A 57671-nucleotide genomic window follows, 5' to 3' on the forward strand; every position below is an offset into this window, starting at 1 on the left:
TCGCGGGAGTGGGGCCCGTCGCGGGGGCGGGCTCGTTTCCGCGCTGCCGCTGACCGGAACGCACAGGGCCCCGGCCGCTCGTCGCGGCCGGGGCCCTGTCCCTCGTGTGTGCCGGTCGGCGTCAGGCGCCGGCCCGGGCCGCCATACGGGCCTTGCGGGCGGCCAGCTTCTCGTCGAACTTCGACGCCTCGGAGTCCAGACCGCCCATGAACAGGCCGAGCTCCTCCTGCGCCTTGCGGCCCTCGGGGCCCAGGCCGTCGATCTCCATGACCTTCAGGAAGCGCAGCACGGGCTGGAGCACGTCGTCGTGGTGGATGCGCATGTTGTAGATCTCGCCGATCGCCATCTGCGCGGCGGCCCGCTCGAAGCCGGGCATGCCGTGGCCGGGCATCCGGAAGTTCACGATGACGTCGCGCACCGCCATCATCGTCAGGTCGGGCGCCAGCTCGAAGGCCGCCTTCAGCAGGTTCCGGTAGAAGACCATGTGCAGGTTCTCGTCGGTGGCGATGCGCGCCAGCATGCGGTCGCAGACCGGGTCCCCGGACTGGTGACCGGTGTTGCGGTGCGAGACGCGGGTCGCGAGCTCCTGGAAGGCCACATAGGCGACCGAGTGCAGCATCGAGTGCCGGTGGTCGTGCTCGAAGCCCTCACTCATGTGGGCCATCCGGAACTGCTCCAGCTTGTCCGGGTCCACGGCGCGCGAGGTGAGCAGGTAGTCCCGCATCACGATGCCGTGCCGGCCCTCCTCCGCGGTCCAGCGGTGCACCCAGGTTCCCCAGGCGCCGTCGCGGCCGAACAGCGAGGCGATCTCGTGGTGGTAGCTGGGCAGGTTGTCCTCGGTGAGAAGGTTGACGACGAGCGCGATGCGTCCGATCTCGGTGACCTTGGACTGCTCCTTCTCCCAGGCCTCGCCGTCCTCGAACAGACCGGGGAAGTTGCGCCCGTCGCTCCAGGGCACGTACTCGTGCGGCATCCAGTCCTTGGCGACCTGCAGATGCCGGTTGAGTTCCTTCTCGACCACTTCCTCCAGGGCGTACAGCAGCTGGGCGTCGGTCCAGGCGCCGGCCGGGCTGCCGAGGTGGGGAGTGGTGATCGTCATGGACTCTCCAGGGGAACAAGCGTATGAGCGGTGAGCAGGTAACCTACGGCATCGTAGGCTACGTTGCCGTAAGTTACGAGGCCGTAGGTTAAGTGTGCGTAAGGCCGCTGATCAGCGAGGTCGCCCAGGTTGCGCGTCGGGCTCCCCGGATCCGCAGGTCGGGAGCCCGGACGGGGAATGCGCGCCTCCGGTCAGACGTACAGCTCCCGCAGTCGCACCGAGAGGCACGTCACACATCCCTCGAGCTTCTCGAACTCGCCGATGTCCACGACGACCGGTTCGTACCCGAGGTCGGCGAACAGCTCGGCGGTCTTCGGAGCGCTCGCGGCCATCAGCAGCTTGTCGCCGCCGAGCAGGACGACGTGCGAGCCTGCCTCCTCGGGGACCGGCAGGAAGCGCCCGAACAGCGAGGGCGTGTCCATCTTGGGGATGTGTCCGATGACCGTGCCGTCCGGCAGCGCCGTGACCGCCGACTTCAGGTGCAGCACCTTGCTCACCGGCGCGGAGACGACCCGCGCCCCGAGCGGCTCGAACGCGGCACGCAACTGCCGGACGCCGTCGGCGTTGGTGCGACCGCCCCGGCCCACGTAGACGGTGTCGCCGATCTTCAGGACGTCTCCGCCCTCCAGCGTGCCCGGGTCCCAGATCCAGTTCACCGAGCAGCCCAGACCGGCGACGGCCTCCTCGACCCCGGCGGTCTCCTCGCGCCGGGAATCCGCGCCCGGGCGCGCGATCAGGGCCACGTTCTTGTACATCACGACCGTGTCCTCGACGAACACCGAGTCCGGGCAGTCGTCGGCGGGGTCCACCTCGATGGTCTCCCAGCCGTGCGTGCGCAGGGCCTCCACGTACGCCTCCCACTGCTCGACGGCGAGGTCGACGTCGACCTTCTCCCGCTCGATGTGCGTCACCAGCCCTTCGGCGAGGCGTGGGCCGGGGCGGCGGACGAGGGCCTTCTTGCTGGGCACGAGCGTGACTCCGTATCGGATGGGACGTGTCGGGACCGCACCGGCGGAGCTCTCCGGGATCGACCGGAACCCGTCGGGCGTCGGCCGCCATCATGCAGGGCGAACGGGGGAGTGGACACCCCCCGGGGAGCGGCGGAGCGGGTTGAGGGGCTGCTCCACCATCCGCCGGTACCCCGTCAGCGTCCCCTCGAACTCAACCCGCAGACCCCACCGCCCGCCGCAGATGCTCCCCGGTGAACGAGCCCGCCGCCGCCAGGAGGTGCCGGGGCGTTCCCTCGAACACGATCCGGCCGCCGTCCCGGCCGCCGTCCGGGCCCAGGTCGATCACCCAGTCGGCCCGGGCGACCACGGAGAGGTTGTGCTCGACCACGACGACCGTGTTGCCCGCGTCGACCAGCCGGTCCAGCAGGGCGACGAGGCCCTCCACGTCCGCCATGTGCAGGCCGGTCGTCGGTTCGTCGAGCACGTAGACCGCGCCCCTGCGGTGCAGCCGCGTGGCCAGCTTGATGCGCTGCCGCTCCCCGCCGGAGAGGGTGGAGAGAGGCTGCCCGAGCGTCAGGTACGTGAGTCCGACGTCCCGCAGGGCGGTCAGCCGGCGCCGTACGCCCGGGTCGTCGAAGAAGCCGAGGGCCTGCTCGGCGGTCATCTCCAGGACGTCCGCGACAGACCTGCCCCGCACGGTCAGCCGCAGCACCTCCTCCTTGAAGCGCCGCCCCTCGCAGGCGTGGCAGGTCGTCGTCACCGGGTCCATGAAGGCGAGGTCGGTGTAGACGACGCCCCGGCCCTCACAGGTGTCGCAGGCGCCGCGGGAGTTGAAGCTGAACAGGCCCGGCTCGGTCCCCGTCCCGCGGGCGAAGACCTTCCGGACCGTGTCCATGATCCCCAGGTAGGTCGCCGGGGTGGAGCGGCCCGAGATGCCGATCGACGACTGGTCGACGACCACGGCCTGTTCGTGCGCGGCGGTGAACTCCGCTGCCAGGGTGCTCTTCCCCGACCCGGCGACCCCGGTCACGGCGGTGAGCACACCGGCCGGGAACCGTACGGTCACGTCCCGCAGGTTGTGCCGGTCGGCGCCCTTGACCCACAGCTCGCCGGTGGGCTCCCGCACCGCGTCCTTGACCGCCGTACGGGTGCGCAGGCAGCGCCCGGTGAGCGTGCCGGAGGAGGCCAGGTCCCGCGGAGTCCCCTCGAAGACCACCGTGCCGCCGCCGGCACCGGCGCCCGGCCCCATGTCGACGACGTGGTCGGCGAGCGCGATGACGTCCGGGTCGTGCTCGACGACCAGCACGGTGTTCCCCTTGTCGCGCAGCCGCAGCAGCAGGTCGCCGAGGCGGCCCACGTCCCGCGGGTGCAGTCCGACGCTCGGCTCGTCGAAGATGTACGTCATGCCGGTCAGGCTCGAGCCGAGGTGCCGCACCGTCTTCAGCCGCTGCCCCTCCCCGCCGCTGAGCGTGGCGGTCTCCCGGTCGAGGCTCAGATAGCCGAGGCCGATCGCCGTGATGCGCTCCAGGGCCGAAACGGCGGCCGAGGCGATCGGCCCGGCCACCGGGTCGTCGATCTCCTTCAGTACGGCGATCAGGTCCGTGACCTGCATGCGGACGCAGTCGGCGATCGACCGGCCGTTGATCCGGGTCGCGAGCGCCGCCGCGTTCAGCCGTGCTCCACGGCAGCCCGGGCAGGTGCCCTCCACCAGGAATGCCCGGACCAGGTCCCTGGTCTTCTGGCTCATGGCCGAAAGGTCCCGCTTCAGGTAGAGCCGCTCGAAGCGGACGGCCAGCCCCTCGTACTCGGTGGTCCAGGTGCCGCCGCTGCCGTTGACGGTGACCTTGCCGCCCGGCCGCCCACGCATCAGGAACTCCCGCTCGGCGGCCGTGAACCGCCCCACCGGCTTGTGCGGGTCGAGGTCCTCGCTGTTCGTGTACGCCTGGCCTTGCCAGGTCCCCGCGGCGAACGGCGGAAAGCGGACCGCCCCGTCCGCGAGGGAGCGGTCCGGATCCAGGATGCGGTCCCAGTCGGGCCGTACCGTCCGGCCGATGCCGTCGCACTCGGGGCACATGCCCGACGGGTCGTTGAACGAGTAGGCCGTCGCCGGTCCGGCGCTCGGGGTGCCGTGCCGGGAGAACAGCACCCGGATCACCGAGTAGACGTCCGTCATGGTGCCGACGGTCGACCGGGAGTGGCCGCCGACCTGCCGCTGGTCGACGACGATCGCCGGGGTGAGGTGCTCCAGGCCGTCCGCGTGCGGCCGTTCGAACTTGGGCAGCCGGTTGCGGACGAACCACGGATACGTCTCGTTCAGCTGGCGCTGCGACTCCACCGCGATCGTGTCGAAGACGACGGACGACTTCCCCGATCCCGAAACGCCGGTGAACACGGTCAGCCGGCCTTTCGGGATACGGAGGGTGACGTCCTTGAGGTTGTTCTCCCGTGCTCCGGTCAGGGTGATGGCATCGTGTGCGAAGTCGGTCATGCCACCGACGCTAGGAGGAAAACCCGACAGCCTCTGGCGTGATTTCCCGCAGTTCTCCCTCCTCCAGCAGCAGCCAGCGCGTGATGCCGATCGACTCCAGGAACGGCAGGTCGTGGCTGGCCACGACCAGCGCTCCCTCGTACGACTCCAGGGCCGTGGTGAGCTGCCGGACGCTCGCCATGTCGAGGTTGTTGGTCGGCTCGTCCAGCAGGAGCAGCTGCGGGGCGGGCTCGGCCAGCATCAGCGCGGCCAGCGCGGCCCGGAAACGTTCGCCGCCGGACAGCGTCGCCGCCTTCTGGTCGGCGCGGGCGCCCCGGAACAGGAAGCGCGCCAGCCGCGCCCGGATCCGGTTGTTGGTGGCGTCCGGCGCGTACCGGGCCACGTTCTCGGCGACGGACAGCTCCCCGTCGAGGACGTCGAGCCGCTGCGGCAGGAACCGCAGCGGGACGTGCGCCACCACCTCGCCCGCCTCCGGGGCGAGCTCGCCGGTGATCGTGCGCAGCAGCGTGGTCTTGCCCGCGCCGTTGCGCCCGATCAGCGCGACCCGCTCGGGCCCGCGCAGGTCGAGGCCGCCCTTCACCCGGGCGCCGCAACGGAGTCCGAGATCCTGGAGGGTGAGGACGGTCCGCCCCGGCGGCACCGCCGTGTACGGCAGGTCGACGCGGATCTCGTCGTCGTCCCGCACGGCCTCCACCGCCTCGTCGAGCCGCTCCCTGGCCTCGGCGAGCTTCTCCTCGTGCATGATGCGGTGCTTGCCCGCGGACTCCTGCGCCGCCCGCTTGCGCGCCCCCATGACGATCTTCGGCTCACGCTTCTGATCCCACATCTTCTGCCCGTACCGCTTGCGCCGGGCCAGTTTGACCTGGGCGTCGGCCAATTCGCGCTTCTGCTTGCGGAAGTCGGACTCGGCGACGCGCACCATGCGCTCGGCCGCCTCCTGCTCGATCTCCAGTGCCTCCTCGTAGTCGGAGTAGTTGCCGCCGTACCAGGTGATCCCACCGGAGCGCAGATCGGCGATCTGGTCGACGAGGTCCAGCAGTTCACGGTCGTGGCTGACGACGACCATGACGCCCGGCCAGGACTGCACGGCCGCGTACAGCCGACGGCGGGCGTACAGGTCGAGGTTGTTGGTCGGCTCGTCCAGCAGCAGCACCTCGGGCCGGCGCAGCAGCAGCGCGGCCAGCCGCAGCAGGACCGACTCGCCGCCGGACACCTCACCGATGGTGCGGTCCAACTCGACGTGCCCGAGCCCGAGTTCGCCGAGGGTGGCGAGGGCGCGCTCCTCGACGTCCCAGTCGTCGCCGACGGTCTCGAAATGCGCCTCGCGGACGTCGCCCGACTCGATGGCGTGCAGGGCGGCGCGCTGTGCGGCGATGCCGAGGGCCTCGTCGACGCGCAGGGTGGTGTCGAGCGTGACGTTCTGCGGCAGGTAGCCGACCTCGCCGGCCACGCGGACGGTGCCGTCGGCGGGGGCGAGGTCACCGCTGATCAGCTTCAACAGGGTCGATTTTCCGGACCCGTTGACGCCGACCAGGCCGGTCCGGCCGGGGCCGAACGAGACGTCCAGGCCCTCGAAGACGGGGCTGCCGTCGGGCCAGGTGAACGCAAGGGACGTGACGGTGATGGAGGTGGACATGGTGGCCTCATTCGCGGTTGCTCGAAGCGGTCAGGGGCAAACGCGTGTCGAGACACCTGCGACCAGGGGGTGAGGTTCCATGGGCACATCACGGACATGAGAAATGCCCTGCACCGGAAGGGACGGCTCGAACGCCGAGGTCGCACGCAGCGCACACCACGAAGGGGTGTGACGCGGTGTCTCAGGACCTCAGACGAGCAACGTCCTTCTCCAATCGGCGGCAACAGGGACGCTTCACACCGTAGGAGCGCCCTCTGAGCCTGTCAACGAATTAACCGGCGACTCGATCTTCCCGCCCCGAGGAGGCCCCGTGTCCAACGGTCCGCTCACGCTGTCGGCCCGGCTCTGCCTGCTGGCCTGGGAAGCCGCGGGACCGGCCGCCGGCGCCGGCGGCCACCGGCCGGCTCCGGCGCGGGCCGGTGCCCTCGTCGAGCTGGCCCGGCGTGGCCTGCTCATCGACGAGGACGGCATCGCCACGCCGGTCGACCTGGACGCGAGCGCGGGTGACGCGGTCCTCGACGGGCTGCTCGAACTCGTCCGCGAGTCGCGCCCGCACCCCTGGCGGACGTGGGTGACGCTGCGGGCACGGGTGACCTTCGACGCCGTGCGGGAGCAGCTGGTGGCCGACGGGTGGCTGCGGGCGGAGAAGAGACGGGTCCTCGGCGTGTTCCCGACCGTCGAGTACGCGCTGGAGCGGGGAGCTGTCGTGGAGGCGCTGCGGGAGGAGACACGGCGGACCCTCCACGGTGCCGTGCCGGTCGCCGGCATCCCCGAGCGGGACGCGGCGGTCGCCGTCCTCGCCGCGGCGGCGGACCTCCTCGACGAGAACACCCCTGACCGGCGCATCGAGGAGCTGACGGAACGGGCGGGCGCGTCGACGCCCGGGCTGGCGGCGATCGTGCGCCGGGTGAGCTCGGCGGTGACCGCGGGGCGTGCGGTGGCGGCGACGCCGTGAGGCCTGTCCGGGCCGGCTGAGGCAAGGGCCACACCGCCCGGCTCGGTGCGGCCCCCGGGCGTCAGCTCAGCACGCGTCCCGCATCAGCTCGGCGAGACCGTGGTCCAGATCCAGCTGGAGGTGCTCCAGACCGACGGGCACGAGTTCGCTCGTGGCCTCGAGGAACCGGCGGATCTCGCTGGAGCGGACGTGAACCACGGCGGTGCCCTCCGGGGCGTGGAACTCCAGCACCGTGCGGTCGTAGCCGTAGGGCCGCACGCGCACGTCGCCCTGCCCCTCGGCGCCCTTCTGGCCCGCGGAGAGCAGTTCGCGGGAGAAGGTCCAGCAGACCTCGACGCCCTCCAGCGTGGCCGGAGCGGGGAAGGTCATGCGGACGGCGAAAGGGTCACGCCGGTCGTAGTGGAGCGTCGCGGGAATGCTCGGCATACGCGGCGCCGCGGCGACGAGGCGGGCCTCCACGGGCTGCTCGATGACGATGGACAACGCCTTGCTCCCTTGTGACGGCTGGACGGACACTTCCGGGCGGATGAGGCCGGGCATTGGGAGAGACGACGGAATCAGCCAATCCGTGCACACGAAATGCGAGTGACCTCTGTCACCGCGTTCATGCACCGGAGTGACGTGACTCTCCTCGTGTGTCTCCAAGGGCGTATGTGGCGCCCGCCGCGCCATCCGGAGCATCCGCGAGGCCATCTGGACGGCACCCGGGGGGTGGGCTAACTTCCCCGGCCATGAGGCGCATGGGGAGCACGCGACGGACGGGACGAACACGCAGCAGGGCGACCGCCATGGCGGCCTGCGCGGCGGCACTGGCAGCCCTGACCGCCGTACCGGCGCAGGCGCATGAACGTCAGAGCCGGGTGCCGCACTGGGAACTCAAGGACACCGGCGCGCCTCAAGCACGGTTCCGGGGCCTGGCCGCCGTCAGCCGGACCACCGCCTGGGTCGCCGGCACCGGCGGCACCGTCCTGCGCACCACCGACGGCGGGGCCGCCTGGCGCGACGTGTCGCCGCCGGGCGCGGGGGAGTTGCAGTTCCGGGACGTCGAGGCGTTCGACGCGCGCCGGGCCGTGGTCCTGGCCATCGGCGAGGGCGAGGCGTCCCGCGTCTACCGCACCGACGACGGCGGAGCGACCTGGACGGAGTCCTTCCGCAACACCGACCCCAAGGCGTTCTACGACTGCCTCACCTTCTTCGACCACCGCCACGGTCTCGCGATGAGCGACCCGGTGGACGGGAAGTTCCGCATCCTGTCGACCCGTGACGGCGGCCGCAGCTGGACGCTGCTGCCGGACCGGGGCATGCCGGCCGCGCAGGAGGGCGAGGCCGGATTCGCCGCGAGCGGCCAGTGCCTGGTGACGTCCGGGCCGAAGGACGTCTGGCTCGCCACCGGCGGGGCGCAGCGCGCGCGTGTGCTGCACTCCGCCGACCGGGGACGCACCTGGACGGCCACCGACACGCCCCTCCCGGCGGGCGACCCGGCCCGGGGCGTCTTCGCGCTGGCCTTCCGCGACCGCGCCCATGGCCTCGCCGTCGGCGGCGACTTCCGCCCCGACCAGCCCTCACCGAACGCCGCCGCCCGCACCTTGGACGGCGGCCGCACCTGGCGCCCGGCCGCCACCGCCCCGCCCGCCTACCGCTCCGGCGTCGCCTGGCTCCCGCACAGCCGCACCGCGGCCCTCGCGGTCGGCCCCACCGGCACCGACCTCACCACGGACGCCGGCCGCACCTGGCGGACCGTCGACACGGGCTCCTACGACACCGTCGACTGCACCCCGGACCAGGGGTGCTGGGCCGCCGGCGAGAAGGGCCGGGTTGCCCGCCTGGAGCACTGAGCATGCAGGGTGCCCTGATCGTTGGCAGTGTGGGTACTCGTTCACTGATCGGGAAAGGAAGTGAGCGGGAATGCCACGCGGTTCGAGCTCCAAGCGGGAGCGCCAGTACGAGCACATCAAGGAAAGTGCGAAGGACCGGGGCGAGAGCACCGGCCGCGCCAAGGAGATCGCCGCGCGGACGGTGAACAAGGAACGCGCCCGCTCCGGCGAGTCGAAGACCGCCAGCCGCACCTCCACCCAGGACATGTCCTCCGGCAAGCGGGGCGGTCAGCGCTCCGGGCAGGGCTCCCAGGGACCCACCTACGACCAGCTGTACGAGGAGGCCAAGCGCAAGGGCGTCGAGGGCCGTTCCAACATGAACAAGAGCCAGTTGCAGCGCGCACTGGGCAAGTGAGGCGGACGCCTCACAGGGTCTCCCGGTAGGCCTCCAGCGCGGGCGCCGTCTTCGTCGCCGTGAACTCGGTGACGCGGTATGCGCACACGCCCGCGGTGACGAACGGGTCCTGCGCGGTGATCTCCTCGATCCATGCACGGTCCCCCGCGACGGCGATGATCACCCCGCCGTCGCGGGGGTTCTTGCGCCCGGACGCGAGGAAGACCCCCTGGCGGTACTGCTCGTCGAGCCACGCCACATGCTCTTCCAGCACGGCGTCGACGGCTTCCAGCGGGGCGGTGTACGTCAGCTCCAGCACGAACATGACCGGGAGCCTATCCCGGGGCGCCCGTCCGGCCATCGGAGGAGCCCGTAGGCTCGGGGCACCATGACGACCGTACGCATCCCCGAGGACTGGCCCGCCACCGAGGAACAGGCCCGCGCCGTCCAGGACGAACTGCGCGCACGCGTGATCCTCGGCGAACCCGGACCGCCGCCCGGGACCGGCCACGTGACGGGAGTCGACGTCGCGTACGACGACGAGCGGGACGTCGTCGCGGCGGCGGCGGTCGTGCTGGACGCGTCGAGTCTCGAGGTCGTCGCCGAGGCCACGGCCGTGGGCCGGATCTCCTTCCCCTACGTGCCCGGGCTGCTCGCCTTCCGCGAGATCCCGACGGTCCTCGCCGCACTCGACGCCCTGCCCTGCCCGCCCGGCCTGGTCGTCTGCGACGGCTACGGCCTCGCCCACCCCCGCCGCTTCGGCCTCGCCAGCCACCTCGGTGTCCTGACCGGCCTGCCCACCATCGGCGTCGCGAAGAACCCGTTCACCTTCACCCACGACGACCCGGACACCCCACGGGGCAGCACCTCCGCGCTGCTCGCCGGCTCCGAGGAGGTCGGCCGCGCTCTGCGCACCCGGGACGCCGTCAAGCCGGTCTTCGTCTCCGTCGGCCACCGGACGACGCTGGACAACGCCTGCGCGCACACCCTCGCGCTGACTCCCGATTACCGCCTCCCGGAGACCACGCGCCGGGCGGACGCGCTGTGCCGCAAGGCCCTGCGGGAGACCTACTCGGCCTGACCGTCCACCCGCCAGCGGCCCACCTCGCGGTACTCCGAGTCGTAGATCGCCGATTCGTCCCCGGGGGCGAGCACGTAGTGGCGCAGGTTGCCGGCCCAGTACCTGAGGATCCGGCCCAGCTCGCCCGCCGGGTCCTTCGTCAACGCCGCGTCGTCCAGGGAAACTTCCAGGAGGAATCTCATGCCTTCAAGGGTTTCATTGAACTCCTTCTTGGCACTTTTCGAGCGGCCACCGGGGGCGGAACGCCGAAAGTCTCAAGCCGGGGGAGGGGGAGCGGGCGGGCGGTCGGCCGGATCTGAGTACCGGCTCTGAGTACGCGTACGGATGCCCGCCCACCATCCCCGTCGGCAGGCTGGGCGCATGACAACGCACCGTGCTCCCAAGCCTGTTGCCGGCCCGACCCAGACCGTCGAGCGGGCCGTCACCATAGGGCTGATCCTCGCCGTGCTGGCCGGGCTCGGCTGGATCGCCGGGATGATCTACACCGTCGCCGAGTGGCCGCTGTAGGTCCCGGCGGGCCTCAGCGGGCCGCCGCGACGCGGAAGCGGATGCCCGCCGCGCGCAGCCGGTCGATCAGCGCGTTGCCCATCGCCACCGCCGTGGTGACCTGACCCGCCGTCTGCGGAAGGTCGTCGAAGGCCAGGCACAGCGCCGACTCGGCGAACATCTTGGCCGTCTCGTCGTAGCCGGGATCGCCGCCCGAGACCTCCGTGTACACCCGCTGACCGCCGCCTTCGCCCACGAAGCGCACGGAGAACCAGCTCTTGGCCCGCTTCTCGGGGCTCGGCCCGTCCCCGGGCTTGAGCCGGTCCGACAACCAGCGCCGCGCGGGCGGCACCTGAGCCGCCGCGACCAGCGCGCCGACCGCCGCGACCCCGCCGACCGCGACCGGCAGATGCCGGACGGCCGCGTACTGGCGGTAGCGGAAGTCGGGCCCGTAGCGGTCGAGGGCCGACGCCGAGCGCCGCACGATCTGGGGGTCGATGGTCGGCATCGGAAGCGCCCACGCGCCGACCTCCTTGGCGAACCGCGGCCCGCCGAGCGGCGCCGACGCCCGCCGGCCCACCAGCCGCGGCTCGTGCCGCCGCCGGTCCCGGGCGGCCGCCGCCATCTCCCGCTGCCGCGCGAACTGGCCGAGCGCGGAGGCGAAGGTCCCGCCCGAGAACGCCGCGTCCGCGGTGACGAAGCCCTCCACGGCCAGCGGCACGTCCTCCGGCAGCTGCTGCACGGTGAAGTACACGCCCAGGTCGTGCGGGATCGAGTCGAACCCGGCGGCGTGCACCAGCCGCGCCCCGGTCTCCCGCGCGCGGGCATCGTGCCGGACGTACATCAGATCCACGAACTCCGGCTCGCCACACAGGTCGAGGTAGTCGGTCCCGGCGTCCGCGCAGGCGGTGACCAGTTCTTCGCCGTACGTGACGTACGGGCCGACCGCCGTGGCCAGCACGCGCGTCTTCACGGCGAGGTCGCGCAGCGAGGCCGGGTCGGAGACGTCCGCCCGTTCCACCCCGACCTTCGCGTCGGCGGGCAGCCGTTCGCGCAGCCGCTCCAGCTTCCCGGCGTTGCGGCCCGCTATCGCCCAACGCAGCCCCTCGGGAGCGTGGGCGGCCAGGTACTGCGCGGTGAGCGCCCCGGCGAAACTGGTCGCTCCGAAGAGCACGATGTCGTAAGGACGGTCCGTCCTGCTTTGCCTGCTCATGACACCCCTCGGTCGTGCAGCCCGTGCCGCTGTCGGTGGCCGAGGCTAGCGTGAGGAGTGCGGAGCCCGACGACGAGCCCGGAGGACGACGATGGCCGTGCCCAGGAATGCCCTGAAGAAGTGGGAGAAAGTGCGCGCGTTCGCACTGGGGCTGCCGGACGCCGTCGAGGAGTTTCCCTGGGGCGAGTCCGTCGCCAAGGTCAACAAGAAGGTGTTCGTCTTCCTCGGCGTCCAGGACGGCAGTTACCCCGTGGGGGTGACGGTGAAGCTCAAGGACGAGACGGCGCACGCGCACGCGCTGGCCTGTCCCGGCGCCGAGCCCGCCGGATACGGCCTGGGCAAGGCGGGCTGGGTGAGCATCCCCCTGGAGCAGCAGGGCGCCCCCACCGCCGAGGTGCTCTGCGACTGGGTGGAAGAGAGCTACCGGGTGATCGCGCCCAAGCGGCTGATAGTCGTGCTGGACGGAAGCTGACCCGTCCGGCAGATTGCTAAGCGCTTGCTCGTTCAGGCCTTGTGCCGAGTGGAACACGTTCTTAGCATCACTGGTGTTACATCAGTTGTGTCACAGCATGGGGGCTGGATGACCATGGCAAGGACGCCCGGACACGGTCCGCTCGCCGGCGTGCGCGTCGTCGAGCTGGCCGGCATCGGGCCCGGCCCGTTCGCCGCCATGCTCCTGGCCGACCTCGGGGCCGATGTCGTGCGCGTGGACCGGCCCGGCGGCCCCGGACTCGCGATCGACCCGGCCTACGACGTCACCAACCGCAACAAGCGCTCGGTGGTCGTCGACCTGAAGGCCCCGGACGGCCCGGACCGGGTGCTCGACCTCGTGGCCCGCGCCGACATCCTCGTCGAGGGCTACCGCCCCGGCGTCGCGGAGCGCCTCGGCGTCGGCCCCGGGGACTGCCACGCCCGCAATCCGCGCCTCGTGTACGGCCGGATGACCGGCTGGGGCCAGGACGGCCCGCTCGCCCAGCGCGCCGGGCACGACATCGCGTACATCGCCCCCACCGGCGCCCTCGGCATGATCGGCCGCCCGGACGAACCGCCCGCGGTCCCGGCGAACCTGCTCGGTGACTACGCGGGCGGCTCCCTCTACCTCGTCGTCGGCGTCCTCGCCGCCCTGCACCACGCGCGCGCGAACGGCACCGGCCAGGTCGTCGACGCCGCCATCGTGGACGGCACCGCCCATCTCGCCACGATGATCCACGGCATGCTCGCCGCCGGTGGCTGGCAGGACCGCCGCGGCGCCAACCTCCTGGACGGCGGCTGCCCGTACTACGGCACGTACGAGACGGCCGACGGCCGGTACATGGCCGTGGGCGCTCTGGAGCCCCAGTTCTACGCGGAGTTCCTGGCCCTCCTCGGCGTCGAGGACCAGGCCGGGGCCCGCAAGGACGTCGGCCGCTGGGGTGAGCTGCGCGAGCAGGTCGCCACCCGCTTCAAGAGCCGCACCAGGGACGAATGGACGGCCGTCTTCGACGGCTCCGACGCCTGTGTGGCGCCCGTGCTGTCGCTGCGCGAGGCCCCGCACCACCCGCACCTGGCCGCCCGCGGCACCTTCACCGACCACGGCGGCATCACCCAGCCCGCCCCGGCCCCCCGCTTCTCCGCGACCCCGACCTCCGTCCGCACCGGCCCGGCGCGGCCGGGCGCCGACACGGCGGACGTCGCCCGGGACTGGGACGTCCCCGGGCTCCTCCCGTCGTCCCGAAACCCTCAGTGAAAGGCCCCCTCGTGAGCACCGAAGCGTACGTCTACGACGCGATCCGCACCCCGCGCGGCCGCGGCAAGGCCAACGGCGCCCTGCACGGCACCAAGCCCATCGACCTGGTCGTCGGACTCATCCACGAGATCCGCGCCCGGTTCCCGGACCTCGACCCGGCCGCCGTCGACGACATCGTCCTCGGCGTCGTCGGCCCGGTCGGCGACCAGGGCTCCGACATCGCCCGGATCGCCGCCATCGCCGCGGGCTTGCCCGACACGGTCGCCGGTGTGCAGGAGAACCGCTTCTGTGCCTCGGGCCTGGAGGCCGTCAACCTGGCGGCCGCCAAGGTGCGTTCCGGCTGGGAGGACCTCGTCCTCGCGGGCGGTGTGGAGTCGATGTCCCGGGTGCCGATGGCCTCCGACGGCGGCGCCTGGTTCAACGACCCGATGACCAACCTCGAGGTCAACTTCGTGCCGCAGGGCATCGGCGCCGACCTCATCGCCACCATCGAGGGCTTCTCCCGGCGCGACGTCGACGAGTACGCGGCGCTCTCCCAGGAGCGGGCCGCCTCCGCGATGAAGGACGGCCGCTTCGAAAGGTCCGTCGTCCCGGTCAAGGACCGCAGCGGCCTCGTCGTCCTCGACCACGACGAGTTCCCGCGCCCCGGCACCACCGCCGACTCCCTGGCCAAGCTCAAGCCGTCCTTCGCGGACATCGGCGAGCTCGGCGGCTTCGACGCCGTCGCCCTGCAGCAGTACCACTGGGTGGAGAAGATCGACCACGTCCACCACGCGGGCAACTCCTCCGGCATCGTCGACGGCGCCTCGCTCGTCGCGATCGGCTCCAAGGAGGTGGGCGAGCGCTACGGCCTCACGCCCCGAGCGCGGATCGTCTCCGCCGCCGTCTCCGGTTCCGAGCCGACCATCATGCTCACCGGCCCCGCCCCCGCCACCCGCAAGGCCCTCGCCAAGGCCGGACTGACCATCGACGACATCGACCTCGTCGAGATCAACGAGGCGTTCGCGGCGGTCGTGCTGCGCTTCGTGAAGGACATGGGCCTGTCCCTGGACAAGGTCAACGTCAACGGCGGCGCGATCGCGCTCGGCCACCCCCTCGGCGCCACCGGCGCGATGATCCTCGGCACCCTCGTCGACGAACTCGAGCGCCAGGACAAGCGCTACGGCCTCGCCACGCTGTGCGTCGGCGGCGGCATGGGCGTCGCCACGATCGTCGAGCGCATCTGACCCCCTCCCGACGGATCACACGGAGCACCTCCACATGAGCACTGAGTCCACCACCATCCGCTGGGAACAGGACCGCACCGGCCTCGTCACCCTCGTGATCGACGACCCCAACCAGTCCGCGAACACCATGAACCAGGCGTTCCGCGACTCGCTGGCGGCCGTCACCGACCGCCTGGAGGCCGAGAAGGACTCCATCCGGGGTGTCATCATCACCTCCGCCAAGAAGACCTTCTTCGCCGGCGGCGACCTGCGCGACCTCATCCGCGTCACGCCGGAGACGGCCCAGGAACTGTTCGACGGCGGCATGGCCATCAAGCGGAACCTGCGCCGCATCGAGACCCTCGGCAAGCCCGTCGTGGCCGCCCTCAACGGCGCGGCCCTCGGCGGCGGTTACGAGATCGCCCTCGCCTGCCACCACCGCGTCGCCCTCGACGCGCCCGGCTCCAAGATCGGCTGCCCCGAGGTCACCCTCGGCCTGCTTCCCGGAGGCGGCGGCGTCGTCCGCACCGTCCGTCTGCTCGGCATCGCCGACGCCCTGCTGAAGGTCCTCCTCCAGGGCACCCAGTACAGCCCGCGCCGCGCCCAGGAGAACGGCCTCGTCGACGAGGTGGCCGACAGCCAGGAGGACATGCTCGCCAAGGCCCGCGCCTTCATCGACGCCAACCCCGAGTCCCAGCAGCCCTGGGACAAGCCGGGCTACCGCATCCCGGGCGGCACACCGGCCAACCCCAAGTTCGCCGCGAACCTGCCCGCCTTCCCGGCCAGCCTGCGCAAGCAGACGGGCGGCGCCCCCTACCCGGCCCCGCGCAACATCCTGGCCGCCGCCGTCGAGGGCTCCCAGGTCGACTTCGAGACCGCCCAGGTCATCGAGGCCCGCTACTTTGTGGACCTCGCGGCCGGCCAGACCTCGAAGAACATGATCCAGGCCTTCTTCTTCGACCTCCAGGCCGTCAACTCCGGCGCCAACCGCCCCCAGGGCATCGAGCCCCGCAAGGTCCGCAAGGTCGCCGTCCTCGGCGCCGGGATGATGGGCGCCGGCATCGCCTACTCCTGCGCCCGCGCCGGCATCGACGTCGTCCTCAAGGACGTCTCCCTGGAGGCGGCCCTCAAGGGCAAGGGCTACTCCGAGAAGCTGTGCGCCAAGGCCGTCTCCAAGGGCCGTACGTCCCAGGAGAAGGCCGACGCCCTGCTCGCCCGCATCACCCCCACCGCCGAGGCGCAGGACCTGGCCGGCTGCGACGCCGTCATCGAGGCCGTCTTCGAGGACACCTCCCTCAAGCACAAGGTGTTCCAGGAGATCCAGCACGTCGTGGAGCCCGACGCGCTGCTCTGCTCCAACACCTCCACCCTGCCCATCACCGCCCTCGCCGAAGGCGTGGAGCGCCAGGGCGACTTCATCGGCCTGCACTTCTTCTCGCCCGTCGACAAGATGCCGCTCGTCGAGATCATCAAGGGCGAGCGCACCGGCGAGGAGGCCCTGGCCCGCGCCTTCGACCTGGTCCGGCAGATCAACAAGACGCCCATCGTCGTCAACGACTCGCGCGGCTTCTTCACCTCCCGCGTCATCGGCCACTTCATCAACGAGGGCGTCGCCATGGTGGGCGAGGGCATCGAGCCCGCCTCGGTCGAGCAGGCCGCCGCCCAGGCCGGCTACCCGGCCAAGGTGCTCTCCCTGATGGACGAACTGACGCTGACCCTGCCCCGCAAGATCCGGGCCGAGACGAAGCGCGCGGTCGAGGAGGCGGGCGGCACCTGGACGGCCCACCCCGCCGAGGCCGTCATCGACCGCATGGTCGACGAGTTCGGCCGCACCGGCCGCAGCGGCGGCGCCGGCTTCTACGACTACGGCGACGACGGCAAGCGCACCGGCCTGTGGCCCGGCCTGCGCGAGCACTACACCAAGCCGGGATATCACATCCCGTTCCGGGACATGCAGGAACGCATGCTGTTCTCCGAAGCGCTGGACACCGTCCGGCTGCTGGAGGAGGGCGTGCTGACCTCCGTCGCCGACGCCAACATCGGCTCCATCTTCGGCATCGGCTTCCCGGGCTGGACCGGCGGAGTGCTCCAGTACATCAACGGCTACGAGGGCGGCCTGCCCGGCTTCGTGGCACGCGCGCGTGAACTCGCCGAGCGGTACGGGGAGCGCTTCGCCCCGCCCGCGCTGCTGGTGGAGAAGGCGGAGAAGGGAGAGCGGTTCAGCGACTCAGCCCGCGGCTGACCCGCCGGAGCCCGACGGCCCGGTGAGCCATTCGCCCAGCTCTTCCTTCAGCGACCGCTGAAAGGCGGTGAGGAGCGCCTGCACCACCAGAGGGTGCATGTGCGCGGACAAGGAGCGCACGTCCCGCGCGTCGCGCTCCGCCACCTCGCCGCGGAAGAGCTGGGACATCTCCCGGGCCGCGGCGCGCGCGTGTTCGATGAGGACCTTGCGCGCCGCGAAGATCGCCTCCTGGGAGAGCGGCACGTCCAGCAGCCCGGCGCCGAGCCGGAGCAGGCCGAGGTCGGCCTCGTACCCGCCGTCCGCGGGCCGGATCACACCCATCGCGACGAGCCGCTCGACGTCCCCGTCGCCGAGCGGCCGTCCGGCCCGCCGTTCCAGCTCCGCCCGGGTGACCGTCTCGACGGTCTCCGGCGCCCAGGAGGCCACCACGGCCCGGTGGATGGCGAGGTCGTGCGCGCTCAGGTCCGACGGCAGCTGCCGCAGGTAGCGCTCGATGCCGGCCAGCGTCATGCCCTGCTGCTGCAACTCCTCGATCAGCGCCAGCCGGGCCAGATGCTCACGCCCGTAGTGCCCCACGCGCCGCGGACCGAGCACCGGCGGCGGCAGCAGCCCCTTCGTGCCGTAGAAGCGGACCGTGCGCACCGTGACGCCGGTCCGGGCGGCCAGCTCGTCGATCGTGAGGGTCGGCTCCTCGGCGTCGGTCGTCATGTGCAGCAGTATCGCTGTCTCACCAGTGCTGTGAAACCTCTCGCGACCTGGGAGACGGCCGTGTGAGAACTCGCGCTCTGTGACGTAAGCCACCGCGTGAGCCGGGGGGCGTGGGGGAAGGTGGCCCCTTGGTCTGTGCCTTTACAAGGGGCGCAGACCTTATGTACGTCCGGAAGCCGAGCGTGACCCGCTCGGGCGCACCAAAGAAGTGGATCCACCGTGAGCAAGGACGCCGTGAACACGGCTGCGGCCACGCCGCGTACCGATGCGGCCGCAGTGCCCGCGGACGCGGGCGACGCCGGCTACAGCAAGGACCTCAAGGCCCGGCACGTCAACATGATCGCCATCGGAGGCGCGATCGGCACGGGGCTCTTCCTGGGCGCGGGCGGCCGGCTCCACAACGCGGGCCCCGCGCTGGCGATCGCCTACCTGGTCTGCGGCATCTTCGCCTTCTTCGTGGTCCGGGCCCTCGGTGAGCTCGTGCTCTATCGCCCCTCCTCGGGCTCCTTCGTGTCGTACGCGCGTGAGTTCCTCGGTGAGAAGGGCGCGTACGTCGCCGGCTGGATGTACTTCCTGAACTGGTCGACCACAGGCATCGCCGACATCACCGCGATCGCGCTCTACACGCACTACTGGAGCCTGTTCACCGACATCCCGCAGTGGGTCCTGGCCCTGGTCGCCCTCGCGGTGGTCCTGGCCGTGAACCTGATCTCGGTGAAGATCTTCGGCGAGATGGAGTTCTGGTTCGCGATCATCAAGGTCGCCACGCTCGTCGGGTTCATGTTCATCGGCATCTTCCTGCTCGCCACGCAGCACGAGGTGGGCGGCCAGACCCCGGGCCTGGGCGTCATCACCGACAACGGCGGTCTCTTCCCGCACGGCATGATGCCCGTCGTCCTGGTCATGCAGGGCGTGATCTTCGCGTACGCCGCACTGGAGCTGGTCGGCGTCGCCGCGGGCGAGACCGCCGAGCCGGAGAAGGTCGTCCCGCGTGCGGTGAACTCGATCATGTGGCGGGTGGGCCTCTTCTACGTGGGCTCGGTCGTCCTGCTCGCCCTGCTCCTGCCGGGCTCGGTCTACTCGGCCGACCAGAGCCCCTTCGTCACGGTGCTGTCGAAGATCGGCGTCCCGGCCGCGGGCGACGTGATGAACCTGGTCGTCCTGACGGCCGCCATGTCCTCCCTCAACTCCGGCCTGTACTCCACCGGCCGCATCCTGCGCTCCATGGCGATGGCGGGCTCCGCCCCGAAGTTCACCGCGCGCATGAACCGCAGCCAGGTCCCCTACGGCGGCATCCTGCTGACCTGCGGGGTGTGCGTGCTGGGCGTCGGCCTGAACTTCCTCGTGCCGGCCCAGGCCTTCGAGATCGTGCTGAACGTCGCCTCCCTGGGCATCATCAGCACCTGGGTGATCATCATGGTCTGCCACCTGGTCTTCGTCCGCCGCGCCAAGGACGGCCAGGTCGCCCGCCCCTCCTTCCGCCTGCCCTTCAGCCCGGTCACCGAGATCACCACGATCGCCTTCCTGCTGGCCTGCCTGGGCATGATGTGGAACGACCCCGAGGTCGGCCGCAAGACCCTCCTGCTCATCCCGCTGATCGCGGCCATGCTGATCGCGGGCTGGTTCGCCATCCGCCGTCGCGTCTCCCGGACGGCGGACCAGGAGCTGTCGCAGCTGACGAAGTAGCAGGTTCCGGCCTGTCGGGCCCCGGCGCGGATCGGGCCGTGCCGGGCCCCGGCGCGGAACCGGGCGCTCAGCCCTGGCTGTCGAAGGCCCGTACCAGGCAGTCGACGAGGCGCCGGGCGAGGGTGCCGTCGGGGTCCAGCCGGGGGTTGAAGATCGCCACGGTGAGGCCCGCCGCCCCGCCGCCCGTCAGCGCCGTGCGCAGGACGGTCTCCAGTTCCTGCCAGGTCAGCCCGTCCGGCTGCCGGTAGTCGACGGCCGGCATGACCGCGTCGTCCAGGACGTCGACATCGAGATGGACCCAGTACCCGGCGCCCGCGCCGTTGCCGGTCAGCACCCGGACGGCGCGCCGGGCCGCCTCGGCCGCCCCCAGGGCGCGCACGGTGTCCAGCTCCAGCGCGTGCAGCGCCGACGGCAGCGGCTGCATGCCGTACCCTGCGGACTCCTCCGCGTCCCGGAACCCCAGGGCGACGACGTCCGCGTCGCGCACGAGCGGGCCCCGGCCCTCCAGGTCGGCCAGCACCCGCGGGCCGCGCCCGGTGGCCAGGGCGAGCTCCATGGAGGCCACCTCGCCGGCGGGCTCCGCCGACGGCTGGTAGAAGTCGGTGTGCCCGTCCAGGAACAGCAGACCGTGCCGGTCGTCGCGGCGGCGCAGTGCCAGCAGGGTGCCGAGCAGCACGCTGCAGTCGCCGCCGAGCACGATGGGAAACCGGCCGTGGCCGAGGACGCCGCCCACGGCGTCGGCCAGCGCGACGGAGTACGCGGCGATGCCGCCCGGGTTCAGCAGGCCCGTCGCCGGGTCCCGCTCCGCGTCGTACGGGGGCGGCTCGACCCGGCCCGCGTGCCGCGCCCCGAGCCCTTCGGCCAGCCCGGCCCCGAGGAGCGCCGCGGGCAGGTCCTCGACCCCGGTGGGGCGCAGCCCGAGCACGGACGGTGCCTCGACGATCGCCAGCTTCCGCACGTCCGGCCCCCTCGTCAGCAGCCTTGCCCTCACACGTCACGGGGTATGGGCCCCACCGTAGACGGCGGGGCCCCGTTCGGCAGGCCGGGCGTCACCCTGACGGGGCAGCACGTCGACGCCCCCGCGCGGGAGGCCGCCCGCCGCCGGGTCGAGCGGGACGGCGGGCCCTGCGGCGGGCTTCCCGTCGGCGAGTCGCGTCGGGCACCTCCGCACGACACGCGAATGTCAGGGCCCGCGCGCCTCCGCACGACGCACGGTGTCAATGCCCGCGCCTCCGCACGACGCACGGTGTCAGTGCCTGCGCACCCCGCATGACCCGCGGAGTCAGTGGCCGCGCACCCCCGCACGACGCACGGTGTCAATGCCCGCGCCTCCGCACGACCCGCGGATGTCAGCGCCGACGCAGCTCCGCACGACGCGCAGATGTCAGTGCCGACGTCCCCCACACGACCCGCGGACGTCAGTGCCCGTGCACCCCGTTCGTCGCGGCGATCCGCTTCCACGACCTGGGCTGGGACACGCCTTTCACTCCCTTGGCACCCTTGGCCACCGCCGCGGCCCGGGCCGCAGGCACCCCCGGCTTCGACGGCTGGAACAGCCACGTGTCGAAGAGCGCGGCCAGCGGCTTGCCCGAGACCTCCTCCGCGTACCGCCGGAAGTCCGCCACCGAGGCGTTGCCATGGGCGTACTTCGCGGGCCAGCCCTTGAGGATCGCGAAGAACGACTCGTCACCGATCTTGTTGCGCAGCGCCTGCACGGCCAGCGCGCCACGGTCGTAGACCGCGACGTCGAACTGGTTCTCCGGGCCGGGGTCCCCGGGCTTCACCGTCCAGAACAGGTCGTCGGCGGGGTGCGAGGCGTACACGTAGTCGGCGAGTTCCTGTGTCGTGCCCTCGCCCTCGTGCTCGGACCACAGCCACTGTGCGTACCGGGCGAAGCCCTCGTTGATCCAGATGTCCTTCCAGCCCTTGAGCGACACCTCGTCGCCGTACCACTGGTGGGCCAGCTCATGGACGACGACCGACACGTTCGACCCGTTCGCGAACTGCCGTGGGCTGTAGAACGGCCGGGTCTGGGTCTCCAGCGCGTACCCGGTGTTCGTGTTCGGCACGTATCCGCCGAGCGCGCTGTAGGGATACGGCCCGAAGTACCCGGCCAGCCAGTCCGCGATCTCCCCGGTCCGTTCGATGCTCGCCCGCGCCGCCCCGGCGTTCGCGCCGAGGTCCTTGCTGTAGGCGTTGAGGACCGGGATGCCGCCCTCGGTCGTGCCGGTCGTGATGTCGAACTTCCCGACCGCGAGCGTGGCGAGGTACGTGGCCTGCGGCTTGTCGGACCGCCAGTTCCACCGGGTCCAGCCGAGCTTCGAACTCGTCGACTGGAGCGTGCCGTTGGAGATGGCCTGCGTGCCGTCCGGGACCAGCACGGAGACGTCGTAGGTCGCCTTGTCCAGCGGATGGTCGTTGGCCGGGAACCACCACGCGGCCGCCTCGGGCTCGTTCGCCGCGACACCGCCGTCCGGGGTGCGGTGCCAGCTGGTGAAGCCGAAGGCCTGCTTCGACGAGGGCACCCCGCGGTAGCGCACCACGACCGTGAGGGGCGCGCCCTTGGCCAGCGGGGTCTTCGGCGTGATCTCCAGCTCCTGCTCGCCCGAGGTCCGCAGCGACGCCTTCGCACCGTTGACGCGCACCTCGCCGACGTCCAGCAGGAAGTCCAGGTTGAAGCTCGTCAGGTCCTGCGTGGCGCGGGCCACGAGGGTCGCCGTGCCCTCCAGTTCGTCCGTGGCGGGCTGGTACTTCAGCCGGAGGTCGTAGTGGGAGACGTCGTATCCGCCGTTGCCGTAGGCCGGGTAGTAGGGGTCGCCGATACCCGGCGCGCCGGGGGAGTGGGGGGCGGCCGATGCCGGGATCGCCAGCAGGAGAGAGGCCGCTGCCAGGGCTCCCGGCGCGATGATTCTGCGGTGCACGCAAGGCTCCAAGTCGTAGGGTCCCGAGGTCTTCCGGGGTCTGTGCGGAGCCTATTGACTCCCTGTGCCCCTGATCATGTCCATGGCCCCTGCTGTCACACGATCGCCATTCGGCCGACATGAGACACCCGCCCCGCGGGCCCGCCGCGGACACGCCGGTCCGTCAGCTGCCCTCTTCTGAACAGGAGTTCACCGATGTACCGTCCGGCGCATGCCGAAACGCACGCGCTTCACGACCTGGAGACCGCTCGCGACGGCGGCCACGGCCGCCCTCTTGGCCACCCTGATCACCCCCGCGGCCGTGCGGGCCGCACCGGCCGCCCCGCGCGGCAGCGAACCCGTCCACTCCTACGAGAACGCCATCCGCGAAGCCGTCTGGGTGGACACCGGACTCGACGGCGACCGGGACGGAAAGGCCGACCGGGTCGCCGTCGACATCGTCCGCCCCCGCGAACCCGCCCGGCAGGGCCGCAAGGTTCCCGTCATCATGGACGCCAGCCCGTACTACTCCTGCTGCGGGCGAGGCAACGAGAGCCAGAAGAAGACGTACGACGCGCAGGGCCGTGTCGCACGGATGCCGCTCTACTACGACAACTACTTCGTGCCGCGCGGCTACGCCTTCGTCGGCGTGGACCTGGCCGGAACCAATCGCTCCGACGGCTGCGTCGACGTCGGCGGCCGCTCGGACATCCAGTCCGCGAAGGCCGTCGTCGACTGGCTGAACGGCCGCGCGAAGGCCTACACGACCCGCACCGGCAGCACCCGCGCCCAGGCCGGCTGGACCAACGGCCGCACCGGCATGATCGGCAAGAGCTGGGACGGCACCATCGCCAACGGCGTCGCCGCCACCGGCGTCAAGGGCCTGAGGACCATCGTCCCGATCAGCGCCATCTCCTCCTGGTACGACTACTACTTCCAGCAGGGCGCACCCCTCTACGACTCCGGCCCCGAGTGGCTGTCGGACTACGTCAACAGCCCCGACGCCCGCGCCAAGTGCGCGGCCGTTCAGCGAAAGCTCGTGGACGGCGCGCCGCGCACCGGCGACTGGACCCCGCTGTGGACCGAGCGCGACTACGTGAAGGCCGCGCGCAAGGTCAAGGCCAGCGTCTTCCTGATCCACGGCATGCAGGACCTCAACGTCCGTATGAAGCACGTCGGCCCGTGGTGGAACGCCCTCGCGAAGAACGGCGTCGAGCGCAAGATCTGGCTGTCCCGGACCGGCCACGTCGATCCCTTCGACTTCCGGCGCGGCGCATGGGTCGAGACGCTGCACCGCTGGTTCGACCACGAACTCATGGGCATCGACAACGGCATCGACCGCGAGCCCATGGCCGACATCGAACGTGCCCCCGGGCAGTGGGACACCTCCCGGGTCTGGCCGCCGAGCGGCACCCGCACCGCCACCCTGCGCCCCGACCGCGGCCCCCAGGCCGGCGTCGGCACCCTCGGCCTGCACCGCGGCCACGGCACCGAGACCTTCACCGACGACCCGGAGCTGAGCGAGACCGACTGGGCCGCGCGGATCGACAAGCCCACACCGGAGAAGGCCGGCTTCACCACCCGGCCGCTCACCCGGGACCTGCGCCTGTCCGGCTCCTCCGAGGTCACCGTCACCGCGACGCCCTCCACCCCGACGGCCCACCTCTCCGCCGTCCTCGTGGACCTCGGCCCCGCCACCATCCGCGACTACGCCGACGCGGGCGAAGGCATCACCACTCTGACCAACCGCACCTGCTGGGGCGCGAGCACCACCGCGGACAGCTCCTGCTTCAAGGAGACGAAGGCGAAGACCGCCGACGTCGACTACACGGTCGTCAGCCGCGGCTGGGCCGACCTCGGCAACCACGCCTCCGACCACAAGGGCTCCCCCCTCACCCCGGGCAAGCGGTACACGATCACCCTCGACCTCGCGGCGACCGACCATGTCGTCCCGAAGGGCCACCGCCTGGCGCTGATCGTCGCGGGCACCGACCAGGGCCTCATCGACCCTCCCGCCGACAAGCCCAAGCTCACGCTCGACCTCTCCCGCACCTCGGCGCGCGTCCTGTTCACCGGCGGAGCCGCCGCCTTCGCCCGCGCCACCACGGGCGCCGCCACCGCCACCCCCGACGCCACGTTCCTGGACGGCGTTCGGGAGCCCCGCACCACCCACCGCGTCCCGGAGGCGAGCCAGTGACCCGCGCAGGCGCCCTGATGCTGACCACCGCGGCCCTCACGGCCTCCCTGGTCGCCGTACCGGCCCAAGCGGCCACGGACACCCCGCCCCGCACCGGCTTCGAGCGGTCGAACGGCGCCCGCTGGACCACCCAGCCCGAGGAGCAGGACTTCCTCAACGCCGTCGACCGTTCGAGCGGCCGCGTCTCCATGACCCGCTTCGGCACGACGAAGCAGGACCGCCCGCTCCAGCTCGTGCGGATCGGCAACCGCCCGAGCCCCAACAAGGTGCTGCTCGTGTGCAGCCAGCACGGCGACGAACCCTCCGGCCGCGAGGCCTGCCTGACCACCGTCCGCGACCTCGCGTACGCCCGCGACAGCCGCACCCGGCGCTTCCTGGACCGCACCACGGTCCTGGTCGTGCCCACCGCCAACCCGGACGGCCGGGCCGCGAACACGCGAGGCAACAGCGACGGCGTCGACATCAACCGCGACCACCTCGCCCTGAAGACCGCGGAGGGGCGCGCCCTGGCCGCCGTCATCCGCGACCAGCGCCCCGACATCGTCTACGACCTGCACGAGTACGGCGCCACGCCCAAGTACTACGACAAGGACCTCTTCGACCTGTGGCCGCGCAACCTCAACACCCACGAAGCGGTCCACGACGAGGCACGGACCCTGTCCGAGGCGTACGTCCGTCCCGCCGCAGAGCGGGCCGGCCACTCGACGGGCACCTACGGCATCTGGACCGACCCGGAGACCGGTGAGCCGGTCAAACAGGTCGCCGGAGACGGGCAGGAGCGCATTCTGCGCAACATGTCCGGTGTGAAGCACTCCGTCGGGCTGCTCATCGAGAGCCGGGTGGACCCGCTCACCGACGCGGAGAAGGCGGACGAGGCACTCAACAACCGGCGTCGGGTGACCTCCCAACGGGACGCTCTCAAGGGCATGTTCGGGTACACCGACCAACGCCGCGCGCGCATCGGGGCGACGACGGCGATGGCCCGGCTCGCGGGCTACGCCGACACGGGACCCGTGTACATCGGGGGCGCCGACAACGATCCTCCCGAATCGGATGAAATCATCCCGAATCCACCCTGTGGCTACCGGCTCACCGCCGCCCAGTACGCCGAGGTGGGCGACGAACTCGCACTGCACGGAGTTCGCGTGCGCAAGGACGGCGAGGGCGTGCTCGTGCCCCTGCGCCAGCCCCTGCGGGCGCTCGTGCCGCTGCTGCTCGACGACCGGGCCGAGTACCGCCTGACCGGAGGTTCATACGAAACCGCATGTTGAGAGGGGTGAAATTCCGCCACACGTGGTAGCAGCGTTTACGGAGGACCTACATCCTCCTCCGCTGTCCCGATGAAAGGTTCCGCCTGTGACGCAAGAACGACCAAGCGACAAGGACTCCCCGGAGGGAGCCGCGCTGCCGGGGTCGGACGCGGGCCTGCCAGGTCAGCACCGGCCGCAGACCGACCGCATCGTCTTCGGCGTCACGGCGGTCCTCACCCTCGCCTTCGTGGTCTGGGGCGCCACCGCGACCGACTCGCTCGAAGACGTCTCCACCAGCATGCTCAGCGGGCTGATGCACAACGGCGGCTGGGCGTTCATGCTCGCGGCCTCCGGCTTCGTCGTCTTCGCCCTCTGGCTCGCGATCAGCCGGTACGGCCGTATCCACCTGGGTGCGGAGGGTGAGGAACCCGAGTTCCGCACGGTGTCCTGGGTCGCGATGATGTTCAGCGCCGGCATGGGCATCGGCCTGATGTTCTACGGCGTGAGCGAGCCGCTCTCGCACTACGGCACGCCCCCGCCGGGCACCGACCCGGCCGACTCCGGCGAACGCATGGAGACGGCCATGGCCACCACCCTGTTCCACTGGACGCTCCACCCCTGGGCGATCTACGCGGTGGTCGGCCTCGCCATCGCCTACAGCACCTTCCGCAGGCGGCGCCGGCAGACCATCAGCGCCGTCTTCACCCCGCTCATCGGCAAGAAGAACGCCAACGGAGGCATGGGCCGGGCCATCGACGTCCTCGCGATCATCGCGACCGTCTTCGGCTCCGCCGCCTCCCTGGGGCTCGGCGCGCTCCAGATCGGCTCCGGTGTCCAGGAGCTGAAGTGGATGGACAAGGTGAGCACCGGGCTGCTCGTCACGATCATCGCGGTGCTGACCCTGGCCTTCGTCGCCTCCGCGATCTCCGGTGTGGAGAAGGGCATTCAGTGGCTGTCCAACACCAACATGGTGCTGGCGCTGATCCTCGCCCTGTTCGTCTTCGTGGCGGGCCCGACCATCATCGTCCTGGACCTGCTGCCCACCTCCGTCTTCGCCTACCTCGGTGACCTGCCCCAGCTGGCCGGCCGGACCGAGGCGAGCGGCGGCGAGGGCGTGGCCGACTGGCTGGGCAGCTGGACGGTCTTCTACTGGGCGTGGTGGATCTCCTGGACGCCGTTCGTCGGCATGTTCATCGCCCGCATCAGCCGGGGCCGCACGATCCGCCAGTTCGTCGGCGGTGTCATCCTCGTCCCCAGCACGGTCAGCCTGATCTGGTTCGCGATCTTCGGCGGCTCGGCCATGAGGATGCAGGAGGAAGGGAAGCTCGGCAAGGAGGCGACCCCCGAGGGCCAGCTCTTCGACGTGCTCCAGCAGTTCCCCATCGCCACCGTCACGAGCCTGCTCGTGATGATCCTCGTCGGCATCTTCTTCGTCTCGGGCGCCGACGCGGCCTCGATCGTCATGGGCACCCTGTCGCAGAAGGGCGCGCTCGAACCGGGCCGGTTCGTGGTGGTGTTCTGGGGTGTGGTCACCGGTGCGGTGGCCGCGATCATGCTCCTGGTCGGCAGCGGCCAGGGCGACGCCCTGACGGGTCTGCAGAACCTCACGATCCTCGCGGCAGCGCCGTTCGTCGTCGTGATGACCTTCATGTGTGTCGCCCTCATGCGCGACCTGCGCCGTGACCCGGTGATCGTGCGCGAGCAGATGGGCTCCGAGGCGGTCGAGATGGCCGTGATGGAAGGCCACAAGAAGTACGACGGCGAGTTCGAACTCCGCGTCGGTCCGGGCCGCGGCCCGGACGTGGAGGGAGACCCGATCGGCAAGCACTGATCCCACGCAGCGGGCGGCCCGGGTTCCACGAACCCGGGCCGCCCGCGCGTCTCGCCGGCCGACTCGCGCCCCGGGGTGAGCCCCGGGTGGTCAGGGTGGTGCGGCGATTGCGGACGTACGGGGCCGGTCGCGCCCACGCGGCGGAGCCGCACATGTCACAGCCCCGCGCCCCTGGCGGGGCGCCGCCCGCCTCAGCCCGAGACCAGCCGGGCGGCTTCCTCCGCGCACCCCCAGGCCACCGTCACGCCCGCGCCGCCGTGGCCGTAGTTGTGGACCAGCAGCCGTCCGTCAGGCAGGGCGTCGTGCTCCAGGCGGACCGCCGGCCGGGTGGGCCGCAGCCCCACCCGGTGCCCCAGCACCCGGGCCCCGGCGATCTCCGGCCGGAGTGCCGCACAGCGGCGGACGATCGCCTCGGCCGTCGCGGGGTCGGGCTCCAGCGACCACGAGTCCTCCTCGGACGTACCGCCGAGGACGAGTCCGCCCGGCTGCGGGAACAGGTACGCGTGCTCCCCGGCCGCGTCGGTGGTGACCAGCCAGGTGTCGATCCCGGGGTTCTCCACGACGACCAACTGGCCGCGCACGGGCCGTACCGAGGGGTCGGGCACCAGTTCCCGCGCGGCGAGCCCCGCGCAGTTGACCACGACCGGCGCGTCCACCTCCGCGAAGGAGGACACCGTACGTGTCTCGACCACGCCGCCCCCGGCGACGAACCGCTCCCGCAGCCACGGCAGATGGGCCGGCATGTCGATCAGCGGCAGCCGCGCCCGGACGCCCGTACCCGCGTACTCCTCGGTCGTGGACGCCCGCAGTCCCGGTACCCGGCCCGCCAGCCACCCGTCGGCCTCGTCGAGACCGGTCTCGCCCAGTACCCCTTCGACCATGCGTACGCCGGCCGGTTCGGCCCGGGCCGCCAGGTCCTCGTACACCTCCAGGGACCGCAGCGCCCACTCACGCGCCGCCGCGAGCGGTTCGATCCGGTACGGCCACCACAGCGCGCCCGCAACGGCGGAGGTGGTCGCCTCGACGGCGTCCCGCGTCCACACCCGTACCGACGCCCCCCGCTCCGCGAGGACCAGGGCGGTCGTCAGCCCGACCACCCCGCCGCCGACCACCACGATCTCGCCACTCGACTCACGCGCCATGCCCGGACCGTAGCGGAATGTGTCATGCCGTGCTCACATCACGCGCAGTGTGGGGATACTCACCGTATGTGTGCCGAGTACGCGACCTTCGGCCTGGCTCCCGCGATGCGAGCCGGGGGAGTTCTCAACGACGGCGGTTACCAGGTCCACCGCGACTTCGTGGACTTCATCGTCGACGGACGCCCGCTGCTGTTCCAGCTCTCCGACCTCGACGCGGTCTCCCCGCTCGCGTCCGACGTCCCGCCCGCGATCTTCACCGCGCAGGTCCGCAGCCTGCTCCTGGAGAGCCCGGCCCCGTTACCGGGCGGCCGGTACGTCGTCTACGGCTGCCCCGAGTGCGAGGACCTGGCCTGCGGGGCCGTCACCGCCGTCATCCAGGGCGACGGCGAGGACGTCATCTGGCGGGACTTCGCCTGGCAGACCGACGACCAGGCCGACCTGGAGCTCAACGGCTACCACGGCATCGGCCCGTTCCGCTTCCGCGGCGCCGAGTACCGCACGGCACTGAGCGCCCTGCTGAACGGCTCCGCGCCCGACTCGCGGCGCCGCGTCCTGCTGATCGGCGCCCGCGTCGCCGTCCTCGCCAAGCTCGCCGCGGCCCTGCGCACCATCGGCGTCGGCGCCGACATCGCCCATGACGCCGACGGCGTACCCGCCGAAGAACTCCGCGGCTACGGCGCCGTCGCCTTCGGCCACGTGGCGGGCGAGCGGGAACGTGCCGCCGTCCGCCGGGCCTTCGAGCGCGCCGGGGTCCCGGTCGCCCATGTCGACGGCCTCGCCCCGATCGTCCCGCTCCTCGTCGCCCAGATCGAACACGCCCTGGACCGCAGCCCCGCCGACCGGCGCCGCCTCACCGGCCTCACCGCGACCGACGACGGCGCGGACCTCGAGGTCACCTCCACCTGCCGCGTCACCCTCACCGCGTACCGCCTCGACCGGTTCTCCCGCACCCACGCCCACGAGATCTTCGACGGCGTCCTCGAAGCCGGCCGCCACCGTGTCGCCCTCGACGCCAAGGCCGTCCGGGGCCGGGCGTTCGTCGTGGCGCGCACCTCCGGAAGCGTCCTGGTGACGGCCGTGAACCACTGAGCGGCCCGGCCGTTAGGATCGGCGCTCTGATGACTGCCACCCTCGTCGCCAAGAACCTCGCCGCCGGCCACGGCGACCGCTCCCTGTTCACCGGACTCGACCTCGTCGTCGCGCCCGGCGACGTGATCGGCCTGGTCGGGGCCAACGGCGCGGGCAAGTCCACCCTGCTCAGAATGCTCGCCGGACTCACCGCGCCCGAGCAGGGCGAACTGCGCCTGTCCCCGCCGACCGCCACCGTCGGCTACCTCCGACAGGAGCCGGACCGCCGCCCCGGTGAGACCGTCCGGGCGTTCCTCGCCCGCCGCACCGGCGTCGCCGAGGCCCAGCGGACCATGGACGAGGCCACCCAGGCCCTGGTCGACGGGGCACCCGGTGCCGACGACGCCTATGCCACCAGCCTGGAGCGTTGGCTCGGCCTCGGCGGCGCCGATCTCGACGAACGCGCCGAGGAGGTCGCCGACGGCCTCGGTCTCGCCGTCGGCCTGGACCAGCCGATGACGTCCCTGTCCGGCGGCCAGGCCGCCCGCGCCGGTCTCGCCTCCCTGCTCCTGTCCCGCTACGACGTCTTCCTCCTCGACGAGCCGACCAACGACCTCGACCTTGACGGCCTGGAGCGCCTCGAACGCTTCGTGAGCGGCCTGCGCGCCGGCACGGTGGTCGTCAGCCACGACCGTGAATTCCTCACCCGCACCGTCACCAAGGTTCTCGAACTCGACCTGGCCCAGCGGCAGATCAACCTCTTCGGCGGTGGCTACGAGGCCTATCTGGAGGAGCGGGAGGTCGCCCGCCGGCACGCCCGCGACGAGTTCGAGGAGTACGCCGACAAGAAGGCGGCCCTCCAGGACCGCGCGCAGACGCAGCGCTCCTGGATGGACAAGGGCGTGAAGAACGCGCGCCGCAAGGCGGGCAACGACAACGACAAGATCGGCCGCAAGTTCCGCAGCGAGGCCAGCGAGAAGCAGGCCGCGAAGGCCCGCCAGACCCAGCGCATGATCGAGCGCCTCGACGTCGTCGAGGAGCCCCGCAAGGAGTGGGAGCTGCGCATGGAGATCGCGTCGGCCCCGCGCTCGGGAGCCGTCGTCGCGACCCTGCGGGACGCCGAGGTGCGCCGCGGCGGTTTCGTCCTCGGCCCCGTCTCCCTGCAGATCGACTGGGCGGACCGGGTGGCGGTCACCGGCGCGAACGGCGCGGGCAAGTCCACGCTGCTCGCCGCCCTCCTCGGCCGCGTCCCGCTGGACGCCGGGCACGCGGCACTCGGCTCGGGCGTCCTGCTCGGCGAGGTGGACCAGGCCCGCAAGCTGTTCCACGGCGAGGAGTCCCTGCTCGATGCCTTCCGTGCGGCGGTCCCGGACACCGAACCGGTCGAGATCCGCACTCTCCTGGCCAAGTTCGGCCTCAAGACGGACCACGTCCTGCGCCCCGCGGCAAGCCTTTCCCCGGGCGAGCGCACCCGCGCGGCCCTGGCACTGCTCCAGGGCCGGGGCGTCAACCTCCTGGTCCTCGACGAGCCGACCAACCACCTCGACCTGCCCGCCATCGAGCAGCTGGAGGCCGCCCTCGACGCCTACGAGGGCACGCTGTTGCTGGTCACCCACGACCGCCGCATGCTGGACGCGGTGCACGTCACCCGCCGCCTGGAGGTGGCGGACGGCAAGGTGACGGAACGCTAACGGGCCGTCAGGCGCGTGGCCAGCTGCGGGTAATCGACGACGAACCCCTCCTCGTCGAACTCCAGATCGGTGCGGAAGTCGCCCGAGGAGAAGCGGACGTGCCCCGGCCGCAGATGCGTGTAGGTCTGCCGCGACGGCCGCACGGCCAGGTCCGGCACCGACACCCAGGCCATGAGGAACTCCCGCTCGCCGGGCTCCCGGTGGAGCCCGTGCCGCAGCACCGGCATGGTGTTGGTGAGCGGGCACAGCCCGAGATCGCAGTCGAGGGCTCCGCCGACGTCCGGCAGCGGCTCGCCGTTCGCGGTCCACCGGCCGTGACCGTCGTGCCGCAGGTCGAGCTCGCGGGGTCCGTCCCCGGTCTCCGCGGTGACGGTCAGCCGCCGGGTCACGAAGCCGTCGCCGGTTTCCAGCGCGTACGAGACCCAGTACGGCTCGGGTTCGATACCGACGGCCCGCCCGCGCGCCCGCAACACGCCTTCCCCTTGGTCGGGCCAGGCGGTCTCGAACCCCCGGCTGGCGAACACTTCCCAGGTGATGGCAGACATACCTTCACCCTAGGTGTGAAAGAGGGGCGAAGCCCCGCTTTTCAGGGGCGCGGGACCGTTTCGATCTGCGGCTCCGCCGCGCGAGCGCGACCAGCCACAACGGCCCCGCAGCTCCCCATTGCACCCACGGCGGAGCCGTCAGCGCTTGCCGCCCTTGGGGTCCGCCAGCCCCGCGCGGCGCAGCGCATCGGCCATCGCGCTGTTGGCCGGCGCAGGCGCCTGACGCGAACCGCCACCACGGCCGCCGCCACCGCTACGCCCGCCCTGCCGCTGCTGCGGCGGACGCCCACCCCGCTGCCGACGCTCACCGGAGCCGCCGCCCTGGCCCTGCGAGGCCGCCGCCTCGTCCTCCAGGCGCAGCGTCAGCGAGATCCGCTTGCGGGGGATGTCGACGTCGAGCACCTTCACCTTGACGATGTCGCCGGGCTTCACCACGTCCCGCGGGTCCTTCACGAACGTCTTGGACATCGCCGAGACGTGCACCAGACCGTCCTGGTGGACGCCGATGTCGATGAACGCCCCGAACGCCGCGACGTTCGTCACGACGCCCTCCAGGACCATCCCGGACGTCAGGTCGGAGATCTTCTCCACACCCTCCTTGAAGGCGGCCGTCTTGAAGGCCGGCCGCGGGTCTCGGCCGGGCTTCTCCAACTCCTTCAGGATGTCGGTGACGGTGGGCAGACCGAACGTCTCGTCCACGAAGTCCTGCGGCCTCAGCGAGCGCAGCACCCCGGTGTTGCCGACGAGCGAGGCGACCTCCTGCCCGGTGGTCTTCACCATGCGCCGGACCACCGGGTACGCCTCGGGGTGCACGCTGGACGCGTCCAGCGGGTCGTCGCCGCCGCGGATCCGCAGGAAGCCCGCGCACTGCTCGTACGCCTTCGGGCCGAGCCGCGCCACCTTCTTCAGCTCGCCGCGGGCCTTGAACGGCCCGTTCTGGTCCCGGTGCGCCACGATGTTCTCGGCGAGCCCGGAGGTGATGCCGGAGACCCGGGCGAGCAGCGGGGCCGACGCCGTGTTGACGTCCACCCCGACGCCGTTCACGCAGTCCTCCACCACCGCGTCCAGCGAGCGCGACAGCTTCACCTCGGACAGGTCGTGCTGGTACTGGCCGACGCCGATGGACTTCGGGTCGATCTTCACCAGCTCGGCCAGCGGATCCTGGAGCCGGCGGGCGATCGACACGGCGCCGCGCAGCGACACGTCCATGTCGGGCAGCTCCTGGGAGGCGAACGCGGACGCCGAGTACACGGACGCCCCGGCCTCGGACACCATCACCTTCGTGAGCTTCAACTCGGGGTGCTTGGTGATCAGTTCACCGGCGAGCTTGTCGGTCTCGCGGGACGCCGTGCCGTTGCCGATGGCGACCAGCTCGACCGCGTGCTCCTTCGCGAGCCGGGCCAGCTTGGCGATGGCCTCGTCCCACCGGTTGGCCGGCACGTGCGGGTGGATCACGTCGGTGGCGACGACCTTGCCGGTCGCGTCGACCACGGCGACCTTCACACCCGTACGGAAGCCGGGGTCCAGGCCGAGCGTCGCGCGCGTGCCCGCAGGGGCGGCCAGCAGCAGGTCGCGCAGGTTCGCGGCGAAGACCCGCACCGCCTCGTCCTCGGCGGCCGTGCGCAGCCGCAGCCTCAGGTCGATGCCGAGGTGGACGAGGATGCGGGTGCGCCACGCCCAGCGGACCGTGTCCTTCAGCCACTTGTCACCGGGGCGGCCCCGGTCGGCGATGCCGAACTTGTGGGCGACGATCCCCTCGTACGAGGAGGGGCCGTCCGTCTGCTCCTCGGGCTCCAGGACGAGGTCGAGGACCTCCTCCTTCTCGCCGCGCAGCATCGCGAGGATGCGGTGCGAGGGCAGGTCGGTGAACGGTTCGGCGAAGTCGAAGTAGTCGGAGAACTTCGCCCCCGCCTCCTCCTTCCCGTCCCGCACCTTGGCGGCCAGCCGCCCGCGCACCCACATGCGCTCGCGCAGCTCGCCGATCAGGTCGGCGTCCTCCGAGAACCGCTCGGTGAGGATAGCCCGGGCACCGTCCAGGGCGGCCTGCGGGTCGGCGACGCCCTTGTCGGCGTCGACGAACGCGGCGGCCGCGGCGAGGGGCTCGACCGACGGATCGCCGAGCAGCCCCTCCGCCAGCGGCTCGAGTCCGGCCTCACGGGCGATCTGCGCCTTGGTGCGCCGCTTGGGCTTGTACGGGAGGTAGATGTCCTCCAGGCGCGCCTTCGTCTCGGCGCCCCGGATGCTCGCCTCCAGCTCCTCGGTGAGCTTGCCCTGCTCGCGCACCGACTCAAGGATCGCCGCCCGCCGCTCCTCCAGTTCCCGCAGGTAGCGCAGCCGCTCCTCGACGGTGCGCAGCTGCGCGTCGTCGAGCATCTCCGTCGCTTCCTTGCGGTAGCGGGCGATGAAGGGCACCGTAGAACCGCCGTCGAGCAGTTCCACGGCGGCCCTGACCTGCCGCTCCCGTACGCCGAGCTCCTCGGCGATCCTGCCTTCGATGGACACTGCGTTGATGGACCCGATGGACCCGGGTGTCGTCACGATCCCGTACCGCCTTCTCCACTGAGGTTGCGCGGCAATTGTGGCAGGTGGCGCCGACACCCGGGGATCAGGGCGGTACCCGGCAGGTCGCGGTCCGGATCAGGCCCGGCGGGTGGAGGACGAGGCCCCGCCGAACAGCCGGGCCAGGGCCCGGAAGGGAAGCGTCACGACGGTGGCGATGGCCCCGCCGATCTGGCGCAGCACGTCTGCGATAGCACGGAACACGAAATTCCCCTTTCTCCACTCCCGGCCCTGACGGCCGGTGGAGAGCGGGTACCTCAGGAACGCGTCACTATGCGTCACCCTTGCCGATCAGATCGGCCGGGTACGCTCCCGCCACCAGCGCCGCGTGTGCGAACACCCCGCCCAGTTCGGTCAGCCGTGCCACACCCTCCGGACCCAGGTGCTCGTACGGGGCACGGTCCAGGCGGTCCGTCTCCTCCTCGATCTCCCGGCGCAGGGTGACGCCCCGCTCGGTGAGGTCGCCGGAGGCGTCCAGCAGTCCGCGGTCCCGCAGCCGTTCCGTCGCCGCGTCCCAGTCCTCCCGGCTCCAGCCCCGGGTGCCGCACACCCACTTCGGGGTCATGCCCTTGCCCGTCGCCGTGTGGGTCACCATCGCCTCCAGGCCGTCGAGACCCGCGGACATCAGGGCGGCCAGGTGCCCGTCACCCCGGTGCTCGCGCAGCAGGGTCGCCGCGTGCCAGTAGGCGAGGTGCGGATTCTCGGGCACGGGCAGGTCGGCGTGGGCGGCGTACAGCGGCCGTGCCGCGCGCGAGCAGGCCTCGGTGGCGCGCAGCGCGAGCCGCGCGGCCTCGGCCATCTCCGCCGACGCCAGGGCCTCCTCGCCGAGCAGACGGCGCAGGGTCGCGTCGACCGCACGCGCGCGTGCCGCGAGGACCTGCGCGGGCGCCGCGGTCTCCCACACCGCCGGCACGTGCCGGGCCACCAGCTCGTACCTGTAGTTGTAGAAGGCCGCCGCCACCGGGCCGGCGCCGACCGGACCGAAGGCGGCGGCCCGCACGGCGAAGTTCACGGCACGCGGATGGGTGACCCCGAGGGCGCCCAGCTCCCGCCCGAGATCGGGGGAGAAGTAGTGCGTCGAGTGCAGTGAGTTGAGCATGTTGTGGCAGCGTCGGCCGGCGCGCGGCTCCAGGGCGGCAGTCGTCATGCCCGGCAGGTTACCAACCGCTTGGTATGTCCTCCAGGCCTTGTGCCGCATGGCAGAAAAGGTGGGGTAGTCGTCCTTGCGGCCATGACCGGGCCCCGCGAAGAATCGACGGCATGGCCCCTCGCACGGTTCTCGCCGTCCTCTTCGACGACCTGCAGAGTCTCGACGTCACCGGCCCCTTGGAGGTCTTCGCCGGCGCGGAGCTGATCTCCCCGGGCACGTACCGGATCCGTACCGCCTCCCTGGACGGCGCGCCCGTGCGGACCACCAGCGGCCTGACCCTCGTACCCGACGAGTCCCTGGCCGGCGCGGGAGACCCGGACACCCTTCTCGTCCCCGGCGGGCCGGGCAGCCTGCGGCCCGACCCGCGCCTGGTCGACTGGGTGCGCGAGCGCGGGCCGCGCGCCGCCCGTCTGGTCTCCGTGTGCACCGGCGCCGCCGTGCTCGCCGGGGCGGGCCTGCTGGACGGCCGCCGCGCGACCACCCACTGGGCCTACTGCGACCGGCTGGCCCGCGAGTACCCGGCCGTCGAGATCGACCCCGACCCCGTCTACGTACGCGACGGGTACATCTCCACCTCGGCCGGGGTCACCGCCGGCATCGACCTGGCCCTCGCCCTGGTCGAGGAGGACCTGGGCCGCGACGCCGCCCTGACGATCGCCCGGCACCTGGTGGTGTTCCTGCGCCGCCCGGGCAACCAGGCCCAGTTCAGTGCCCAGCTCGCGGCCCAGACCGCACAGCGGGAGCCCCTGCGGGACGTCCAGCGGTGGATCACCGACCACCCCGGCGCGGACCTCAGCGTCGACGCCCTCGCCCACCGCGCCCGTCTCTCACCCCGCCACTTCGCCCGCGCCTTCCGCGCCGAGACCGGCATGACACCGGGCCGCTACGTCGACCGCGTCCGCCTCGAACACGCCCGGCGCCTGCTGGAGGACACCGCCGACGGCGTCGAGGAGATCGCCCGCGCCAGCGGCTACGGCACCCCCGAGGCCATGCGCCGGGCCTTCGTCCGGACCCTCGGAACGCCCCCGGCCGAGTACCGCCGCCGCTTCCGCCCCGCGACCACACCCTGAACCCATCGACAGCGATGGACAGCCATCGACAGCCACCGGCAGCCATCCACACCAGCCGACGAAAGGTCCCCATGCAGATCGCCATCGTCCTCTACGACCGCTTCACCGCCCTCGACGCCATCGGCCCCTACGAGACCCTCGGCCGGCTCCCGGACGCGGAGACCGTCTTCGTCGCCGAGGAGGCCGGCCCCGTGCGCAACGACTCGGGGAACCTCGCGCTCATCGCCGACCGGGCCCTGGCCGACGTGCCGCACCCCGACATCATCGTGGTCCCCGGCGGCCCCGGCCCCCTCCCGCTGGCGACGGACGGGCCCCTGCTCACCTGGCTGCGCACCGCCGACGCCACCAGCACCTGGACCACGTCCGTGTGCACCGGCTCCCTGCTGCTCGCCGCCGCCGGACTCCTGCGGGGCCGCCGCGCGACCTCCCACTGGCTGGCCCTGGAGGAGCTCAGGCGCCACGGCGTCGAGCCGACGGGGGAGCGGGTCGTCACCGACGGCAAGTACGTCACCGCGGCCGGCGTCTCCTCCGGCATCGACATGGGACTCACCCTGCTCGGCCGGATCGCGGGCGACGACCACGCGCGGCTCGTCCAGCTCGCCACCGAGTACGACCCGCAGCCGCCCTACGACGCAGGATCACCCGAGAAGGCCCCCGCGCACCTCGTCGAACTGCTCCGCGAGCACTCCGGCGTCATCCTGACGTAGGCACGCTCCAGCCGAACCGCGGCTGCCGGCGCTCCAGGAACGCGGCGACACCCTCCGCGGTGTCGCCGCTCCCGCGCGCCTGCCCGGCCCAGTACGCGTCCCGGTCCGTGCGCCCGTCCGCGAACTCCTTGGCCGCCGCCTGCGTCAGCTGCGAACGCGACACCAGTGCCCGGGTGAACTCCGCGACGCGCTTGCCGAGTTCGCCCTCCGGCAGCACCTCGTCCACCAGCCCGGTGCGCAGCGCCCGCTGCGCGTCGATCAACTCCCCGGAGAACAGCAGGTACTTGGCGGTGGCCGGCCCCACCAGGGACACCAGCCGCCGGGTCGAGGACGCGGGGTACACGATGCCGAGCTTCGCGGGCGTCACACCGAACAGCGCCCCCTCCTCGGCGAACCGCAGATCACAGGCCGCCGCCAACTGCGACCCGCCGCCCACACAGTGCCCGCGGATCGCGGCCAGCGTCGGCTTCGGGAACGCGGCCAGCGCCTCCTCGGCCCGCACGGCCAGCCCCTGCGCCTCCTCGGGCGAGCCCCGCAGCGTCGAGATGTCGGCCCCCGCACAGAACGTCCGGCCCTCACCGGTCAGCACCAGCGCCCGTACCTCCGGGTCCCCCGCGAGTTCCTCCAGCAGTGGGGGGAGGGAGCGCCACATCGCTGCCGTCATGGCGTTGCGCTTCTCGGGATGACGTATGACGACCGTCGCGACCGAGTCGGTCACGCGGTGTTCCAGCTGCGGCTCCATGCGCCGGATGCTATCCGCATGCCAAACCCGTACAACCCGAATAGTTCGCCGAGACGGCACAACAAGGACAGGACCAGTCCCACAACTGACCGTGTCATACGCCAACGATCAGAAGCGCTCGATAGTTGCTGACTTCTGTTCAGTCCCGGGGTGCGAGGTGCATCGTTACCAACACTCGAGGTGTGGCGACAATCGAGCGCGAGGGTGGCGACCGGACGATGGACGACGACGGGCGTGGGTTCGGTCCGCGCCCAGAGGGCGGCGCGGCGCCCCTCGGACCCGGGCCCGCGGATCCGCTGCCCTACGAAGGGGTCTGGAGGTTCACCGCACCGGCGGTCGAGGCCTCGGTCCCCCAGGCGCGGCACGCCGTACGGGATCTGCTGCTGCGCCAGGGGGTGCCGGTCTCGGACGACCTGGCCCAGGGACTGCTGCTGATCGTCTCGGAGCTGGTCACCAACGCCGTGAAGCACGCGGCCGTGCTGTCGCCGACGGTGGTCGTCGAGCTGGCTGTCGGTGCCGAGTGGCTCCGGGTGTCCGTGGAGGACAACCATCCGTACCGGCCCACCGCCCTGGAGACCGACCACGGCCGCACCGGCGGGCGCGGACTGCTCCTGGTGCGCGAGGTCACCCGGGAGGCGGGCGGTCTGTGCGAGGTGGAGTACACCGCGAGCGGCGGCAAGGTGATTTGGGCCGCCCTGCCGCTCAAGCCCGCGGGCTTCGCCTGACGCCCCGTCCCGCCGGCGCCGGCATCACCAGCCGGCGGACGGCCCCGTCAGCTCCCTGATCGCCGGCCGGGCCGCGTCCAGGACGGTCATGAACCAGGCCGAGAAGGTGTCCTTGGCATGCCGCTCGGCAAGCTCCGGCGGGGTCACGAACACCGTCGACGCCACCTCCTCCGGATCGGGCCGCACCACGGCCTGCACCATGCCGACGAAGAGGTGGTTGTACTCCTGCTCCACCAGACCGGACTCCGGGTCCGGGTGGTTGTAGCGGACCGTGCCCGCCTCGGCCAGCAGGGACGGGGAGGCGCCGAGCTCCTCGAACGTGCGCCGCGCCGCCGCGGCGAAGGGCGCCTCGCCGGGGTAGGGGTGACCGCAGCACGTGTTGGACCACACACCGGGGGAGTGGTACTTGCCCAGCGCCCGCTGCTGGAGCAGCAGCCGGCCGTACTCGTCGAAGAGGAACACGGAGAACGCGCGGTGCAGCTGCCCGGGCGGCTGGTGGGCGGCGAGCTTCTCCGCGGTGCCGATCGTCACGCCGTCCTCGTCGACCAGTTCCAGCAAAATCGCGTCTGCGGTGCCGTTCGACGGGTTGTGCGTCGCGGTGGCAGGTGTGATCGGCATACCCATCCTTCACATCGGTCTTCGCGCCCCAAGTCTGCCGTACGAATCCGGCACTCCCGGCACTTCGCGGCACGCCCGCATGTCCCGCGCGGTGACGCGGACCGCGGCCGGCACCGGTCCGACACCGGAAAAGGGACCCGGTAGATGATCGTGCCCGGCCAGGCAGGCGGAAAATCGTCCCCACCGGAGCTGTGGGGCTCAGGACGCGGGCGTACGGCGGAGGGTTGCGTTCCCCGGCGCACTCTCATTGGGGTGCGCCCCACGTGTCTCAGCCTCCCGGAAGCCACCCACGTCAGTGGCAGAGCCGCGCCTCGTGCTCCGCGTGCCCGACCGGTTCCAGCTGGAAGGTGCAGTGCTCCACGTCGAAGTGGTCGCCGAGGCAGCCCTGGAGTTCGTGGAGCATCTTCTCGTGGCCTATCGCGTTCAGGGCCTCCGAGCTGACCACCACGTGCGCCGACAGCACGGGCATACCGGAGGTGATCGTCCAGGCGTGCAGGTCGTGGACGTCCTCCACGCCGTCCGTCGCGAGGATGTGCGACCGCACCTGAGCCATGTCGACGCCCTTGGGGGCGGCCTCCAGCAGCACCGACAGCGTCTCGCGCAGCAGCTTCCACGTCCGGGGCGCGATCATCAGCGCGATCACGAGCGAGGCGATCGGGTCGGCGGCCTGCCAGCCCGTGAGCATGATCACCACGGACGAGACGATCACCGTGACCGACCCGAGCGCGTCCGCCGCGACCTCCAGGAACGCGCCGCGCACGTTCAGGCTCTCTTTCTGCCCGTGCATCAGCAGCGACAGCGACACCAGATTCGCGACCAGGCCGATCACACCGAACAGCAGGGCCAGCCGGCCCTCGGTCTGCGCGGGCGTGATGAAGCGCTGGACCGCCTCGTAGACGACGTACCCGCCGGCCCCGAGCAGCAGGAGGCAGTTGGCCAGGGCGGCGAGGATCTCGGCCCGGGCATAGCCGAAGGTGGCCTGCTCGCTGGGCGGACGGCTCGCGAAGTGGATCGCGAGCAGCGCCATGCCGAGGCCCAGGGCGTCCGTCGCCATGTGCGCCGAGTCCGCGACGAGCGCGAGCGAGTCGGCGAGGGTGCCACCGACGATCTGCACGACCACGATGCCGAGCGTGATCGCCAGGGCTGCCCGCAGCCTGCCGCGGTACGCCGAGGTCGCCGTCCCGCCGGCCGCGCCGTGCGCGTGCCCGTGATCGTGCCCAGCCCCCATGAGAAGTCCGCCTCCTGTGTCCGCCTGATCGTGCCCGGGCACCCCAGTGAACTACGGGGAGGGGGTATGTGCAACGCGGCACTGAACACCGTTGTCATGTGCCCTGACCTGCGGAAACGATGCGCAGGTCAGGGCGGGTCGGAGGATCAGGAGCCGTGGTGCAGCAGCCAGCCGCGCCAGGCCGACTCGGTCATCTCGCGTACCCCGCGCCGGGCCGTCCAGCCGAGCTCCTCGGCCGCCCGGGCGGCCGACGCCACCGCCCGCGGGGCGTCGCCGGGGCGGCGTTCCTCGACGAGCGGGGGTCGCCGGTCGCCCGTCACCTCGCCGATGACCGTGATGAGCTCGCGGACCGAGACGCCCTCGCCGCGGCCGATGTTGACCGTCAGGTCGCCCGTGATGCCGCCGTCGGCCAGTCGCCGGGCCGCCGCCAGATGGGCCTCGGCCAGGTCGGCGACGTGAATGTAGTCACGGACGCAGGTGCCGTCCGGGGTCGGGTAGTCGTCGCCGAAGATCCGGGGCGCCTCGTCGCGCGTCAGCCGGTCGAAGACCATCGGGACGATGTTGAACACACCGGTGTCCGCGAGCTCCGGCGCGGCGGCGCCCGCCACGTTGAAATAGCGCAGACATACGGTGGAGATCCCGTGCGCCTTTCCCGCCGCCCGCACCAGCCACTCCCCGGCGAGCTTGGTCTCGCCGTAGGGGTTCACCGGCGCGCAGGGGGTGTCCTCCGTGATGAGGTCCACACCCGGGTCGCCGTACACGGCCGCCGACGAGGAGAACACGAAGCGCTCGATCCCGGCCGCGGCGACCGCGTCCAGCAGGGTCACCAGACCGCCGACGTTCTCCCGGTAGTAGCGGGTGGGCTGCGCGACGGACTCGGCGACCTGCTTGCGCGCCGCGAGGTGCACCACACCCGTCACGCCGTGCTCGGCGAAGACACGCTTCAGCAGCTCCCCGTCCAGCGAGGATCCTCGCACGAGCGGGACCTGTTCCGGGAGCCGCGCGGGTACCCCGGCCGACAGGTCGTCCAGGGCGAGGACGCGTTCCCCGGCCTCGGTCATGGCCCTGGCCACATGTGCTCCGATATAGCCGGCACCGCCGGTGATCAGCCACGTCATGGTCGCCCACCCTATGCGGACGCGGTGACCGCCTGCGCAATGTCCCCGATGTCCGCATAGGAGGGGCACGGTTTGTGGGGCGGCCCCCGGATCCACGATGATGATCGAGGCAAGGGCTCGTGCGAACCACGTCGATCCAGCCGCCGAACGGGCGGTGAACGTGGCCTTCCATGCATCCGATAGCCTCTGCCGACATGCCGCCCGGGAGCCACCGGAGAAGGCGCCCCCACCATGCACATCACCGGCGCGGACACGTCGGTACCCAGGGAGTGAATTCGGTTGTCGACCGCCATCCTCACCGGCCAGCCGGTCCCCGGATCGTCGATCGAGGCCGACCTGCGGTCCCTCGGGTTCGACCTCCGGGTCGCGGCCGACGCCGCCGAGGCCGAGACCCTCCTGGCCGAGGTGCCGGGCGATGAGAGGGTCGCCCTGGTCGACGCCCGCTTCGTGGGGCACGTGCACGCGCTGCGCCTCGGCCTCACCGACCCCCGCTTCCCGCTCGCCGGGATCCCCGGAGCCGTCACGGCCCAGCCTGCCGGGCGCCAGGCCCTGACCCGGGCGATGGCCCGCGAGAACTCCGCAGGCGGCACCACCCTGGTCGACAGCCTCGCCGACCGCATCCTCACCGCCCTCGACGCCGACGCCACCGGCGTGCACCGCCCCGAGCTGGGCAGTCTGGTCGCCGCCGTCCCCGCCGACCCGCAGGCCCGCAACGAGGCACGGCAGGCGGTGGCGGACGTCGACGACGAGGCCGTCCGTCTGAAGTCGGCCGTGAAGGCCCGCGACGGCTTCTTCACCACCTACTGCATCAGCCCCTACTCCCGCTACATCGCCCGCTGGTGCGCCCGCCGCGGTCTGACCCCGAACCAGGTCACCACCGCCTCGCTGATCACCGCCCTCATAGCGGCGGCCTGCGCGGCCACCGGCACCCGCGGCGGCTTCGTCGCGGCCGGTGTCCTGCTGATCGCGTCCTTCGTGCTGGACTGCACCGACGGCCAGCTCGCCCGCTACTCCCTGCAGTACTCCACACTCGGCGCCTGGCTGGACGCCACCTTCGACCGGGCCAAGGAGTACGCCTACTACGCGGGCCTCGCCCTCGGAGCGGCCCGCGGCGGGGACGACGTGTGGGCCCTCGCCCTCGGCGCCATGGTCCTGCAGACCTGCCGGCACGTCGTGGACTTCTCCTTCAACGAGGCCAACCACGACGCCACCGCCAACACGAGTCCCACCGCCGCCCTCTCCGACAAGCTCGACAGCGTCGGCTGGACGGTCTGGGTGCGGCGGATAATCGTCCTGCCCATCGGCGAGCGCTGGGCGATGATCGCCGTGCTCACGGCGGTCACCACCCCCCGCATCACCTTCTACGCGCTGCTCATCGGCTGCGCCTTCGCCGCGACGTACACCACTGCGGGGCGGGTGCTGCGCTCCCTGACCCGCAAGGCCAGGCGGACCGACCGGGCGGCCACCGCCCTGGCCGACCTCGCCGACAGCGGCCCGCTCGCCCAGGGGTTCGCGGAGGCGCTGAAGAAGCCCGCCCGCGGGCTGCCGGGCTTCACCGCCCCCGTCATCGCCCTGCTCGGCGGTCTGGCCCTCGTCCTCACCGCGGCGCTGACGGACTTCGGCGGCCCCTGGCCGGTCGTCGCGGCCCTCGGCTACGCCCTGACCTCCGGCCTCGCCGTCGCCCGCCCCCTCAAGGGCCCCCTCGACTGGCTGGTCCCCCCGATCTTCCGCGCCGCCGAGTACGGCACCGTCCTGGTCCTGGCGGCCAAGGCGGACGTGAACGGAGCCCTTCCCGCGGCTTTCGGGCTGGTGGCCGCGGTCGCCTACCATCACTACGACACCGTCTACCGCATCCGCGGCGACGCCGGAGCGCCCCCGATCTGGCTGGTGCGCTCCATCGGAGGGCACGAAGGACGGACGCTGCTCGTCACTGTCCTCGCCGCGCTGCTCACCGCCTCGCAGTTCAAGGTCGCGCTCACGGCACTGGCCGTGGCCGTGGCCCTGGTGGTGCTCGTCGAGAGCATCCGCTTCTGGGTCGCCGCCCACCAGGGTGGCGCACCCGCCGTACACGATGAAGGAGAACCCGCATGATCGGCCTCGTGCTCGCGGCCGGCGCCGGACGGCGTCTGCGTCCCTACACCGACACCCTCCCCAAGGCACTGGTGCCGGTGGGCCCCGCGGGCATAGAAGGCGAACCCACGGTCCTCGACCTGACCCTCGGCAACTTCGCCGAGATCGGTCTCACCGAGGTCGCGATCATCGTCGGCTACCGCAAGGAGGCCGTGTACGCGCGCAAGGAGGCCCTGGAGAAGAAGTACGGCCTCAAGCTCACCCTCATCGACAACGACAAGGCCGAGGAGTGGAACAACGCCTACTCCCTGTGGTGCGGGCGTGACGCCCTCAAGGACGGCGTGATCCTCGCCAACGGCGACACCGTCCACCCGGTCTCGGTCGAGAAGACGCTGCTCGCCGCCCGCGGCGACGGCAAGAAGATCATCCTCGCCCTCGACACGGTCAAGGACCTCGCGGACGAGGAGATGAAGGTCGTCGTCGACCCCGCCAAGGGCATGACGAAGATCACCAAGCTGATGGACCCCGCCGAGGCCACCGGCGAGTACATCGGCGTCACGCTCATCGAGGGCGACGCCGCCCCTGAGCTGGCCGACGCCCTCAAGGCCGTGTGGGAGACCGACCCGCAGCAGTTCTACGAGCACGGCTACCAGGAGCTGGTCAACCGCGGCTTCCGCATCGACGTGGCGCCGATCGGCGACGTCAAGTGGGTGGAGATCGACAACCACGACGACCTCGCCCGCGGACGGGAGATCGCGTGCCAGTACTGACCCGGCTCATCCCCTCGCCGCTCGTCGTCGACATCCGCCCGGGTGCCCTCGACGATCTGGCGGGCGTCCTCGCCGACGAGCGCATCTCGCACTCCGGCCGCCTCGCCGTCGCCGTCAGCGGCGGCTCCGGGGCCAGGCTGCGCGAGCGCATCTCGCCGAGCATGCCCGGCGCCACCTGGTACGAGGTCGGCGGCGGCACCCTCGACGACGCGGTCCGGCTGGCCGGCGACATAAAGGCCGGTCACTTCGACGCGGTCGTCGGCCTCGGCGGCGGCAAGATCATCGACTGTGCCAAGTTCGCCGCGGCGCGCGTCGGCCTGCCCCTGGTCGCCGTGCCGACGAACCTCGCGCACGACGGCCTGTGCTCGCCGGTCGCCACCCTCGACAACGACGCGGGCCGCGGCTCCTACGGTGTGCCGAACCCGATCGCGGTCGTCATCGACCTGGACGTCATCCGCGAGGCCCCGGTGCGTTTCGTACGCGCGGGCATCGGCGACGCGATCTCCAACATCAACTCCGTCGCCGACTGGGAACTGGCCAACCGCGTCAAGGGCGAGAAGATCGACGGACTCGCCGCCGCCATGGCCCGCCAAGCGGGCGAGGCCGTGCTCCGGCACCCGGCGGGAGTCGGCGACAACGGCTTCCTCCAGGTACTCGCCGAGGCGCTCGTCCTCACCGGTGTCGCGATGTCGATCTCGGGCGACTCGCGGCCGGCCTCGGGGTCGTGCCACGAGATCAACCACGCCTTCGACCTGCTGTTCCCCAAGCGTGCCGCGTCCCACGGCGAGCAGTGCGGTCTCGCCGCGGCCTTCGCGATGTGGTTGCGCGGTGCGCACGAGGAGTCCGCGCACATGGCCGAGGTGCTGCGCCGGCACGGCCTGCCCGTACTGCCGGACGAGATCGGCTTCACGACGGACGAGTTCGTCAAGGCCGTCGAGTTCGCCCCGGAGACCCGCCCCGGCCGCTACACCATCCTCGAACACCTCGACCTGAACCCCGAACAGATCAAGGACACCTACACCGACTATGTCAAGGCCATCGGTAGCTGAACTCCGCCCCGTCGTTCACCCCCCGGGGGTGAAGGACCGGCGCAGCGGTGAGCACTGGATGGGACGCCTCTACATGCGTGAGGTGTCCCTGCGGGTCGACCGTTACCTGGTCAACACCAGGGTCACGCCCAACCAGCTCACCTACCTGATGACCGTGTTCGGTGTGCTCGCGGCCCCGGCACTGCTGGTGCCGGGGATCGCGGGCGCCGTGCTGGGCGTGGTGTGCGTCCAGATGTATCTGCTGCTGGACTGCGTCGACGGCGAGATCGCGCGCTGGAAGAAGCAGTACTCGCTCAACGGGGTCTACCTCGACCGGGTCGGCGCCTATCTCACCGACGCCGCGGTGCTCACCGGCTTCGGACTGCGCGCCGCCGACCTGTGGGGCAGCGGGCGCATCGACTGGCTGTGGGCCTTCCTCGGCACCCTGGCCGCCCTCGGCGCCGTCCTGATCAAGGCGGAGACCGACCTCGTGGGCGTCGCCCGGCACCAGGCCGGCAAGCCGCCGGTCAAGGAGGCCGCTTCCGAGATGCGCTCCTCCGGCATGGCGCTGGCCCGCAAGGCCGCCGCCGCCCTGAACTTCCACCGGCTGATCCTCGGCATCGAGGCGTCCCTGGTGATCCTGGTGCTGGCGATCGTCGACCAGGCGCGAGGGGACCTCTTCTTCTCGCGGCTCGGCGTGGCGGTCATGGCCGGCATCGCGCTGGTGCAGACCCTGCTGCACCTCGTGTCCATCCTCGCCTCCAGCAGGCTGAAGTGAGCGGCATGAAGGTCGGCGCCGTCATCATCACCATGGGCAACCGGCCCGAGGAGCTGCGCGCCCTGCTCGACTCCGTCGCCAAGCAGGACGGCGACCGGGTCGAGGTGGTCGTCGTCGGCAACGGCTCGCCCGTCCCGGACGTCCCCGAGGGCGTGCGCACCATCGAGCTGCCCGAGAACCTCGGCATTCCCGGCGGCCGCAACGTCGGCATCGAGGCCTTCGGGCCCTCCGGGCGGGACGTCGACATCCTGCTCTTCCTCGACGACGACGGACTGCTCGCGAGCCACGACACCGCCGAACTGTGCCGCAAGGCGTTCGAGGCCGACCCCAAGCTCGGCATCGTGAGCTTCCGCATAGCCGACCCGGAAACAGGCGTCACCCAGCGCCGCCACGTCCCCCGGCTGCGCGCCGCCGACCCGATGCGCTCCTCGCGCGTGACCACCTTCCTCGGCGGCGCCAACGCCGTGCGCACCCGCGTCTTCGCCGACGTCGGCGGACTCCCGGAGGAGTTCTTCTACGCCCATGAGGAGACCGACCTGGCATGGCGGGCCCTCGACGCGGGCTGGATGATCGACTACCGGTCCGACATGGTGCTCTACCACCCGACGACCGCTCCCTCGCGGCACGCGGTCTACCACCGCATGGTCGCCCGCAACCGCGTCTGGCTGGCCCGCCGCAACCTCCCCGCCCCGCTCGTCCCCGTCTACCTCGGCGTGTGGCTGCTGCTCACTCTGCTGCGCCGCCCCTCCCGCAGTGCGCTGCGGGCCTGGTTCGGCGGATTCCGTGAGGGCTGGACCACCTCGTGCGGCCCCCGCCGGCCCATGAAGTGGCGTACGGTGTGGCGGCTGACCCGGCTGGGCCGGCCCCCCGTCATCTGACAAGCTCGTATCCGGGAAATCCCGGGAGCCCCCGGGCCGTACCCTGGCCCCGGCTCATGCCGGACCCGGCACAGGCCGAGCATCTCGAAGACGAAAGTTTCCACTAGTGAGTGAGACAACGCACGACGCCCCGGTCGCGATGAGCGCGCCCGCGGCGCCCGACGAGGGCCTCACGGCGGGGGAACTCGCCGCCAAGCACGGGCTCACCGTGAGCGGCGCCCGGCCGACCCTCATCGAGTACGTCCGTCAGCTCTGGGACCGGCGGCACTTCATCCTCGCCTTCTCCCGGGCGAAGCTGACCGCCCAGTACAGCCAGGCCAAGCTCGGCCAGCTGTGGCAGGTGGCCACGCCGCTGCTCAACGCGGCCGTGTACTTCTTCATCTTCGGCCTGCTGCTGGAGGCCGACCGGGGCCTGCCCCGCGAGGTATACATCCCGTTCCTGGTCACGGGCGTCTTCGTGTTCACCTTCACGCAGAGCTCGGTGATGGCCGGCGTGCGCGCGATCTCCGGCAACCTCGGCCTGGTCCGGGCCCTGCACTTCCCGCGCGCCTCGCTGCCGATCTCCTTCGCGCTGCAGCAGCTCCAGCAGCTGCTGTTCTCGATGATCGTGCTGTTCGCCGTCACGGTCGGCTTCGGCCACTACCCGGATCTGTCCTGGCTGCTGATCGTGCCGGTGCTGGTCCTGCAGTTCTTCTTCAACACCGGCCTCGCGCTGATCATGGCCCGGGCGGGCGCCAAGACCCCCGACCTCGCGCAGCTGATGCCGTTCGTGATGCGGACCTGGATGTACGCGTCCGGGGTGATGTTCTCCATCCCGATCTTCCTGGAGGGCAAGCCCCAGTGGATCGCGAACGTCCTGCAGTGGAACCCCGCCGCGATCTACATGGACCTGATGCGCTTCGCCCTCATCGACGAGTACGACTCGAGGTACATGCCCGACCACGTCTGGGCGGCCGCGGCCGGCTGGGCCGTGCTGTTCGCCGTCGGCGGCTTCGTGTACTTCTGGAAGGCGGAGGAGAGGTACGGCCGTGGCTGAGCAGCAACAGGACGCACGCATTCCCACCGTCGTCGCGGACGACCTCCACATCGTCTACCGCGTCAACGGCGCCAAGACCGGCAAGGGCAGCGCCACCGCCGCCCTCAGCCGCATCATCAAGCGCGGCGAGGAGCGCGGCGTGCGCAAGGTGCACGCGGTGCGCGGCGTCTCCTTCGTGGCGTACCGCGGTGAGGCCATCGGCCTGATCGGCTCCAACGGCTCCGGCAAGTCGACCCTGCTGCGCGCCATCGCCGGTCTGCTCCCCGCCGAGCAGGGCAAGGTCTACACCGACGGCCAGCCTTCACTGCTCGGTGTCAACGCGGCCCTGATGAACGACCTCACCGGCGAACGGAACGTCATATTGGGCGGGCTCGCCATGGGCATGTCCCGCGAGGAGATCAAGGAGCGCTACCAGGAGATCGTCGACTTCTCCGGCATCAACGAGAAGGGCGACTTCATCACCCTGCCCATGCGCACGTACTCCTCCGGCATGGCGGCCCGGCTCCGCTTCTCCATCGCCGCGGCCAAGGACCACGACGTCCTGATGATCGACGAGGCGCTCGCGACGGGCGACCGCAAGTTCCAGAAGCGCTCCGAGGACCGCATCCGGGAGCTGCGCAAGGAAGCCGGCACGGTCTTCCTGGTCAGCCACAACAACAAGTCCATCCGCGACACCTGCGACCGCGTCCTGTGGCTGGAGCGCGGCGAGCTGCGCATGGACGGCCCCACCGACGAGGTGCTCAAGGAGTACGAGAAGTTCACGGGCAAGTAGTCCGGATTCGGCCAGGGCCCCGACGGAACTGCTCCGGCGGGGCCCGGCGTCTGCAAAGGAAACGTCAACTCCGGCCCATCTCAGGAATCTTGGGGCCAATCGGTGTGTTCTCGTGAGGTGTCGGAACACCCTGACGAACCGTGTCGCGTTGTACAACGTAAGCTGTACCGGTCCCGAAACACGGCAATCAGGGCAATAATGCGCGACACCGCCCGTCGGACCACCGTGCGGACGGCTGGGCGGCGTGTCCGAAATAGTGCGTATTGGGTCGGCAGTGTAGAACGGGAGATGTGACGGCGATGGCTACGGAAACTCCCCAGCTCAACGCAGCACGTGCCGTCCCCGCGCCGGGCAGCCCACGGTGACGGGAACCGGCACGGCGCGCCCCCTCGATGCGGAGCGCGGCACGCTCGACAAGGCCGCCGGCGAGAACTTCCCGGTGGCCCCCTTCTTCCTGCCCCGGGCCTGGCGCACCGACCTCATGGCCGTCTACGGCTTCGCCCGCCTGGTCGACGACATCGGCGACGGCGACCTGGCCCCCGGCGGCGCCGACGCGCGTCTGCTCGGCGTGTCCCCGCGGGAGGCCGAGGACCGCCTGGTCCTGCTGGACGCCTTCGAGGCCGACCTGCGCCGCGTCTTCGACGCGACCCCGCGCCATCCCCTGCTGCGCCGCCTCCAGCCGACCGTGCGCCGCTGCTCGCTGACCCCCGAGCCGTTCCTCGGCCTGATCGCCGCCAACCGCCAGGACCAGCTGGTCGGCCGCTACGAGACCTACGACGACCTGCTCGCCTACTGCGAGCTCTCCGCCAACCCCGTCGGCCGCCTCGTCCTCGCCGTCACCGGTACCTCGACGCCCGAGCGGATCCGCCGCTCCGACATGATCTGCACGGCCCTCCAGATCGTCGAGCACCTCCAGGACGTCGCCGAGGACCTCGGCCGCGACCGCGTCTATCTGCCCGCGGCCGACATGAAACGTTTCCACGTCCAGGAAGCGGATCTCGCCACGAAATCCGCCGGAGCGTCGGTCCGTGCGCTGATCGCGTACGAAGCGCAAAGGGCCCGGGATCTGCTGAATGAAGGCGCCCCCCTGGTGGGTAGCGTCCACGGCAGGCTGAAGCTGCTGCTCGCGGGGTTCGTGGCGGGGGGAAGGGCGGCCGTCCACGCGATCGCCGCCGCCGAGTACGACGTACTTCCCGGCCCGCCCAAGCCCGGCAAGCTCCGGTTGCTGCGTGAGGTGGGCGTGACTCTGCGAGGAGAGGGGTGATCCGGACCGTGGAGTCGGAACCACACGCGTCCCCACCGGTACTCGCCGCCTACAGCTACTGCGAGGCCGTCACCGGGCGGCAGGCCCGTAACTTCGCCTACGGCATCCGGCTGCTGCCGACGTCGCAGCGCCGCGCGATGTCGGCGCTCTACGCATTCTCGCGGCGGGTCGACGACATCGGGGACGGCGCGCTCGCCGACGACGTCAAGACGGCCAGGCTGGAGGAGACCCGGGCGCTGCTCACCCGGATCCGCGAGGACGAGGTCGGCGAGGACGACACCGACCCGGTCGCCGTCGCCCTCTCGCACGCGGCCGGGCACTTCCCGATCCCGCTCGGCGGCCTGGACGAGCTCATCGACGGCGTCCTGATGGACGTCCGCGGCGAGACCTACGAGACCTGGGACGACCTGAAGGTCTACTGCCGATGCGTGGCGGGCGCCATCGGGCGTCTCTCGCTCGGCGTGTTCGGCACGGAACCGGGGGCGCGTGGCGTGGACCGCGCGCCGGAGTATGCCGACACGCTCGGTCTCGCGCTCCAGCTCACCAACATCCTCAGAGACGTCCGTGAGGACGCCGTGGGCGGACGGACCTATCTGCCCGCCGACGACCTCGCCAAGTTCGGCTGCTCGACCGGCTTCAGCGGGCCGCGGCCGCCGGAGGGCTCCGACTTCGCGGGCCTCGTGCACTTCGAAGTGCGGCGGGCCCGCGCTCTGTTCGCCGAGGGCTACCGGCTGCTCCCCATGCTCGACCGGCGCAGCGGCGCCTGTGTCGCCGCCATGGCCGGCATCTACCGCCGCCTCCTCGACCGCATCGAGCGCGACCCGGAGGCCGTGCTGCGCGGCCGGGTCTCCCTGCCCGGGCGGGAGAAGGCGTACGTCGCCGTGCGCGGCCTGTCCGGTCTCGACGCCCGACACGTGACCCGGCGGACCGTCAGGAGGCGTGCGTGACGGCCCAGCCGCTTGGCGGACGGAGTGCGGTGCGGGGTACAGCGCCGCACGTCCCGCAGGCCTGCCGTGACACCGAGCCGGTGCATGCCCCCGTCCGCCGACGGGGGCGGGGCGCGGGCGTCGACGGACAGCCGGGGCACCGCCCCCACGCGATCTCGGCCTCCGGGCGGGGCCACCACGCCCCTCCCGCCCAGGCCGTCGCAGACAACCGGCGGGCAACCCTCCGGCGCGGGGCCGCGTCCCTGACGGAGACGGCCGGTCGTGCACCGTTCGAGCAGCACGCCTCGGCCAGGGGGGAGGGGGCGCGATGACCCACGGCACACGGACCGGGAGGCCGGCCGCACAGGCGGGGCACGCCGTCGTGGCGGGCGGCGGGCTCGCCGGTGTCACCACCGCGCTCGCGCTCGCCGACGCCGGAGTGCGCGTCACCCTGCTGGAGGGCAGGCCGCGGCTCGGCGGTCTGGCCTTCTCCTTCCAGCGCGGCGATCTCACCGTCGACAACGGCCAGCACGTCTACCTGCGCTGCTGCACCGCCTACCGCTGGTTCCTCGACCGCATCGAGGGCGCGGCGCTGGCCCCGCTGCAGGACCGGCTCGACGTACCCGTCCTGGACCTCGCCCGCCCCGAGGGGCGCCGCCTCGGCAGGCTGCGCAGGGACGCCCTGCCCGTGCCGCTGCACCTCGGGCGCAGCCTCGCCTCCTACCCGCACCTGACGCTCGCCGACCGCGCCAAGGTCGGCCGGGCCGCGCTCGCGCTCAAGGGGCTCGACCTCGCCGACCCGGCGCTGGACACGCAGGACTTCGGCAGCTGGCTCGCCGCGCACGGCCAGTCGGCACGCGCCGTCGAGGCCCTGTGGGACCTGGTCGGGATCGCCACCCTCAACGCGGTCGCCTCCGACGCCTCCCTGGCGCTCGCCGCGATGGTGTTCAAGACCGGTCTGCTGTCCGACCCGGGCGCGGCCGACATCGGCTGGGCCCGGGTCCCGCTGGGCTACCTGCACGACCGGCTGGCCCGCAAGGCGCTCGACTCCGCTGGCGTCCGCACCGAGCTCCGCACCCGCGTCACCTCCGTCTCCGCGACCACGGACGGGCGGTGGAGCGTCCAGGTCCCCGGCGAGACGCTTCAGGCCGACGCGGTGGTCCTCGCCGTACCGCAGCGCGAGGCGCACGATCTGCTGCCGGCCGGTGCCCTCGACGCGCCCGAGCGGCTCCTGGAGATCGGCACCGCGCCGATCCTCAACGTCCATGTGGTGTACGACCGCAAGGTCCTGGGCCGGCCGTTCTTCGCCGCGCTGGGCAGCCCCGTGCAGTGGGTCTTCGACCGGACCGACGCCTCAGGGCTGAGCGAGGGTCAGTACCTCGCCCTGTCGCAGTCGGTCGCCCAGGACGAGATCGACGAGCCCGTGGCCGTGCTGCGCGAGCGGTACCTGCCCGAGCTGGAGCGGCTGCTGCCCCTGGCCCGCGGCGCCGGCGTGAGGGACTTCTTCGTCACCCGGGAGCGCACCGCCACGTTCGCTCCCACCCCCGGCGTCGGGCGCCTCAGGCCCCGCGCCCGCACCAAGGCATCCGGCCTCTACCTGGCCGGAGCGTGGACCGCCACCGGGTGGCCCGCGACCATGGAGAGTGCGGTCCGCAGTGGTGTGAGCGCGGCGGACGCCGTGCTGGGCGCCCTGGGCCGGCCCCGTCCGCACGCCCTCTTCGAGTTCGAGGAGGCGGCATGATGCCGGCCCAGGCCGGCGCGGCAGGCGGCCCCCGCACCCCCGGTACCGCAACAAGAGGAGAGACTGTGCCCACTGTGCCCCCGGCCTCGAAGACTGCCGAGGCGGTGGACGTGACCGCGCTGCTGGAGCGCGGCCGGACCCTGGCCACTCCGGTACTGAGGGCGGCCATCGACCGCCTGGCACCTCCCATGGACACTGTCGCCGCCTACCACTTCGGCTGGATCGACGCCCAGGGCAGGCCCGCGGAGGGGGACGGCGGCAAGGCCGTGCGCCCCGCCCTCGCTGTGCTGTCCGCCGAGGTCATGTCGGCCGCCCCCGAGACCGGCATCCCCGGCGCCGTCGCCGTGGAGCTCGTCCACAACTTCTCCCTCCTCCACGACGACCTCATGGACGGCGACGAGCAACGCCGTCACCGCGACACGGTCTGGAAGGTGCACGGCCCCGCCCAGGCCATCCTGGTCGGCGACGCCCTGTTCGCCCTCGCCAACGAGGTGCTCCTCGAACTCGGCACCGTCGAGGCCGGCCGCGCCACCCGCCGCCTGACCACTGCCACCCGCGCCCTGATCGACGGTCAGGCCCAGGACATCTCCTACGAGCACCGCGACCGCGTCAGCGTCGAGGAATGCCTGGAGATGGAGGGCAACAAGACCGGCGCCCTGCTGGCCTGCGCCAGCTCCATCGGCGCGGTCCTCGGCGGCGCCGACGACCACACCGCCGACACCCTCGAGAAGTACGGCTACCACCTGGGCCTCGCCTTCCAGGCCGTCGACGACCTGCTCGGCATCTGGGGCGACCCGGTCTCCACCGGCAAGCAGACGTGGAGCGACCTGCGCCAGCGCAAGAAGTCTCTGCCGGTCGTGGCCGCCCTCGCGGCGGGCGGCCCGGCCTCCGAGCGGCTCGGTGAGATCCTCGCCGCCGACGCCAAGAGCAGCGACTTCGAGAACTTCTCCGAGGAGGAGTTCGCGGCCCGCGCCGCCCTCATCGAGGAGGCCGGCGGTCGGGAGTGGACCGCCGACGAGGCACGCCGTCAGCACACCATCGCCATCGAAGCCCTCGACGCCGTCGCCATGCCCGACCGGGTGCGGGAGCAGTTCACGGCCCTCGCGGACTTCGTCGTCGTACGAAAGAGATGATCACTATCGGCCGAATAACCCTCGCGTAGTCGCCGGCCGGTGCCGCGAGTCACACGGAGCACCGGCCGACGGCGGACCCACAGCAGCTGCACACCTTGCACCACTGCACGAAGGGGAAGCCATGACAGCGACGACCGACGGAAGCACCGGGGCCCTGCCACCCCGCGCCGCCGCGGCCAGCGACACCGACACGCACACCCCCGGGGCGGCCGGGGTACCGGAAGCCGCCGCACACGCCGCCCGGCGTGCCACCGACTTCCTGCTCTCCCTCCAGGACGCCGAGGGCTGGTGGAAGGGCGACCTCGAGACCAACGTCACGATGGACGCCGAGGACCTGCTGCTCCGTCAGTTCCTCGGCATCCGCGACGACAGGACCACACAGGCCGCCGCCCTCTTCATCCGCGGCGAGCAGGGCGAGGACGGCACCTGGGCCACCTTCTACGGCGGACCGAGCGAACTGTCCGCCACCATCGAGGCGTACGTCGCCCTCCGCCTCGCCGGTGACGCACCCGACGCCCCGCACATGGCGAAGGCCTCGGCCTGGATCCGCGCGCAGGGCGGCATCGCCGCCGCCCGGGTCTTCACCCGGATCTGGCTGGCCCTGTTCGGCTGGTGGAAGTGGGAGGACCTGCCCGAACTCCCGCCGGAGCTCGTCTTCTTCCCGAAGTGGGTGCCGCTCAACATCTACGACTTCGGCTGCTGGGCACGGCAGACCATCGTCCCGCTGACGATCGTCTCCGCGAAGCGGCCGGTACGCCCGGCGCCCTTCCCGCTCGACGAGCTGCACACCGACCCCGACCGGCCCAACCCCCCGGGGCCCCTGGCGTCGCCGTTCAGTTGGGACGGGGCGTTCCAGCGGATGGACAAGGGCCTGCACGCCCTGCGGAAGGTCGCCCCGCGCAGACTGCGCAGAGCCGCCATGAACAGCGCCGCCCGCTGGATCATCGAGCGGCAGGAGAACGACGGCTGCTGGGGCGGCATCCAGCCCCCCGCCGTGTACTCCATCATCGCCCTGCACCTGCTCGGCTACGACCTCGAACACCCCGTGATGCGCGAGGGATTGGCGTCCCTGGACCGGTTCGCCGTGTGGCGCGAGGACGGCGCCCGGATGATCGAGGCCTGCCAGTCGCCGGTGTGGGACACCTGCCTGGCCGCGATCGCCCTCGTCGACGCCGGACTGCCCGCCGATCACCCGCAGTTGGTGAAGGCGGCCGACTGGATGCTGGGCGAGGAGATCGTCCGGCCCGGCGACTGGTCCGTGAAGCGGCCCGGACTGCCGCCCGGCGGCTGGGCGTTCGAGTTCCACAACGACAACTACCCCGACATCGACGACACCGCCGAGGTGATCCTCGCGCTGCGCCGGATCGCCCACCCCGACCCGGAGCGGCTGGAGAGGGCCGCCGCGCGCGGCATGCGCTGGACGCTCGGCATGCAGTCGAGGAACGGCGCCTGGGCCGCCTTCGACGTCGACAACACCAGCCCCTTCCCGAACAGGCTGCCGTTCTGCGACTTCGGCGAGGTCATCGACCCGCCCTCCGCCGACGTCACCGCGCACGTCGTCGAGATGCTCGCGGTGGAGGGACTCGCCCACGACCCGCGCACCCGCCGCGGCATCGAGTGGCTGCTGGCCGAGCAGGAACCGGACGGCTCGTGGTTCGGACGCTGGGGCGTCAACTACATCTACGGCACCGGGTCCGTCGTCCCCGCCCTGACCGCCGCCGGCATCCCCGCCGCACACCCGGCGATCCGGCGGGCCGTCGCCTGGCTGGAGTCGGTCCAGAACGACGACGGCGGCTGGGGCGAGGACCTGCGCTCCTACAAGTACGTCAGCCAGTGGAGCGGCCGGGGCGCCTCGACCGCCTCGCAGACGGCGTGGGCGCTGATGGCCCTGCTCGCGGCGGGCGAGCGGGACTCCAAGGCCGTCGAACGCGGCGTCGAGTGGCTCGCGGCGACCCAGCGCCCGGACGGCTCCTGGGACGAGCCGTACTTCACGGGGACGGGCTTCCCGTGGGACTTCTCGATCAACTACCACCTCTACCGGCAGGTGTTCCCGCTCACCGCGCTCGGCCGGTATCTGCACGGCGAACCCTTCGCCCAGCGGCTGCGGGCGAGCGGGACCGGCAAGCAGCTCACCGAGGCCAAGGGGAGCTGATGAGCGCCACTCCCGCCCCGGTCCCGCTGCTGATCGCCTGCGCGCTCGGCATCGAGCAGTTCGCCCTGCGCGCGGGCGGCCGGGGCGGGGCCGGCGGGCCGGTCACGGTCCTGCGGACGGGCATGGGGCCGGCCGCCGCCGAGCGGGCCGTCACCCGCGTGCTGGCCGACCCGGCCCTGCGCGACGCCGCCGTCCTCGCCACCGGCTTCTGCGCGGGCCTCGCGCCCGGCATGCACCCCGGCGATCTCGTCGTCGCCGAGGAGACCCGCGACCCGCGCGGCACGACCCCCTGCGTGGGGACCGAGCTGCTGGTCAAGGAACTGGCCCGCGCGCTGCCCGGGCGCACGGTGCACACCGGGCCGCTGACCTGCTCCGACCACGTCGTGCGGGGCCCCGAACGGGCCGCGCTGCGCGCGACGGGTGCGATCGCGGTCGACATGGAGTCCGCCGTCACGCTCCTGAGCGCCGTGCGGGTGGGCGAGCGCCCGGTTGCGGCCGTCCGGGTGGTCGTGGACGCTCCTGAACATGAACTCGTCCGGATCGGCACGGTGCGCGGTGGAATATCAGCTTTCCGTGTTCTTCGTTCCGTCCTACCCGCTTTCTTCGAATGGCACCGTTCCTTGCTGCTCCCCAGGAGGTGAGCCAGATGGCCATGCCGCTCCGACAGTCCATCAAGGTCGCTACATACTTGGCTGAACAGAAGATCCGCCGACGGGACAAGTTCCCGCTGATCGTCGAGCTGGAGCCGCTGTTCGCCTGCAACCTCAAATGCGAGGGGTGCGGCAAGATCCAGCATCCGGCCGGGGTGCTCAAGCAGCGGATGCCGGTCGCCCAGGCCGTGGGGGCGGTCCTGGAGTCGGGCGCCCCGATGGTGTCCATCGCCGGCGGCGAGCCGCTGA

At 71.8% G+C, this 57671-nt stretch carries 53 protein-coding genes (1 of these 53 running past the window's edge); 33 read left to right on the top strand and 20 right to left on the bottom strand.

The genetic code is table 11. The features are described 5' to 3' along the window. Positions 1-121: 121 nt before the first annotated feature. The 4 genes from K4G64_RS06575 to K4G64_RS06590 form a co-directional block, all read right to left on the bottom strand. Positions 122-1099, bottom strand: coding sequence for an acyl-ACP desaturase (locus K4G64_RS06575; protein ID WP_221755070.1), 978 nt, complete (start codon positions 1097-1099; stop codon positions 122-124). A 191-nt stretch (positions 1100-1290) separates the two neighbouring features. Then, a complete protein-coding gene (gene ddaH, locus K4G64_RS06580; RefSeq protein ID WP_221755071.1) occupies positions 1291-2067 on the bottom strand; it encodes a dimethylargininase in 777 nt (258 codons plus the stop codon). A 193-nt stretch (positions 2068-2260) separates the two neighbouring features. Further along, entirely contained in the window at positions 2261-4537 is a 2277-nt protein-coding gene (locus K4G64_RS06585; protein WP_221755072.1) for an excinuclease ABC subunit UvrA, read from the bottom strand. 10 nt (positions 4538-4547) lie between these two features. Then, entirely contained in the window at positions 4548-6173 is a 1626-nt protein-coding gene (locus tag K4G64_RS06590; RefSeq protein ID WP_221755073.1) for an ABC-F family ATP-binding cassette domain-containing protein, read from the bottom strand. A gap of 310 nt (positions 6174-6483) precedes the next feature. Here K4G64_RS06590 and K4G64_RS06595 point away from each other — a divergent pair, with 310 nt between their 5' ends. Next, positions 6484-7128, top strand: coding sequence for a GPP34 family phosphoprotein (locus tag K4G64_RS06595; protein ID WP_221755074.1), 645 nt, complete (start codon positions 6484-6486; stop codon positions 7126-7128). Positions 7129-7194: 66 nt separating this feature from the next. Here K4G64_RS06595 and K4G64_RS06600 read toward each other — a convergent pair whose 3' ends face one another. Then, a complete protein-coding gene (locus tag K4G64_RS06600) occupies positions 7195-7611 on the bottom strand; it encodes an SsgA family sporulation/cell division regulator (protein ID WP_221755075.1) in 417 nt (138 codons plus the stop codon). A 305-nt stretch (positions 7612-7916) separates the two neighbouring features. On the opposite strand from K4G64_RS06600, the gene K4G64_RS06605 reads away from it, so the two are divergent. Both K4G64_RS06605 and K4G64_RS06610 read left to right on the top strand, forming a co-directional pair. Further along, positions 7917-8963, top strand: coding sequence for an oxidoreductase (locus K4G64_RS06605; RefSeq protein WP_221755076.1), 1047 nt, complete (start codon positions 7917-7919; stop codon positions 8961-8963). A 70-nt stretch (positions 8964-9033) separates the two neighbouring features. Continuing rightward, a complete protein-coding gene (locus K4G64_RS06610) occupies positions 9034-9357 on the top strand; it encodes a plasmid stabilization protein (protein WP_221755077.1) in 324 nt (107 codons plus the stop codon). A gap of 10 nt (positions 9358-9367) precedes the next feature. Here the strand turns inward: K4G64_RS06610 and K4G64_RS06615 are convergent, their stop codons facing one another. Continuing rightward, complete coding sequence (locus tag K4G64_RS06615; RefSeq protein WP_221755078.1) at positions 9368-9661, bottom strand: YciI family protein; 294 nt, start codon at positions 9659-9661, stop codon at positions 9368-9370. Between the two features lie 63 nt (positions 9662-9724). Here K4G64_RS06615 and K4G64_RS06620 point away from each other — a divergent pair, with 63 nt between their 5' ends. Next, a complete protein-coding gene (locus K4G64_RS06620; protein WP_221755079.1) occupies positions 9725-10417 on the top strand; it encodes an endonuclease V in 693 nt (230 codons plus the stop codon). Here K4G64_RS06620 and K4G64_RS06625 read toward each other — a convergent pair. Beyond that, entirely contained in the window at positions 10405-10599 is a 195-nt protein-coding gene (locus tag K4G64_RS06625) for a hypothetical protein (protein ID WP_221755080.1), read from the bottom strand. The two genes, K4G64_RS06620 and K4G64_RS06625, sit on opposite strands and share 13 nt — an antisense overlap. A gap of 178 nt (positions 10600-10777) precedes the next feature. Between K4G64_RS06625 and mmpA the strand changes: the two genes are divergently transcribed. Beyond that, positions 10778-10924, top strand: a complete 147-nt coding sequence (gene mmpA, locus K4G64_RS06630) for a morphogenic membrane protein MmpA (protein WP_221755081.1) — start codon at positions 10778-10780, stop codon at positions 10922-10924. Positions 10925-10937: 13 nt separating this feature from the next. Here the strand turns inward: mmpA and K4G64_RS06635 are convergent, their stop codons facing one another. After that, positions 10938-12116, bottom strand: a complete 1179-nt coding sequence (locus tag K4G64_RS06635) for a trans-acting enoyl reductase family protein (protein WP_221755082.1) — start codon at positions 12114-12116, stop codon at positions 10938-10940. A gap of 91 nt (positions 12117-12207) precedes the next feature. Between K4G64_RS06635 and K4G64_RS06640 the strand changes: the two genes are divergently transcribed. The 4 genes from K4G64_RS06640 to K4G64_RS06655 all read left to right on the top strand — a co-directional run bounded on the left by K4G64_RS06640 (position 12208) and on the right by K4G64_RS06655 (position 17289). After that, positions 12208-12588: an MmcQ/YjbR family DNA-binding protein gene (locus tag K4G64_RS06640; RefSeq protein ID WP_221755083.1), complete on the top strand. Its 381-nt coding sequence runs from the start codon at positions 12208-12210 to the stop codon at positions 12586-12588. A gap of 108 nt (positions 12589-12696) precedes the next feature. Continuing rightward, entirely contained in the window at positions 12697-13842 is a 1146-nt protein-coding gene (locus tag K4G64_RS06645) for a CaiB/BaiF CoA-transferase family protein (RefSeq protein ID WP_221755084.1), read from the top strand. An 11-nt stretch (positions 13843-13853) separates the two neighbouring features. Further along, entirely contained in the window at positions 13854-15068 is a 1215-nt protein-coding gene (locus K4G64_RS06650; RefSeq protein WP_221755085.1) for an acetyl-CoA C-acetyltransferase, read from the top strand. 34 nt (positions 15069-15102) lie between these two features. Then, entirely contained in the window at positions 15103-17289 is a 2187-nt protein-coding gene (locus K4G64_RS06655) for a 3-hydroxyacyl-CoA dehydrogenase NAD-binding domain-containing protein (protein ID WP_221755086.1), read from the top strand. Here the strand turns inward: K4G64_RS06655 and K4G64_RS06660 are convergent. After that, positions 17275-17997 (bottom strand): MerR family transcriptional regulator, encoded by a 723-nt coding sequence (locus K4G64_RS06660; protein WP_221755087.1) that lies wholly within the window; start codon positions 17995-17997, stop codon positions 17275-17277. The genes K4G64_RS06655 and K4G64_RS06660 overlap by 15 nt on opposite strands. A 219-nt stretch (positions 17998-18216) precedes the next feature. On the opposite strand from K4G64_RS06660, the gene K4G64_RS06665 reads away from it, so the two are divergent. After that, positions 18217-19683, top strand: a complete 1467-nt coding sequence (locus tag K4G64_RS06665; protein WP_221755088.1) for an amino acid permease — start codon at positions 18217-18219, stop codon at positions 19681-19683. Positions 19684-19750: 67 nt separating this feature from the next. Here K4G64_RS06665 and K4G64_RS06670 read toward each other — a convergent pair whose 3' ends face one another. Together K4G64_RS06670 and K4G64_RS06675 are read right to left on the bottom strand one after the other, a co-directional pair. Then, positions 19751-20641: an arginase family protein gene (locus K4G64_RS06670; protein ID WP_221755089.1), complete on the bottom strand. Its 891-nt coding sequence runs from the start codon at positions 20639-20641 to the stop codon at positions 19751-19753. Positions 20642-21101: 460 nt separating this feature from the next. Beyond that, positions 21102-22604 (bottom strand): M1 family metallopeptidase, encoded by a 1503-nt coding sequence (locus K4G64_RS06675; protein ID WP_221755090.1) that lies wholly within the window; start codon positions 22602-22604, stop codon positions 21102-21104. Between the two features lie 211 nt (positions 22605-22815). On the opposite strand from K4G64_RS06675, the gene K4G64_RS06680 reads away from it, so the two are divergent. The 3 genes from K4G64_RS06680 (at position 22816) to K4G64_RS06690 (ending at position 27861) form a co-directional block, all read left to right on the top strand. Continuing rightward, positions 22816-24780 (top strand): Xaa-Pro dipeptidyl-peptidase, encoded by a 1965-nt coding sequence (locus K4G64_RS06680; RefSeq protein WP_221755091.1) that lies wholly within the window; start codon positions 22816-22818, stop codon positions 24778-24780. Next, positions 24777-26051 (top strand): M14 family metallocarboxypeptidase, encoded by a 1275-nt coding sequence (locus K4G64_RS06685; RefSeq protein ID WP_374206374.1) that lies wholly within the window; start codon positions 24777-24779, stop codon positions 26049-26051. Before K4G64_RS06680 ends, K4G64_RS06685 begins: the two co-directional genes overlap by 4 nt. Positions 26052-26136: 85 nt before the next feature. Beyond that, positions 26137-27861, top strand: a complete 1725-nt coding sequence (locus tag K4G64_RS06690) for a BCCT family transporter (protein ID WP_221755092.1) — start codon at positions 26137-26139, stop codon at positions 27859-27861. A 191-nt stretch (positions 27862-28052) separates the two neighbouring features. On the opposite strand, the gene K4G64_RS06695 is transcribed toward K4G64_RS06690, so the two are convergent. After that, the gene (locus K4G64_RS06695; RefSeq protein WP_221755093.1) at positions 28053-29003 is read right to left on the bottom strand and encodes an FAD-binding oxidoreductase; all 951 of its coding nucleotides are present in this window, start codon (positions 29001-29003) and stop codon (positions 28053-28055) included. Positions 29004-29069: 66 nt separating this feature from the next. On the opposite strand from K4G64_RS06695, the gene K4G64_RS06700 reads away from it, so the two are divergent. Continuing rightward, on the top strand, positions 29070-30092 hold the full coding sequence (locus tag K4G64_RS06700) for an oxidoreductase (RefSeq protein ID WP_221755094.1): 1023 nt from the start codon (positions 29070-29072) through the stop codon (positions 30090-30092). Between the two features lie 29 nt (positions 30093-30121). Beyond that, the gene (locus K4G64_RS06705) at positions 30122-31762 is read left to right on the top strand and encodes an ABC-F family ATP-binding cassette domain-containing protein (protein ID WP_221755095.1); all 1641 of its coding nucleotides are present in this window, start codon (positions 30122-30124) and stop codon (positions 31760-31762) included. Here the strand turns inward: K4G64_RS06705 and K4G64_RS06710 are convergent. The 4 genes from K4G64_RS06710 to K4G64_RS06720 form a co-directional block, all read right to left on the bottom strand. Beyond that, the gene (locus tag K4G64_RS06710; protein ID WP_221755096.1) at positions 31759-32307 is read right to left on the bottom strand and encodes a putative glycolipid-binding domain-containing protein; all 549 of its coding nucleotides are present in this window, start codon (positions 32305-32307) and stop codon (positions 31759-31761) included. The two genes, K4G64_RS06705 and K4G64_RS06710, sit on opposite strands and share 4 nt — an antisense overlap. Before the next feature lie 138 nt (positions 32308-32445). After that, positions 32446-34845 carry a Tex family protein gene (locus K4G64_RS06715; protein ID WP_221755097.1) on the bottom strand — a complete coding sequence of 800 codons (2400 nt, stop codon included), beginning with the start codon at positions 34843-34845 and terminating at the stop codon, positions 32446-32448. 99 nt (positions 34846-34944) lie between these two features. After that, entirely contained in the window at positions 34945-35070 is a 126-nt protein-coding gene (locus tag K4G64_RS39895) for an LPFR motif small protein (protein ID WP_267889763.1), read from the bottom strand. A 67-nt stretch (positions 35071-35137) separates the two neighbouring features. Then, positions 35138-36013 (bottom strand): hypothetical protein, encoded by an 876-nt coding sequence (locus K4G64_RS06720; protein ID WP_221755098.1) that lies wholly within the window; start codon positions 36011-36013, stop codon positions 35138-35140. Positions 36014-36126: 113 nt separating this feature from the next. On the opposite strand from K4G64_RS06720, the gene K4G64_RS06725 reads away from it, so the two are divergent. Further along, a complete protein-coding gene (locus tag K4G64_RS06725; protein WP_221755099.1) occupies positions 36127-37086 on the top strand; it encodes a GlxA family transcriptional regulator in 960 nt (319 codons plus the stop codon). Between the two features lie 71 nt (positions 37087-37157). After that, a complete protein-coding gene (locus K4G64_RS06730; protein WP_221755100.1) occupies positions 37158-37793 on the top strand; it encodes a DJ-1/PfpI family protein in 636 nt (211 codons plus the stop codon). Here the strand turns inward: K4G64_RS06730 and K4G64_RS06735 are convergent. Next, the gene (locus K4G64_RS06735) at positions 37780-38535 is read right to left on the bottom strand and encodes an enoyl-CoA hydratase/isomerase family protein (RefSeq protein WP_221755101.1); all 756 of its coding nucleotides are present in this window, start codon (positions 38533-38535) and stop codon (positions 37780-37782) included. The genes K4G64_RS06730 and K4G64_RS06735 overlap by 14 nt on opposite strands. A 218-nt stretch (positions 38536-38753) precedes the next feature. Here K4G64_RS06735 and K4G64_RS06740 point away from each other — a divergent pair, with 218 nt between their 5' ends. Continuing rightward, a complete protein-coding gene (locus tag K4G64_RS06740; RefSeq protein ID WP_221755130.1) occupies positions 38754-39260 on the top strand; it encodes an ATP-binding protein in 507 nt (168 codons plus the stop codon). A 24-nt stretch (positions 39261-39284) separates the two neighbouring features. On the opposite strand, the gene idi is transcribed toward K4G64_RS06740, so the two are convergent. The 3 genes from idi to galE form a co-directional block, all read right to left on the bottom strand. Further along, on the bottom strand, positions 39285-39878 hold the full coding sequence (gene idi / locus K4G64_RS06745) for an isopentenyl-diphosphate Delta-isomerase (protein ID WP_142157065.1): 594 nt from the start codon (positions 39876-39878) through the stop codon (positions 39285-39287). 292 nt (positions 39879-40170) lie between these two features. Next, positions 40171-41106, bottom strand: coding sequence for a cation diffusion facilitator family transporter (locus K4G64_RS06750; RefSeq protein WP_221755102.1), 936 nt, complete (start codon positions 41104-41106; stop codon positions 40171-40173). Between the two features lie 146 nt (positions 41107-41252). Continuing rightward, positions 41253-42224 carry a UDP-glucose 4-epimerase GalE gene (gene galE, locus K4G64_RS06755; RefSeq protein ID WP_221755103.1) on the bottom strand — a complete coding sequence of 324 codons (972 nt, stop codon included), beginning with the start codon at positions 42222-42224 and terminating at the stop codon, positions 41253-41255. A 279-nt stretch (positions 42225-42503) separates the two neighbouring features. Here galE and K4G64_RS06760 point away from each other — a divergent pair, with 279 nt between their 5' ends. From K4G64_RS06760 to hpnH, 15 genes are all read left to right on the top strand, one after another. Beyond that, positions 42504-44315 (top strand): DUF5941 domain-containing protein, encoded by a 1812-nt coding sequence (locus K4G64_RS06760; protein ID WP_221755104.1) that lies wholly within the window; start codon positions 42504-42506, stop codon positions 44313-44315. Next, the gene (locus K4G64_RS06765) at positions 44312-45064 is read left to right on the top strand and encodes a sugar phosphate nucleotidyltransferase (protein WP_221755105.1); all 753 of its coding nucleotides are present in this window, start codon (positions 44312-44314) and stop codon (positions 45062-45064) included. The genes K4G64_RS06760 and K4G64_RS06765 overlap by 4 nt, the downstream gene beginning before the upstream one ends. Further along, positions 45052-46113, top strand: coding sequence for an iron-containing alcohol dehydrogenase family protein (locus K4G64_RS06770; RefSeq protein ID WP_221755106.1), 1062 nt, complete (start codon positions 45052-45054; stop codon positions 46111-46113). The genes K4G64_RS06765 and K4G64_RS06770 overlap by 13 nt, the downstream gene beginning before the upstream one ends. Continuing rightward, complete coding sequence (locus K4G64_RS06775; RefSeq protein ID WP_221755107.1) at positions 46091-46870, top strand: CDP-alcohol phosphatidyltransferase family protein; 780 nt, start codon at positions 46091-46093, stop codon at positions 46868-46870. Before K4G64_RS06770 ends, K4G64_RS06775 begins: the two co-directional genes overlap by 23 nt. 5 nt (positions 46871-46875) lie before the next feature. After that, entirely contained in the window at positions 46876-47748 is an 873-nt protein-coding gene (locus K4G64_RS06780) for a glycosyltransferase family 2 protein (protein ID WP_221755108.1), read from the top strand. A gap of 106 nt (positions 47749-47854) precedes the next feature. Further along, complete coding sequence (locus K4G64_RS06785) at positions 47855-48784, top strand: ABC transporter permease (protein ID WP_221755109.1); 930 nt, start codon at positions 47855-47857, stop codon at positions 48782-48784. Beyond that, the gene (locus tag K4G64_RS06790) at positions 48777-49556 is read left to right on the top strand and encodes an ABC transporter ATP-binding protein (RefSeq protein ID WP_097222056.1); all 780 of its coding nucleotides are present in this window, start codon (positions 48777-48779) and stop codon (positions 49554-49556) included. The genes K4G64_RS06785 and K4G64_RS06790 overlap by 8 nt, the downstream gene beginning before the upstream one ends. A 361-nt stretch (positions 49557-49917) precedes the next feature. Beyond that, positions 49918-50820, top strand: coding sequence for a squalene synthase HpnC (gene hpnC, locus K4G64_RS06795; protein ID WP_221755110.1), 903 nt, complete (start codon positions 49918-49920; stop codon positions 50818-50820). Then, a complete protein-coding gene (hpnD, locus tag K4G64_RS06800) occupies positions 50817-51767 on the top strand; it encodes a presqualene diphosphate synthase HpnD (RefSeq protein WP_221755111.1) in 951 nt (316 codons plus the stop codon). Before hpnC ends, hpnD begins: the two co-directional genes overlap by 4 nt. An 80-nt stretch (positions 51768-51847) precedes the next feature. Next, complete coding sequence (locus K4G64_RS41320; protein ID WP_374206377.1) at positions 51848-52078, top strand: DUF6380 family protein; 231 nt, start codon at positions 51848-51850, stop codon at positions 52076-52078. Then, complete coding sequence (hpnE, locus tag K4G64_RS06810; RefSeq protein WP_221755113.1) at positions 52075-53487, top strand: hydroxysqualene dehydroxylase HpnE; 1413 nt, start codon at positions 52075-52077, stop codon at positions 53485-53487. The genes K4G64_RS41320 and hpnE overlap by 4 nt, the downstream gene beginning before the upstream one ends. Next, entirely contained in the window at positions 53487-54620 is a 1134-nt protein-coding gene (locus K4G64_RS06815) for a polyprenyl synthetase family protein (protein ID WP_221755131.1), read from the top strand. The genes hpnE and K4G64_RS06815 overlap by 1 nt, the downstream gene beginning before the upstream one ends. Before the next feature lie 121 nt (positions 54621-54741). Then, positions 54742-56772: a squalene--hopene cyclase gene (gene shc / locus K4G64_RS06820; protein ID WP_221755114.1), complete on the top strand. Its 2031-nt coding sequence runs from the start codon at positions 54742-54744 to the stop codon at positions 56770-56772. Then, entirely contained in the window at positions 56772-57413 is a 642-nt protein-coding gene (locus tag K4G64_RS06825) for a 1-hydroxy-2-methyl-2-butenyl 4-diphosphate reductase (RefSeq protein ID WP_221755115.1), read from the top strand. Before shc ends, K4G64_RS06825 begins: the two co-directional genes overlap by 1 nt. 5 nt (positions 57414-57418) lie before the next feature. Continuing rightward, a protein-coding gene (gene hpnH, locus K4G64_RS06830) for an adenosyl-hopene transferase HpnH (protein WP_221755116.1) crosses the window boundary here: on the top strand, positions 57419-57671 show its beginning. 770 nt of this gene lie beyond the right edge of the window; 253 of the gene's 1023 nt are visible here — the first part of the coding sequence; it begins with the start codon at positions 57419-57421; its stop codon lies off the right edge, out of view.

The organism is Streptomyces sp. WAC04114 (genome assembly GCF_019733245.1).
Lineage (GTDB): Bacteria > Actinomycetota > Actinomycetes > Streptomycetales > Streptomycetaceae > Streptomyces > Streptomyces massasporeus_A.

Excerpts from the sequence above, each read along its gene's own strand:
- K4G64_RS06575 (WP_221755070.1), bottom strand. The coding sequence starts at position 1,099 with ATGACGATCACCACTCCCCACCTCGGCAGCCCGGCCGGCGCCTGGACC.
- K4G64_RS06710 (WP_221755096.1), bottom strand. The coding sequence starts at position 32,307 with ATGTCTGCCATCACCTGGGAAGTGTTCGCCAGCCGGGGGTTCGAGACC.
- K4G64_RS06740 (WP_221755130.1), top strand. The coding sequence starts at position 38,754 with ATGGACGACGACGGGCGTGGGTTCGGTCCGCGCCCAGAGGGCGGCGCG.
- K4G64_RS06730 (WP_221755100.1), top strand. The coding sequence starts at position 37,158 with ATGCAGATCGCCATCGTCCTCTACGACCGCTTCACCGCCCTCGACGCC.
- K4G64_RS06735 (WP_221755101.1), bottom strand. The coding sequence starts at position 38,535 with ATGGAGCCGCAGCTGGAACACCGCGTGACCGACTCGGTCGCGACGGTC.
- K4G64_RS06625 (WP_221755080.1), bottom strand. The coding sequence starts at position 10,599 with ATGAGATTCCTCCTGGAAGTTTCCCTGGACGACGCGGCGTTGACGAAG.
- K4G64_RS06620 (WP_221755079.1), top strand. The coding sequence starts at position 9,725 with ATGACGACCGTACGCATCCCCGAGGACTGGCCCGCCACCGAGGAACAG.
- idi (WP_142157065.1), bottom strand. The coding sequence starts at position 39,878 with ATGCCGATCACACCTGCCACCGCGACGCACAACCCGTCGAACGGCACC.
- shc (WP_221755114.1), top strand. The coding sequence starts at position 54,742 with ATGACAGCGACGACCGACGGAAGCACCGGGGCCCTGCCACCCCGCGCC.
- K4G64_RS06635 (WP_221755082.1), bottom strand. The coding sequence starts at position 12,116 with ATGAGCAGGCAAAGCAGGACGGACCGTCCTTACGACATCGTGCTCTTC.
- K4G64_RS06695 (WP_221755093.1), bottom strand. The coding sequence starts at position 29,003 with ATGGCGCGTGAGTCGAGTGGCGAGATCGTGGTGGTCGGCGGCGGGGTG.
- K4G64_RS06720 (WP_221755098.1), bottom strand. The coding sequence starts at position 36,013 with ATGACGACTGCCGCCCTGGAGCCGCGCGCCGGCCGACGCTGCCACAAC.
- K4G64_RS06750 (WP_221755102.1), bottom strand. The coding sequence starts at position 41,106 with ATGGGGGCTGGGCACGATCACGGGCACGCGCACGGCGCGGCCGGCGGG.
- K4G64_RS06700 (WP_221755094.1), top strand. The coding sequence starts at position 29,070 with ATGTGTGCCGAGTACGCGACCTTCGGCCTGGCTCCCGCGATGCGAGCC.
- K4G64_RS06705 (WP_221755095.1), top strand. The coding sequence starts at position 30,122 with ATGACTGCCACCCTCGTCGCCAAGAACCTCGCCGCCGGCCACGGCGAC.
- K4G64_RS06775 (WP_221755107.1), top strand. The coding sequence starts at position 46,091 with ATGTCAAGGCCATCGGTAGCTGAACTCCGCCCCGTCGTTCACCCCCCG.
- K4G64_RS06610 (WP_221755077.1), top strand. The coding sequence starts at position 9,034 with ATGCCACGCGGTTCGAGCTCCAAGCGGGAGCGCCAGTACGAGCACATC.
- K4G64_RS06590 (WP_221755073.1), bottom strand. The coding sequence starts at position 6,173 with ATGTCCACCTCCATCACCGTCACGTCCCTTGCGTTCACCTGGCCCGAC.
- K4G64_RS06825 (WP_221755115.1), top strand. The coding sequence starts at position 56,772 with ATGAGCGCCACTCCCGCCCCGGTCCCGCTGCTGATCGCCTGCGCGCTC.
- K4G64_RS06640 (WP_221755083.1), top strand. The coding sequence starts at position 12,208 with ATGGCCGTGCCCAGGAATGCCCTGAAGAAGTGGGAGAAAGTGCGCGCG.
- K4G64_RS06645 (WP_221755084.1), top strand. The coding sequence starts at position 12,697 with ATGACCATGGCAAGGACGCCCGGACACGGTCCGCTCGCCGGCGTGCGC.
- K4G64_RS06815 (WP_221755131.1), top strand. The coding sequence starts at position 53,487 with ATGCCGGCCCAGGCCGGCGCGGCAGGCGGCCCCCGCACCCCCGGTACC.
- K4G64_RS06655 (WP_221755086.1), top strand. The coding sequence starts at position 15,103 with ATGAGCACTGAGTCCACCACCATCCGCTGGGAACAGGACCGCACCGGC.
- mmpA (WP_221755081.1), top strand. The coding sequence starts at position 10,778 with ATGACAACGCACCGTGCTCCCAAGCCTGTTGCCGGCCCGACCCAGACC.
- K4G64_RS06680 (WP_221755091.1), top strand. The coding sequence starts at position 22,816 with ATGCCGAAACGCACGCGCTTCACGACCTGGAGACCGCTCGCGACGGCG.
- K4G64_RS06615 (WP_221755078.1), bottom strand. The coding sequence starts at position 9,661 with ATGTTCGTGCTGGAGCTGACGTACACCGCCCCGCTGGAAGCCGTCGAC.
- K4G64_RS06660 (WP_221755087.1), bottom strand. The coding sequence starts at position 17,997 with ATGACGACCGACGCCGAGGAGCCGACCCTCACGATCGACGAGCTGGCC.
- K4G64_RS06765 (WP_221755105.1), top strand. The coding sequence starts at position 44,312 with ATGATCGGCCTCGTGCTCGCGGCCGGCGCCGGACGGCGTCTGCGTCCC.
- K4G64_RS06585 (WP_221755072.1), bottom strand. The coding sequence starts at position 4,537 with ATGACCGACTTCGCACACGATGCCATCACCCTGACCGGAGCACGGGAG.
- hpnE (WP_221755113.1), top strand. The coding sequence starts at position 52,075 with ATGACCCACGGCACACGGACCGGGAGGCCGGCCGCACAGGCGGGGCAC.
- galE (WP_221755103.1), bottom strand. The coding sequence starts at position 42,224 with ATGACGTGGCTGATCACCGGCGGTGCCGGCTATATCGGAGCACATGTG.
- K4G64_RS06725 (WP_221755099.1), top strand. The coding sequence starts at position 36,127 with ATGGCCCCTCGCACGGTTCTCGCCGTCCTCTTCGACGACCTGCAGAGT.
- K4G64_RS06780 (WP_221755108.1), top strand. The coding sequence starts at position 46,876 with ATGAAGGTCGGCGCCGTCATCATCACCATGGGCAACCGGCCCGAGGAG.
- K4G64_RS06605 (WP_221755076.1), top strand. The coding sequence starts at position 7,917 with ATGGCGGCCTGCGCGGCGGCACTGGCAGCCCTGACCGCCGTACCGGCG.